The sequence below is a fragment of the Streptomyces sp. NPDC018693 genome (assembly GCF_044391385.1).
Taxonomy (GTDB): Bacteria; Actinomycetota; Actinomycetes; order Streptomycetales; family Streptomycetaceae; genus Streptomyces.
The window spans coordinates 523,302-579,172 of the sequence record NZ_JBIRZZ010000001.1 but is presented as its reverse complement, the minus strand read 5'-3'; the positions used below and the strand labels follow the sequence as shown (position 1 = coordinate 579,172).

The window sequence follows — 55,871 nt, the reverse complement described above, 5'->3', positions numbered from 1 at the left end:
GCCAAGGCGCGGGGAGGGGACCGCATCGGGTCGCTGCTGTTCAACTTCGGTGGGCCCGGCGGCTCCGGGGTGTCGACGCTGCCGGCCTACGCCTCGACGGTCTCCTCGCTGCACCAGCGCTACGACCTGGTCAGCTGGGATCCGCGCGGGGTGGGCGCCAGTGAGGGCGTGCGCTGCCGTGGCGACAAGGAGATCCAGGCCGCCGAGTCGGTCGACGCGACCCCGGACACCCCGGCCGAGGAGACCGCGTACTTCGCGGACGCCGCCGACTTCGGCAAGGGCTGCCAGAAGGCCGCAGGTGACCTGATGGCCCACGTGTCGACCACCGACAGCGCCCGCGACATGGACCTGATGCGCCAGGTTCTCGGCGACTCGAAGATGCACTACTTCGGCATCTCCTACGGCACCGAACTGGGCGGTGTGTACGCCCACCTGTTCCCGAAGAACGTGGGACGGCTGCTCCTGGACGCGGTCGTCGACCCGACCGCCGACTCGGTGGGCCACGCGCAGAACCAGGCCCGGGGCTTCCAGCGGGCTCTTGAGAACTACCTCAGGTCCACGGGCCAGGACCCCGCCACGGGCACCCGGAAGATCGCCGACCTGCTCGATCGGATCGACGCCGAGCCGCTGCCGACGTCGTCCGGGCGGAAGCTGACGGAGACGCTCGCGATCACCGGCATCGTGCTGCCGCTGTACAGCGAGGCCGGCTGGCCGAGCCTGACCAGTGCGCTCAGGGCGGCCGAACAGGGCGACGGCTCGGAGCTGCTCTCGCTCGCCGACGCCTACAACGACCGTGACGCCTCGGGCCGCTACGGCACGACGACCCACTCGCAGCGGGTCATATCGTGCCTGGACCAGCGGCAGCGGCCGACGCAGGAGGAGACGAGGAAGCGGCTGCCGGAGTTCGAGAAGATCTCGCCCGTGTTCGGCGCCTTCCTCGGCTGGGACACGGCCGGGTGGTGCCACGACTGGCCGGTGGCCGGACAGTTCGACACACCGGACGTGAGCGCACCGGGCGCGGCACCGATCCTGCTGGTCGGCAACACCGGGGACCCGGCGACGCCGTACGAGGGCGCCCGGCGGATGGCCGACGAGCTGGGCAAGGGCGTCGGTGTGCTGCTCACCTGGGAGGGCGAGGGCCATGGGGCGTACGGCAGCGGCAGCGACTGCGTCGACTCGACGGTGGACGCCTACCTGCTGAAGGGCACCGTGCCGAAGGACGGCAAGGTCTGCTCATGACGACGGCGGGGGCCCCGGGCACCCGTGGTGCGCGAGGCCCCCGCCGACAGCCGACGCGGACGAGCCGGACGAGCTGGTCCAGCCGGGGCTCAGTAGACCGGCTTGTGCGGTTCGATCTGGTTGACCCAGCCGATGACGCCGCCGCCGACGTGGACGGCGTCGGCGAAGCCCGCGGACTTCAGTACGGCGAGGACTTCCGCACTGCGGACGCCCGTCTTGCAATGCAAGACGATCTTCTTGTCCTGCGGCATGCCTTCCAGGGCGGTGCCGAGCAGGAACTCGTTCTTCGGGATGAGCTTGGCGCCCGGGATGGAGACGATCTCGTACTCGTTCGGCTCGCGGACGTCGATGATCTCGATGTTCTCACCGTCGTCGATCCACTCCTTGAGCTGCTTGGGAGTGATCGTGGAGTCGGCGGCCGCCGCCTGGGCCTCCTCGGAGACCACGCCGCAGAACGCCTCGTAGTCGATGAGCTCGGTGACCGTCGGGTTCTCGCCGCAGACCGCGCAGCCCGGGTCCTTGCGGACCTTCACCTGGCGGTACTGCATCTCCAGGGCGTCGTAGATCATCAGCCGGCCGACCAGGGGCTCACCGGTGCCGGTGAGGACCTTGATGGCCTCGGTGACCTGGATGGAGCCGATGGACGCGCACAGCACGCCCAGCACGCCGCCCTCGGCGCAGGAGGGGACCATGCCGGGGGGCGGGGGCTCCGGGTAGAGGCAGCGGTAGCAGGGGCCGTGCTCGGACCAGAAGACGGACGCCTGGCCGTCGAAGCGGTAGATCGAGCCCCAGACGTACGGCTTGTTCAGCAGCACGCAGGCGTCGTTGACCAGGTAGCGGGTCGCGAAGTTGTCCGTGCCGTCGACGATCAGGTCGTACTGGCTGAAGATGTCCATCACGTTGTCGGCCTCGAGCCGCTCCTCGTGAAGGATCACGTTCACGTACGGGTTGATGCCCTTGACGGAGTCACGGGCGGACTCGGCCTTGGAGCGGCCGATGTCGGACTGGCTGTGGATGATCTGGCGCTGCAGGTTCGACTCGTCGACCTCGTCGAACTCCACGATGCCGAGGGTGCCCACACCTGCGGCGGCCAGGTACATCAACGCCGGCGAGCCGAGGCCGCCGGCGCCCACGCAGAGCACCTTCGCGTTCTTCAGCCGCTTCTGCCCGTCCATCCCCACGTCGGGGATGATCAGGTGGCGGGAGTACCTGCGGACCTCGTCTACGGTGAGCTCAGCGGCTGGCTCTACCAGCGGTGGCAGCGACACGGGGACTCCGTTGGTCGGTCAATAAGTACGGTTGTTCTTCCCGTAACAGTGCCATGGGCTTTTTCATTCCGAGACACCCGTTCCGATCCGCGAGACAATTTCGTCCCAGTAGCCGGGCATGGTCTCCCACGGGTCGACCCGGCCGCCGCCGTCGCTGCGGTCGGTGAACCAGATGGTGGCCGCGCCCTGCCAGCGGGCGATGCGCAACGCCTCGTCCAGGTGCGGGCGGGGCACCCCGTGCACGAAGTGGCAGAAGCGCTCCGGCGGATGGTCGGCGGTCCACTCCGCCACCTGCGACCAGCGGTAGTCGGCCCAGGCGCCGCAGAAGGTGACCAGTTGGTCGCAGGTCTCGGCGTAGCCGGGGTGCGGGTGGGTGCCGTGGCCGAGGACGATGTGGGACTCGTCACGCAGGCCGCGCAGCGCGGCGACCGTGCGGCGCACCTCCGGGAGCGCGTCGCCGGTGTCGGGGCAGCGGTCCAGGAGGAAGCCGTCGACCTGGTACCAGTCGGTGTACCGGTGGGCCTCGGAGAGCAGGTCGGCGCGGGCGCGGTGGGCGGCGTCGAGGTGGCCGAGGACGCGCACGCCGACGCTGCGCAACCGGCCCGCCGCCTCCAGGCAGTGCGGGTCGGGTCGGGCGCCGGGACCGTCGGCGACGTTGAGGACGACCCAGTGAAGCGGGGCGCCGGGGCGGGCGAGTTCGCCCCACTCGGCGGGGGCGAGCAGAGGGTGGGCCAGGCCGGGCATGCCGAGGCCCGCATGGCGCTCGGTGGTCCGGGCGTCGGTCGCGGTGCTGGTCAGATACGGCATGCCGCCTCCATCCAGATGTCGGCGAGGGACTCTTCGAGGTTGATGCGCGGCCGCCAGCCGAGCCGGTCGCGCGCGGTGCGCACATCGGCCTGCTGCCAGCTGCCACAGCCGTCCGGGTACGGGTACGCGACCGGCGCCGGGTGGTCGGGGTCGTGGCGGGGGTGGCCGATGGGGGCGCGCAGGGCGCCGGGTGGGCCGTCGAGTTCGTGGAGGGCGCCGCCGTACCCGGCGACGCGCGCCAGCGTCGCGGCGGCGTCCCGCAGCCGGACGGCGCGACCGGAGCCGATGTTGATGACGCCCTGGGCGGCGGAGAGCGAGGCGGCGTGCACGGCGCGGGCGACGTCGCGGACGTCGACGAAGTCGCGCTGCGCGCCGAGGCCGCCGAGCTTGAGTTCGCCGTCGCCGGACTGCATGGCGCGGCGCATCGCCTCGGCGAGCCGGCCGAGCGGGGAACCGGCGGGGGTGCCCGGCCCGACGGGCGAGAAGACGCGCAACACCACCGCGTCGAGCCCCGAGCCGAGGACGAGTTCCGTCGCGGCGAGCTTGCTGACGCCGTACGGGCCGCCGGGGCGCGGCACGGCGTCCTCGGCGGTGGACGAGCCGGGCTGGCTCGGGCCGTACTCGGCGCCGCAGCCGATCTGCACCAGCCGGGCCCCGCAGCCGCTGCGCCGCAGGGCCTCGCACACGGTGGCGACGGCCACGGTGTTGTGCCGGGTCAGTTCGCGGGCGCCGCCGCGGGTGGCGCCGGCGCAGTTGATGACGACCTGGGGGTGGACCGCGTCGAGGAAGCGGGTGAGCGCGCCGGGGCTGCCGGTCGCCAGGTCGAAGCGGACGTCGGCGTCGTCGCCGCGGCCGAGCGCGGTGAGCTGGACGGCCGGGTCGGCGAGCAGACGGTCGGCGACGAAGCGGCCGAGGTAGCCGTTGGCTCCGATCAGCAGGACCCTCATCGTGCGGCTCCCGGGGTGTGCGCTCCGGTCGCTCCGGATCGGGAGGTGGTCATCTGGTCTCTCCTTCAAGGGTGTTGCGGTTGCCTGCACAAGGGGCGGTGGGGGAGCGCCGTACGTCGTCACGGTCGGTCCGCGCGAGCGTGGGCCGATGCCTTGGTCAGGGTGCGGGTGGCGTGGATCAGCAGGGTCAGGGCGCCCGCTCCGCAGACGAGCGCCGGTACGCCGGCCGGCCCGCAGGCGCCCACCAGGACGTCGACGGGGGCGGTGAGGAAGCCGCAGCCGGGCAGCCGGCCCGCGAAGACGGTGGCCAGGGCGCCCGCCTCGGCGACGGCGGCGGCCGTGAGGACGACCTTCGGCGCATGGGTGAAGCCGTGCATGGCGAGGAGGCGGGCAAGCAGCAGAACGGTGCCGAGGGTCAGCGTCTCCGCGTAGGCGGAGGGTTCGTCCAGGGCCTTGGTGCACAGGCCGGTCAGTGCGGTGAGCGCGACCGCGTACCCGGCGACCGTGCCGAGCAGCAGCGGTCGTACGGAGGCGGCGAACTCCTCCAGGCCGCGGCTGGCGGCCAGTCTGCGCCCGGCGCGTACGGCGAAGAGGTGCGCGCACCAGGCGGCGGGCGCGCAGGCCAGGGCGAGGGCGAGCAGCGGGGCGACGGCGACCGGCCAGGGGCTGTCCGGGGCGCCGGTGGGCAGGCCCTCCGGGCCCGCGTCGACGGCCGCGCCCAGCAGCCCGTCGCCGAGGACGGCGTAGGCCAGCAGCCACCAGGTCGATGCGGCCGTGCCGGGTGGGGAGGGCCGGGTACGGTCGCGCGGGCCGAGCGGGCCGTGACGCAGGACCGCGCGCAGGGCGAGGGCGAGGGCGAGCGTCCCGGCGGCGACGACAGCCAGGCGCGCGCGGCCGTCGGTGAGCCGCAGACCGGCGGCGGTCGCGGCGCACAGCGCGCCGGGGAGCAGGGGCAGCAGGACGAGGGCGACCCGGTGCCCCGGGGACGCGTCCGGGGCCGGGCCCGGCGCGGGCGCCTGAGCCGTCCGGTCGGTACCGGCGCGTGCCGGGCGGGTGGAGTTGTCGCCGTCGCGCGGCACGCGCGCGTACATCTCCTCCGCGAGGGAGAAGACGTCGCGGTGCCGGAAGCGGGCAGCGGTGCGGTCGGTGACGCCGTGCGCCTCCAGCCCCGCCGCGATCTCCAACGGATCCACGGCCCGCTCGCACAGCACACGGTGACGGTGCATCAGGGCCTTCACGGGGTCGGCTGCGCCACGACGGGGGGTGGCGGCCTGGTTCCGGCTCGCGGGGGGCTGGCTCCGGCTCGCTGGGGGCTGGCTTGGGCACGCAGCGGGCCGGCTCGGGCCTGCGGTGGGCTGCTCGGCGGGCCTTCGCGCCTGCCCGAGGGCCCGATCACCGGGCTCCCTCAGCGTCGTCGGCTCCGACTCACCCAGGTCAACCGATTCAACCGATTCAACCGATTCAACCGGTTCGCCCGACTCCCCCGGCTCAGTCCGCGTCCCCAAGCCACTCGGCCCGCCGGGCCCACTCGGCCCCCCGGGCCCACTCCGCACCCCGGACTCACTCCGTGTCCCCAAGCCACTCGGCTTCCCCCCATCACCTGGCACCCCCGCCTCGCCCCGCCCCGACTCGGGCGGTTCCCCGGCTCCCCCCATCCCCGTCGGGTCCCCCACTGCCCCCGCCCCCGGACGCCCCGGCCCGACCGGCTCCCCCGCAGCCCACTCCCGCGACCGCTCGTCCCACGCGCCGGGGCCTCCCGGGGTGCCGGGGCGGTCGAGTTCTCCCAGGCCGCTCATCGGGCCCCCTCTCCCGCCGGCATGGCCGGCACCGTGCCCCGTACCGGCGGGCCCGCCGCCCAGCCCGTGCTGCGCCGGGCGGTGACCCGGGAGGTCAGGGTCGTCCAGCGGCCCGGGACATGCGCCTCGGCCGGGACGGCGAACGGCAGCGGCTCACCGGCCTCGTCGAGGACGACTCTCCGGACCGGGCACTGCGCGACGATCTCCAGATAGATGCCGTGGAACGCCGCGATGTTCTGCTCGACGGTGAACAGTTCGAGCGCGCGAGCGCGGGCGGCCGCGCCCAGGCGCGCACGGCGCTCGGGATCACGCAGCAGCGCCACGCACGCCTCCGCGAGCGCCCGCGGATTGCGCGGCGGCACGACGAGCCCCGTACCGCCGATCGCCTCGACGACCGCGCCGACGTCGGTCGAGACGGTCGCCCGCCCGCAGAACATGGCCTCGACAAGGCCGAGGGGGAACCCCTCGACGACGCTGGACAGCACGACTACGGCAGCCGAGCCGTACGCCTCCGCGAGGGTCGGCGCCTCGGGGCCGCCGATCTCCTCGAAGGAGACCGGGTTGTCGCCGACGCAGTGGCGCCCCTCGGCCTCGTCGGGGAAGAGCTGGGCGGCGAGCACCCGGCAGTGCCCCAGGTACGCCTCCCCCTCGGGCCCGACCGGCGCGCCGATGATCCGCAGGCGTGCCCTGGGCTCCTCCTTACGCACCTCGGCGAAGGCGTGCAGCAGGGACACCAGGTCCTTGGTCGGTTCCACGCGCCCCACCCAGACCAGCGTGTCGGGGTCGCCGCTGTACGGGGCCTCGCCCACCTCGGCGAAGCGGGTGGCGTCCATACCCGGGTAGACGGTGCGCAGCTTGGCCCGGTCGGCGCCGCAACGCTCCTGCCAGCGACGGGTGTGTGCGTTGCCGGGGGTGATGTACGCGGCCTGCCGGTACACCTCGGCGGCGAGCCGCCCGTGGAAGGCGGCGAGCAGCGCCCGCACGGCGGGAGCCTCCCCACCGAAAGACCCGGAAGAACCGGAAGAACCGGAAGAACCGCAAGGACCGGAGGAGTCGGAAGAACCGGAGGATCTCGAAGAACCGAAGGAACCGGAAGCCCCCCCGCCCGCCAGGTAATGCGTCCGAAGCCGCACCCCGTACTCCGTCACCAGCAGTGGCACTCCCAAAAAGTGCCGGGCGAGCAGCCCCGGCAGGGCCGCGGCCCCGCCGGAGGCCGCGTGGCACAGATCGACGGCGCCCAGGTCGTCGTCCTCGTACCAGTCGAGCGAGAGGGGGCGCAGGGCGCGCTCCAGGTGTGCGGTGACGGCGAGCAGATCGGGCACGCGCGCCTCACGCGCCGTGCGCGGCGCACCAGGCGCGCGGCAGGCGCGCTCAAGGGCGCGTACCGCGCTCTCCGAGCGGAGCGCCCCCGACAGCCCGCCCGCCTCGTGCGCCAGCTCGGCGAGCCCGTACAGAGCGTTGGTGAAACGGTCCGCCTCAGGGGCGGGACCATCCTGCTCGCCGTCAACGAAGGGCCGCTCGCCGGAGGCGCCCTCGCACAGGGCGGCCACCAGTGCGCCGTAGCACTCGGCGAAGCGCCGGCGCGCGCGCCGCCCGTACGCGATCCCGTCGTGGCCGTTCGTCCACAGCGGCGCCGTGCGCACGCGAGCGACCTGCGGCGGAAGCTCGACCCAACCGCGCTCCTCCTGCTCTTCGCTGCGACTGAGCGCGTAGACGTCGAACTCGTGCTGCCCGAGCCCGCGTACGAGCCGGTCGCACCACAGTCCGGCGTCACCGCCCACATACGGATAGCCGCCCTCCGTCAGCAGTCCGATGCGCACAAGTGCACCCCCGATCTCCCGTTAGGGGAGCCGCCGTTGACCCGGCGGCTCGCAGCGGGACGAACGTATGCGGACAAGGCGGTGGCGCGATGGACGGTTGTCCGTCGCGCCACCAAAAGGGGTGAACGGTCGTAACTTTCCCGTGCGGGTCGCGTTCCGTCGCGCTAAGAGATCAGATGCGCACAAAAAGTGACGGCCGTCACTCGCGGAGACCTACTACTCGGGCCCGCACACGAGTGCGAGGTCGTCAGCTCCCCGGGTACGGCCAGGGGTTGGGCAGGCAGCGGATGCCGTCGTGGTCGAGGAACTTGGTCTGCTGCTGCATGACCGGGGCCAGCTCGCCGTTCTTGTCGCAGGTCACATGGTTGTAGCCGAGCCGGTGGCCGATCTCGTGGTTGATGAGCATCTGCCGGTAGCCGTGAATGTCGTCGCCGTACGTCTCCGCGCCCTGTGCCCATCGATAGGCGTTGATCATCACACGGTCGGTGGCGGCCGAGTCGCAGGAGACATTGTCCTCCGTGGTGTCCAGCCCGGACTTCGCACACCAGTCGGCGGTGGTGCCGGGGCTGGCGAGGGTGATGACGAAGTCCGGCCGGCCGCTGTGGATCCGCTCGAAGGTACGGGCACCGCTGTGCGCCCAGCTGCGGTCGTCGTTGAGCGTCTTCTGCACGGCCTGCGCGAAGAGTTCCCCGTCGAGGCCGAGTCCCTGCTCGACGTCCACGCGGTAGGTGTACTTCCGCCCCTTGCCCGGCGCCTTGGCGATCCCCGGTACGGCGTCGAACTTCCCCGAGCCGTCGAGCGTGGCGCTGAGCGCGTACTTGGCGTCCATCTTCTGCTCGTACGTCAGTGGCTTCGCCTCGGCTGACGCGGAGGGCGACACCGACGGGCTCGGCCGGTCGTCGCCGCGTGAGGCGGGATCGCGGGCGTCCCTGGCCGCCTGGTCGGCCGCCGCCTGCGACCGCGCGTCCCGGTCCGGGCGGTCGGTGACCTGCCCGGCCACGACCACGGCGAGCACGGTGGTGACGGCGGCGGCTGCGATGCCGGTGAAGGCACGCCCCTTGCCGCCCCTGGAGGGAGCGGGCTCGCCGGTCGGAGGCGCGTCGTCGGGATCACCGGGGATCCCGTCCCAGTCGGCGACGGAGGGGTGCGGGATCCCCGCACCGGCGGTCGGCACCTGACGCCGCCGGCCGAAGACGTCGCCGTCCTCGTCGAAGGCGTCCAGGTACTCCGGCCGCGGCCCGGAGCCGTGCATCGGCCGCTGCCGGGGTACGACGGGCTGTGGCCCGGTCGCCACACCAGCGCCCCCCAGCTCACCCCAGCCGCCCCCGAACTCCCGCTGCTCGGGGTGACCACCACGGACCTGGGGAAAGCCATGCGCGGGCGTGCCGTCGGGCAGCCGGGGAGTACCGTGCGCCGGGGTACCGTCGGGCAGCCGCGGCATGCCATGGGCGGGGGTCCCGTCCGGAAAGCGCGGCACCCCACGCGCAGGACCCCCCTCCGGAAACCGCGGCACCCCACGCGCCGGCGTGCCGTACAAGGGAGTGCCACCCCCGTACGGAGGCGCACCGTGCCACCCCTCCCCGTCACCCCGGGAGCCCCTCGGCTCCTGAAACCCCTGAGACCCCTGAGGCTGCTGACGCCCCTGCTGATGAGGCAGCTGGGGCCCCCGCGGCGCCGCGCTCCCCCTATCGCCCCCTGAATCCCCCTGGGACTCGCTTCGGGGCTCACTCCTCGGCTGGCTCCTGGGCGCACCCTTCGGCGCACTCTTGGGCGCAGGCCCCCGTCGGCTGTGGCGTCCCACCGCTCGTCTCAGCTCCCCACGGAGGACGTCGTCGCGAGGAGTTCGCGGAACGCGGTCGCGACCGTGTCCGGGTACTCCATCATCGCCACGTGTCCGGCGGCCGGCAGCGTGAGCAGGCGGGAGTCACGGAAGGCGCGGGCGGCCCGCTGGGCCATGCGGAAGCCGACCAGTTGGTCACGCCCGCCGTAGACCAGCAGGGTCGGTGCGAGGACGCGCTCGGCCTGGCGCCAGAGCCCCTGTTGGCCGCCCAGGGTGTACGCGTTGACGAGCCCGCGCGCGGAGCGGGTCATCGCGTCCCAGAAGTACGGCAGTCGCAACCGCCGCTCCAGTTCCTCCACGGCGTGCTCGAACGCCTCCGGCGTCACCCGCCCCGGGTCGCCGTAGCACAACGCCATGACGCCCCGGACCCGCTGCTCGGCCGTCCACTCTCGGGTGAGCCGGCTGAACAGCGCGGCCGCGCCGGGTACGCCGAGCAGTCCCGTCGGCACGGCGGTCCGCTGGACGCGCAGCTCCGGCAGGGCGGGCGAGACGAGGGTCAGGGTGCGCACGAGGTCGGGCCGTACGGCGGCGACGCGCGTCGACACGGCTCCGCCGAGCGAGTTGCCGAAGAGATGGACGGGCCCGCGGCCGACCGCGTCGAGATAACGGATCACCGCGCGCGCGTGCGCGGTGACGGAGTAGTCGCCGTCGTCGGGCGGCGGGGAGTCACCGAAGCCGGGCAGGTCGACCGCCTCGCTCTCGACGGCCCCGTCGAGCAGCGCCATCAGGGCGGACCAGTTCTGCGAGGAACCGCCGAGGCCGTGTACGTAGAGAGCGGGCTGGAGCCCCTCGCGCGCGGGGGGACGCGACCGGATCGTCAGGCTGACGCCGGGCAGTCCGACGGACCTCAGCCGCTCACCGTCCGCGACCCGGACGGGCACCGCCTTCGGCAGCACACTGGTGGGCGGCACTGACGGCAGCTCGGTCGAAGACATGCCGCAATGTTACGAGACGATCACGTCGTGGTTCACGTGTTCGGCGTCACAGATAGTGCGCACCCGACATGGCATCCGGAACGCGGTTCTCCTAGGCTCGTAGCACAGGGCACCCGCGTGTGGCCCCTGCTTCTCTCAGGGATGTCCGTTGGAAGGGAGCCCACCATGGCCGTCGACCCCACCGACCCCGAGACCTTCGAGCAGCTCGACACGGAGGTGCCCGCGGAGTACGACGTGGAAGCCCCGCAGACCGACGCCGCCGAACAGCACGCCGACGTCAAGCCCGAACGGGACGACCCCATGGAGGACGTCGACCCGGCCCGCGCGAACGAGGCCGATCTCGTCGAACAGGCCCGGGTCGTCTCCCTGGACGAGGACGACTACCGCTGACGCCCCCCACTCACGACGGCACCTCACGGAGGCGGAGAAACCGGGCCATTCTGCCCGGGCTACTCCGGTTTGAAACGTTTTGCGTGACTGTTCCCGCTGTCCGGTCCGTGAAATTCTGCGCTCGCACTGCGCACACCGCGGTTACCGAAAAGTACGATGGCGGGCGCAGCGGCACACCGCATGTGGACGACTGTGGACGACTTTGGGAGGCGGCGTGACAGCCATCGAGCAGACAGAGGCGGCACGCCCGAGGGGCACGCGCCTGCCGCGCCGTGCCCGACGGAACCAGCTGCTGGGCGCCGCCCAGGAGGTCTTCGTGGCGCAGGGCTACCACTCCGCCGCGATGGACGACATCGCCGAGCGCGCCGGGGTCAGCAAGCCGGTGCTCTACCAGCACTTCCCGGGCAAACTCGACCTCTATCTCGCACTGCTGGACCAGCACTGCGAGTCCCTGATCCAGGCCGTACGGAACGCGCTCGCGTCGACGACCGACAACAAGCAGCGTGTCCGGGCGACCATGGACGCCTATTTCGCGTACGTCGAGGACGACGGCGGCGCCTTCCGCCTGGTCTTCGAGTCCGACCTGACGAACGAGCCCGCCGTGCGTGAGCGCGTCGACAAGGTGACGAACGACTGTGCCGAGGCGATCCGCGACGTCATCGCCGAGGACACCGGCCTCTCGCCCGCGGAGGCCATGCTGCTCGCCTCCGGCCTCGGCGGGCTGGCCCAGGTGGTGGCCCGTTCCTGGCTGAACAGCGACCGCAGTGTCCCGCGCGACGAGGCGGTCCAGTTGCTGGCCTCGCTGGCCTGGCGCGGCATCGCCGGCTTCCCGCTGCACGGCACCGAGCAGCACTGAGCGGCATCGAGTGGCGCCGAGTCCGTCGCCCCGGGGATTGTTCCCGGCCGCTGTTCGCTCCTGGCGTGGACGGCCACGCCGTGTCCGTCCCCTCACCGGGCTAATGTGTGCAGCGTACGGCGCGGACGCCCGCGCACCGCAGTGACCGTCGGAGGGACATAGCCGTGGAGGTCAAGATCGGCGTGCAGCACGCGCCCCGCGAGATCGTTCTGGAGAGCGGTCAGACTGCCGAGGAGGTCGAGCGCGTGGTGGCCGAGGCACTGGCCGGGAAGTCGCAGCTGCTCAGCCTCGTGGACGAGCACGGCCGCAAGGTCCTGGTCCCGGCGGACCGCCTCGCGTATGTCGAGCTGGGCGAGCCGGCACCGCGCAAGGTGGGCTTCGGCGCACTGTAGTCGACAGCACGTCAGAGGGGCCCGGCGACGGAAAAGCCGCCGGGCCCCTCTGATCGTTCTCCGCCACGGACGGAGCACATCTCACTCACGGGTGAGGATTGGATTCCGCAGGTCACGGGTATGACGGGCTACGACCCTGATGCACAGCCCGGCCGTCTGGGAGGGATCCGCATGATCTTGGAAGCGCTCGGCTCGGCTGTGCTCGGCATCGCGCTCGCCTGGGCGGCGATCCACCGCCTCTCCCACCGTCTGCCCGCCCCCACCCTGGTCCTGGCGACCGGAGCGGCCGGCGCCCTGCTCGGCGCCTTCCTCACGGCCGGCGCCCTGGAGTCGAGCAGCGTCGTCCTCACCCTGGTGGGAGCGGCAGTGGTCTCAGCGGCTTCCCTGTCCCTCCTCCTGCGCCCCTCACCCCGCCTCCGCCGACGATCAGCGACGGCGTAAGCCGGAGCTGCCCAGGGGCGCGGGGCTGTATCGATATGCGGCTCCGCCGCGCGGGCGCGACGAGCCACAACGGCCCCGCAGCCGCGCGACGACGGAAACCACCCCCCACGAAGCGCTACGCCGCCAGGCCCAGCGCAGCCATCCGCTTCGTGTGCGCCTCAGTGATCCGCGAGAACATCTTCCCGACCTCCGCGAGATCGAACCCGTCGGCGACGCCACCCACCAGCATCGTCGACAGCGCATCCCGCTCCGCGACGACCCGCTGCGACTGCGACAGCGCCTCCCCCATCAACCGCCGTGCCCACAGCGCCAGTCGACCGCCCACCCGCGGATCCGCGTCGATCGCCGCCCGCACCCGCTCCACCGCGAAACCGGCGTGCCCGGTGTCGTCGAGCACCGCCAGCACCAGCGCGCGGGTGTCGGAGTCCAGCCGTACGGCGACCTCGCGGTAGAAGTCGCTGGCGATCGAGTCTCCGACGTACGCCTTGACCAGGCCCTCCAGCCAGTCCGAGGGCGCCGTCTGCTTGTGGAACCCGTCCAGCGCCGCGACGAACGGCTCCATGGCGGCCGTCGGCTCGGCCCCGATCTCCGTGAGCCGGTCCCGCAGCCGCTCGAAGTGGTGGAACTCGGCGGACGCCATTTTGGCCAGCTCCGCCTTGTCCTCCAGGGTGGGCGCCAGCTTGGCGTCCTCCGCGAGCCGCTCGAACGCGGCGAGCTCGCCGTACGCGAGGGCGCCCAGCAGGTCCACGACAGCGGCGCGGTACTGCGGGTCGGCACAGGCCGTGGCCCAGTCCTGGGCCGCGATACCGGTGGCGGAATTCTCGGGAGTCTCAGCGTTCTCGGGCTTGTCAGAGGTCGTCATGAAGCGCACAATAGCCCGCTCGCCGCCCCGCGGAAGTCCCTGGTCAATCAGTGTGACCCCGACGACGCGCACGACCGGGTCCGGCACCGGGTCCGGTGATGTGACAACCACTACGTGACCGAATCGGTCATCGCGAGTGCGCGATTCCGGGGTATGGTGGTAATGCGCCTGCCGAGTATTCGACGGGCCGCACGTATGAGGATGCCCGGTCGGTGGCCCGATCGGCTCCGACCCGACAGCCCTCTTGGCCGTACGGCACTGTGCGTACGACAACCGGAGGGACACCCTCAGCGGTACGAGCGCTGAGCCTGCCCGGCGGATCAGGCCGGAGGAAACTCACGGTGCTGATCAGCGCAGGTGAGCGGGGTCCGACGCGTGCAGCTGCAAGGCGGAGGAGGGCGTCGACGCGGAGCGTCGGCATCCGACGACAACGCCGCAGATGTGCGTGCCGGACCCCGCGCCTCCGGCATGATCCGCCGGGCAGGCTCGAGAGCGTCGGCAGAGGTCCCGTGTCATACGGCTTGCCCCAGTGGGTCGTCCGTAAGGCAGCCGACGTCCCCGGCACGGTCCGTCAACGACCCCCGCGCTCGCCTCGCACCGCGCCCACACAGAAGAGGCAGCACCCTGACTACGACGTTCAGAGATCTCGGAATCCTCCCCGAGACCGCCGAGGCCCTTGAGGCCGTCGGCATCACCACCCCCTTCCCCATCCAGGAGATGACGCTCCCCGTGGCCCTCTCGGGCACGGACGTCATCGGCCAGGCCAAGACCGGCACCGGCAAGACCCTCGGCTTCGGACTGCCGCTCCTGGAGCGCGTGACCGTCCCCGCCGACGTGGAGGCCGGCCGCGCCGCCCCCGAGTCCCTCACCGACGCCCCGCAGGCGCTCGTCGTCGTCCCCACGCGCGAGCTGTGCACGCAGGTCACCAACGACCTGCTGACCGCGGGCAAGGTGCGCAACGTGCGCGTGACCGCGATCTACGGCGGCCGCGCCTACGAGCCCCAGGTCGAGGCCCTGAAGAAGGGCGTCGACGTGGTCGTCGGCACCCCGGGCCGACTCCTCGACCTCGCGGGCCAGAAGAAGCTCGACCTCAAGCACGTCAAGGCGCTCGTCCTCGACGAGGCCGACGAGATGCTCGACCTGGGCTTCCTGCCCGACGTCGAGAAGATCATCGACATGCTGCCGGCCAAGCGGCAGACCATGCTGTTCTCGGCGACCATGCCGGGCGCGGTCATCGGTCTCGCGCGCCGCTACATGTCCCAGCCCACCCACATCCGCGCCACCGCGCCGGACGACGAGGGCGCGACGGTCGCGAACATCAAGCAGTTCGTCTACCGCGCGCACTCCATGGACAAGCCGGAGATGGTCGCCCGCATCCTGCAGGCCGAGGGCCGCGGACTGGCGATGATCTTCTGCCGCACCAAGCGCACGGCCGCCGACATCGCCGAGCAGCTGCAGCGCCGCGGGTTCGCCTCCGGCGCGGTCCACGGCGACCTCGGCCAGGGCGCCCGCGAGCAGGCGCTGCGCGCCTTCCGCAACGGCAAGGTGGACGTCCTCGTCTGCACCGACGTCGCCGCCCGTGGTATCGACGTCGAGGGCGTCACCCACGTCGTCAACTACCAGTCCCCCGAGGACGAGAAGACGTACCTGCACCGCGTCGGCCGTACGGGCCGCGCGGGCGCGAAGGGTACGGCGATCACGCTCGTCGACTGGGACGACATCCCGCGCTGGCAGCTGATCAACAAGGCGCTGGAGCTGGACTTCAACGACCCGCCGGAGACGTACTCCACGTCCCCGCACCTCTTCGAGGACCTCGGCATCCCGGCCGGCACCAAGGGTGTCCTGCCGCGCTCGGAGCGCACCCGCGCCGGGCTCGAAGCGGAGGAGCTCGAGGACCTGGGCGAGCCGGGCGGCCGTGGTGGCCGAGGCGGTCGCGGTGACCGGCGTGGCCGAGGCGGCCCGGACGAGTCCCGTTCCGCCGAGCGTGAGCGCCCGAGCCGTACGCCGCGCCGCCGTCGCCGTACGCGCGGCGGAACCGCCCTCGACGGGACGCCGGGCTCGGCCGAGTCGACGCTCACGAGTCCCGCGCCCGAGCAGACCCCGGTGACCGAGGAAGCCGGCGGCACCCGCACCCCGCGCCGCCGCCGACGCACCCGCAACGGCGCGTCCGCCGCTACGACGGCTGCGGCCCCCCAGGCCGCGGAGTCCCCGGAAACCCCGGAGTCCGTGCTGACGACGGCTGAGGGCCCGGCGCTGAACACCGCGCCGCAGCCCGAGACGACGGGCGAGACCTCGGAGACCCCGGAGACCCCGGAGAAGCCGCGCCGCCGCCGTACCCGCCGGAACGCGGAAGCGACGGCGGACCCGACGGTGACCGAGGCGGAGACCATCTCGGCCCCCGAGCCGGAACTCCCCGCCACGGACCCCAAGCCGCGCCGCACCCGCAAGGCAGCGGCGGCCGTGGAGACCCCGGCCGAGGCCGCCGTCGACACCGCCGAGGCCACGGAGACCAAGCCCCGCCGGACACGCAAGACCGCGGCCGCCAAGGCCGAGGCCGCCGTGGACACCGCCGAGGGTACGGAGACCAAGCCGCGCCGCACCCGCAAGTCTGCCGAGGCCGCCGTAGAGACGGCGGAGGCCACCGAGGCCAAGCCTCGCCGGACACGCAAGGCGGCAGCCGCCGTGGAAACTCCGGCCGAGGCTGCGGAGGAGGCCACGGCCGAGGTCAAGCCCCGCCGCACCCGGAAGACCGCGGCCACCAAGGCTGCCGAAGCGGCCGTCGACACCGCGGAGGCGACGGAAGCCAAGCCGCGCCGGACGCGCAAGACGGCCGAGTCCGCCGAGGCCGCTGCGGCTACCGCAGAGCCGACGGAGGCCAAGCCTCGCCGGACGCCGCGCAAGACCGCCGCCACCAAGGCCGCCGAAGCCGCCATAGAGACGGCAGAGGCCACGGAGGCCAAGCCCCGCCGCACCCGCAAGACCGCGGCCGCCAAGGCTGCCGAAGCGGCCGTCGACACCGCGGAGGCGACGGAAGCCAAGCCGCGCCGGACGCGCAAGACCGCCGCCACCAAGGCTGCCGAAGCCGCCGTAGAGACGGCAGAGGCCACGGAGGTCAAGCCGCGTCGCACGCGCAAGACAGCCGCAGCCAAGGCTGCCGAAGCGGCCGTCGACACCGCGGAGGCCACGGAGGCCAAGCCCCGCCGCACCCGGAAGACCGCCGCAGCCGCGGAGGTCCCCGCCGACGCGGTCGAGGCGAAGCCGAAGGCTCGGCGTACGCGGAAGGCGGCGGCTGCCGCCGAGGCGCCCGCCGAGGGCTGACAGCCCACCGCACCGTCGCACGGACGAACCCGACGGCCCGGCCCCGTACACCACGGGACCGGGCCGTCGGCCGTCTCCCGGACGGACCCAGCCCCAGCATCAGCCCCAGCCACCGACCACCCACCACCCACCACCCACCACCCACCACCCACCACCCACCACCGACCCACTGATGCCCATCGCCCGACCCGATAACCTCCCCCCGTGACCGAGCCCACCACCCCCTTCCCTCCACCCCCCAACGCCCGCACATACCCCCTGTACACCGCGCGCGGAGAGTTCGTCGTCGTCGATGCGCCCGTCGCCGACGGCGTGGACGCGAGGGGTGTGGTGATGCTGCTGCCCGGGTTCACCGGCAGCAAGGAGGACTTTCATCTGCTGCACGAGCCCCTCGCGGCGCGCGGCTACCGGACGATCGCCGTGGACGGGCGCGGGCAGAACGAGTCGGACGGGCCGGCGGACGACGAGTCGCCGTACGCGCAGGGCGAGTTGGCGCGGGACGTGCTCGCGCAGGCCGTCGCCGTGGGCGGCCCGGTGCATCTGCTGGGGCACTCCCTCGGCGGGCAGATCGCCCGCGCCGCGGTCCTGCTCGACCACTCCCCCTTCCACTCGCTCACCCTCATGGCCTCCGGCCCCGCCCTGATCTCCGACGCACAGCAGCAGCGCGTGAAGCTGCTGCACGACGCGCTCGCCGTGATGACGATGGCCGAGGTGTGGGAGGCGATCGTGGCGATGGGCCCGCCGGAGGAAGTCGGCGGCCCCGCCCGGGGTTTCGGTGGGCCGGAGCAGCTGCGGATGCGCTGGACCAATCACAAGCCCGCCCAACTGCTGGCCACCGGCCGCCAGTTGTGCGCGGAGCCGGACCGGGTCGCCGAACTCGCCGCCGTACCGCTGCCGTTCCACGTCCTGTCAGGCGCCCGGGACGACACCTGGCCGGTGCCCGTCCTCGACGAGATGGCGGCACGGCTGCGCGCACACCGGACCGTCGTACCGGGCGCCGAGCACTCCCCCAACCTGGACCAGCCCCTGCCGACGGCCCACGCCCTCGCCGACTTCTGGGACGAACACCCGGAGCCCCACTAGCGACCAGTACACCCAGTGCGCCTAGTACTGCCCCTGCAGGTGCTCCCAGAACCCGTCCCTCAGCGACCGCCGCAGATCCGCCTGGCCGCGCAGCGAGTACTGCAGGATGCCCTCGGCCTCCACCAGCAGGTCCTGGTCCACGGACCCCGGCAGATAGGGATGCCCGGGCAGCAGTTCCCCGAGGGACTCCCTGCCCCGCGCCGCCAGCCACTTCGCGGCGATCTGCGCGCCCGCGAAGCGCACGTCCTCACGGGTCGGCCGGGGCGTCGACGTCTCGTAGGCGGCGGGGGTGCGCCGGGAGACGTACGGCTTGAAGAAGTCGAGGTCGAGCGTGCGCTGGCTGTCGACCTCCCAGAGCAGGGGCTCGGCCTGGTTGCGGCCCTCGGGCGCCTCGATGCCCCAGAGATGGACCCGCGCTCCGTAGCCCTGCGCCGCCTCGACCGCCGAGACCAGGTCCTCGTCGCCGCCCAGCAGTGCCGCGTCGCTGATGGCGCGGTGACGGGCGAGGGACTCCAGATCGGTGCGGATCAGTGAGTCGACGCCCTTCTGCTGGTTGTTGGCGTTGAGGTTGCCCAGGCGGACCTTGACGTCGGGCAGCTCGGCGATGGACTGCTGCTCGGCGGTGTGGATACGTCGGCGGGCGCCGTCGTACCAGTAGACCCGCAGCAGCCTGCTGTCCGCGAAGATCGTGCGGGCCCGGTCGATGAGCGCCTCGATCAGGCCCTCGGCGTCGAGGTCGAAGGCGCGCCGGTCCTCGGTGCCGGCGACCAGCCGCCCGGCGGCCGCGTAGAGGTAGCCCGCGTCGACGAAGATCGCATGGGTCGAGGGGGTTTTGGCCACCTCGGCGAGCATGCGGGTCAGCAGTTCGTTGGTGCGGTCGATGCGGGCGGCGAGGGCCGCGAGGTCGTCGTTCATCACGTCCATTGTCCCGGCGGTCACGCTGCGAACACAACTGGTCCCGATCGGTCCCGGTGAGGGCACACGCCCGACCGCTTACCGGTCAGTAATTAGCTGTTCGAAAAATTTCTTTAGCGTAGGGAATGTTTGTAACAGAGGGCTTGTTGACTTGGACACGCAACAAGGAACGGACGAAGGGAGAAGCCATGCGCTTCGAGATCATGCGACTCGACGACGTCGACGGCACGCCCGTGGACAGCACCGTCGTGGACGCCGCCTCCGTCAACCGGATCGTGCAGCAGGCCGCCGCCATCGGACAGCGCCTGTGGATCCGCCCCGCCGACAATTCGGCCTCGTAGCAGCCGCGCTCAGGCGCCCTGGATCACCTGGGTGACACCGTTGATGATCTGCTGCACGGCGATCGCGGAGAGCATCATGCCCGCGAGCCGTGTCACCAGGACCACACCGCCGTCCTTGATGACCCGGATGATCAGCAGCGAGTAGCGCATGACCAGCCACAGCACGATGTGGATGGCGAGGATCGCCGACCAGACCGCCACCTGCATGGCGGCCGAGTCGGCCTTCTGGACGGCCAGGATGACCGACACGATCGCGCCCGGCCCCGCCAGCAGCGGCATGCCCAGCGGTACGAGGGCGACGTTGACGTCCTTCGTCTGCTTCGGCTCGTCGGTCTTGCCGGTGAGCAGGTCCAGGGCGATCAGCAGGAGCAGCAGCCCGCCCGCGATCATCAGCGCGGGCACGGAGACGTGCAGGTAGTTGAGGATCTGGTGGCCGAGGAGCCCGAACACGGTGATCACCCCGCCCGCCACGCACACGGCCTGGAAGGCCATCCGCTTCTGCGTCTTGCCGGGACGCCCTGCGGTGAGTGCGAGGAAGATCGGGGTGATCCCAGGGGGATCCATGATGACAAAGAGGGTCAGAAACAGTGAGCCGAAGACGGCGACGTCGAACATGAGTGCCTTGCAGAGGGACGAAACGGAGATGACACAGCGCGGATGACACAGCGCAGATGACGCAGCGCAGATGGCGCAGCGGGTGACGCGGCGCAGATACGGAGCGAAACGGACGGACGTGAGCCCGGGGGCTCTGCCCTCAGGGCCTGAGGGCCCTCAGGCCCTCAGGCGCCTCACGCGCCCCCGCCGGTCCCCGGCACGGGGAACGCCCCGGTCGCCCGCCGCGTGATCTCGCCGTACACCTCGGGGTCGGTCGTGTACTCGCCGAGCACACACGTCTTGCGGCTGCCGTGGTAGTCGCTGGACCCGGTGGTCAGCAGCCCGAGTTCCTTCGCGAGGCCGCGCAGCCGCGCCCGGGTGTCGGGGTCGTGGTCCATGTGGTCGACCTCGATGCCGTCCAGTCCGGCGGCGGCCATCTCGGCGATCGCGGACTCCGGCACCGTACGGCCCCTCTTGCTGGCGCCCGGGTGCGCGAAGACGGTCACCCCGCCCGCGGCCTTGACCAGCCGGATCGCCTCGAACGGATCGGTCTCGTGCTTCTCGACGTAGGCCCGTCCGCCGTCGGCCAGCCAGTCCTGGGTGAACGCGTCACTCACGCTCGGCACGACGCCCAGCTCCACCAGCGCGGTCGCGACATGCGGCCGCCCGACCGACCCGGCGCCGGCGATCCGCGCGACCTGCTCCCAGGTCACGGGCACGCCCAGCGCCCGCAGCTTCGCGATCATGCCCTTGGCCCGCGGCACCCGGTCGTCCCGCACCAGCTCACGCTCGGCGAGCAGGGCCGGTTCCTCGGGGTCGAACAGATACGCCAGCATGTGCATGCTGATCCCGTCGACACGACAGGACAGCTCGGCTCCGGTCACCAACGTGAGCCCGGCGGGCAGCGCGGCGGCGGCCTCGGCGTGCCCACGGGTGGTGTCGTGATCAGTCAGCGCGACGACGTCCAGCCCTGCCGCGGCGGCCTTGCGCACCAGCTCGGCGGGGGTGTCCGTACCGTCGGACGCCGTGGAGTGGGTGTGCAGGTCAATGCGCACGACGCGACTCCAGACGATGCCAGACGGAAGGGGACGCTTCAGCATAACGGCAATTCGAACGCCCGATGTCACACCCGCGCCCGCAGAGCGCCCCCTACATGGAAGCGCCCCCTGCACAGCGGAGCGTCACGGCTCGAGCAAGCGCGGCGAAAGCGCCCCGCAGGGCACCAGTTCCAACTCGGCCCCCGCTTCCCGCACATCCGTGAGCACCAGCTCGTCGTACATCAGCAGCCCCGACTGCTCGGGCCACACCACCGCCCACAGCCACATCCCCAGCGCCTCCCCCGCGAACACCGCACGGTCGTCCGGGCTGCCCGTGACATGCCACAGCGGCGTGGGCCGGCCTGCGGCCAGCACCTTGACCTGCGGCGGCTTCTCGACGCTCATGTACGGCCCCGGATCCGGCCCGTCGATGCCGGCGTACCGCGCGCCGAGACCGACGCCGAGTTCCTCCGCGACCAGGATCAGCTCGCCCATCCCGCCGAGCGGCCCGGGACCCGTGCACGCCACCGCGGTCGCACGGCCGCCGCTGCGGTCGTCACCGGCACAGGCCACGCCCGTGAAGAGCCAGCCGACCGGCAGCGGCCACGGCATCCACACCGGCACCTGGGTGCGGGCGACGACGACGCTGAGCGCCTCGACGCTGGGCGGGACCACGGGCTGCAGCGGATGCACCGTCCCGTGCACAGCGCACTGCCAGGAATCGGCGAAGAGACCGGGAGCCCTGACCCGGCCACCGCACTTCGGGCAACTGGGTTCGCCCCTCATAGAGCCCCACGGTCCTACCCCTGCCCCGTCACGTCAAGGACGATCACCCGTCCGGACGGAGACGCGACTGAATGAACCGTGCATCCATCAACCCGGCCAACGACGGCACCCCGGGACGGCGCACTCGCCAACTTCCCGCTTCCGGGCGCCGGTTGACCGGATCCCGTGAGGTTGCTCACTCCAGCGGGACGGATCCGCGGGCGGGGTCGCGCAGGTCCGTACCCTGCGTCAGCCACCGCTCCTGGAGCGCCTGGGCGCCGTGCACCCGCTTCCAGGCGGCCTCGTTCGGCGTCATCGGCAGCAGCGGCAGGAAGCGCACCGGGTCCATCGGCGCGTCCAGGTCCAGGTCCTCCACCAGCCCGCCCGGCTCGGCGACCAGTACGGAGCTGAACGCGGCGCCGGGCCACAGCGGTTCGCCCACGTCGAGCGAGGCGCCCGGGGCCACGACCACGCCCTCGACCTGCGGGGACGCGGCGAGCACGGCGAGCGGGCGAAGCACCTTGTCGGTGTCGGCGAGGCCGGCTCGCACGGAGAGGAACAGTTCGGCGCGCGGCCCCTTGACGGGGTCGGCGAGCAGCGCCGTGGGGTCGGTCATCGGGTGGGCGGACATGCCGAGGGTGGCGTAGCGGACGATGTCGCCCTCATGGAAACGGAGGACCTCGATGCGGTCCGTGCCGAGGAAGGTGACGGCGGCGCGCGCGTCCGGCTCGCCGAGCGCGGAACGCAACCGGGCCTCGACCAGAGGAAGAACATCAGCCATGCCGCGAGCATAGAACTCGTCAGTACCGGGCAAAGGAGCGCCTTGACACTTCAGTCGGCTGATACTCTTGCCCGGTGGTTCGGGGCAGCACGCATCGGCGTCGCGATCTAGCCCCCGACGCCCGAAGGAACTCCCTTACGAGGGACCGGCCGGAGGAGGTGGGGCTGTCATGGATCGAAGTCGACCGTGCAGTACCACTCGCTCTTCCGGCTGCTGAATCAGCTGTCCAGCTGCTCTGGCTCTGGCTTCCCGCCTTTCGCGCTCCCCTTCTTCCGGAAGAGCACTTCGTTTCGTCTTGCCTGATCTGAATCAGTAGCGAAGCTCGCCACCGCGACGGTGCGGTGCTCCCCGCTTTGTGGACGTGCCAAACATCCGACGTCAGGACGTCCCCATTCCGGGCAGTTCCAGCCGTCGTGGCGGACTTTCTTTGCTCGTCGCGAAGGAGCCCTGCCATGTCGATGATCCGCGACCTGCGTGCCGCCGTGGTCCGCCCGAACCGCCCCGTGCTGATGCGCAGGCACCAGAGCGGCGGCTACGACGGCGCCTACGAGCCCGTCTGCGACCCGGCGGCGTCGTCGGCCGTCGTCGACTGCGCGGTCTACCGGGACGGCGCCCGCGTCGTGACCGACAAGCCGCTCAGCCCGCACGAGGCGATGCGCCGGGTGCGGCGGGACGGCGGCTTCGTCTGGATCGGTCTGCACGAGCCGACCGAGGCCGAATTCGCCGGTATCGCCGGGGAGTTCGGGCTGCACCCGCTCGCCGTCGAGGACGCGGTCCAGGCCCACCAGCGGCCCAAGCTGGAGCGCTACGACGACTCGCTGTTCACCGTCTTCAAGACCGTCCACTACGTCGAGCACGACGAGCTCACCGCGACCAGCGAGGTCGTCGAGACCGGCGAGGTGATGTGCTTCACCGGGCGGGACTTCTTCATCACCGTCCGGCACGGCGGCCAGGGCTCCCTGCGCGCCCTGCGCCACCGTCTCCAGGACGACCCCGAACTGCTCGCCAAGGGCCCGTCCGCCGTGCTGCACGCCATCGCCGACCATGTCGTCGACGGCTACATCGCGGTCGCCGACGCGCTGCAGGACGACATCGACGACGTGGAGACCGAGGTCTTCTCGCCGGGCCGCAAGGGCACTCCGCGCGGCACCGACGCGGGCCGGATCTACCAGCTCAAGCGGGAGATCCTGGAGTTCAAGCGGGCGGTGTCGCCGCTGCTGCGGCCCATGCAGCTGCTGAGCGAGCGGCCGATGCGGCTGATCGACCCCGACATCCAGAAGTACTTCCGGGACGTCGCCGACCATGTCGCGCGCGTGCACGAGCAGGTCATCGGCTTCGACGAGCTGCTCAACTCCATCCTCCAGGCCAACCTCGCGCAGGCGTCCGTCGCGCAGAACGAGGACATGCGCAAGATCACGTCCTGGGCGGCCATCATCGCCGTACCGACGATGGTGTGTGGTGTGTACGGCATGAACTTCAAGTACATGCCCGAGCTGGAGTGGAAGTACGGCTACCCGCTGGTCCTCGGCGTCACGGTGGCCCTCTGTGTGGGCATCCACCGCACGTTGAAGCGCAACGGCTGGCTCTGAGCGCCGCCGCTAGGGTGATGCCATGACTAGCGAGCTGCTCGACCAGGCCCTCGTCGAGGAGGCCACCAAGAAGTCCGGCCTCATCTGGGTCACGGCGGACGGGGTCCCGGCCGCGCGTGCGCTGTGGCATGTCTGGCACGAGGGCGCGGCGTGCCTGGTCGGCGACGGGCCCGGCGAGCAGCCGCTGCCGGGGCTGGTGGACGGGGCGGCCGTGGAGGTCACCGTCCGCAGCAAGGACAAGGGCGGCCGACTGGTCTCCTGGCCCGCGCGGGCCGTCAAGCTGGATCCCGGCACCGAGGCATGGGACGCGACCGTCGCCGAACTCAAGGGCAAGCGCCTCAACGCGCCCGACGGCGAGGCGATGGTCGACCGCTGGCGGCGGGAGTGCCGGGTACTGCGCCTGGAACCGACCGGCACACCCCTGCCCCTCCCGGACAGCGCCCTGGCCACCCGCCCGGTCCCCTCCCCCGCCACCACACGCCGCCCGATCCCCGCGGGCCTGCCCCGCTTGCTCCTGAAGGGCCGCCGACGCAGGCAGGGCAAGTAGCGGACGCAGCGCATGCAGGGCGGATGCAGCGCATGTGGGGACGTGGACGCCGACGGCCGGTCCGACACCGCGCTACGACGTCGGCAGCTGCTTGCCGTAGTCGACCGTTTCCTCCTTCGGCGGGGGCTCCAGGTCGAAGTTCTGGCCCCACGCCGAGAAGGTGAGGGTGCCCGCGTCGCCGGCGCGGGCGAGGCGGAGGGGGTAGGGCCGGCCCTCCAGGGACACGTCGAGGGTGCCGCCGGAGCCGTCGTCGCCGGTGATGCGGATGGTGCGTACGCCCGCCTGCTTGTGGTGGCCGTCCGTCTTCAGGGTGCCGTGCAGTGTGAGCAGGCCGTCGAGGAGGACGTCCTTGTCCGTGAAGCCGCTGAACTCCTTGTACGAGGGGTCGCCCGTCGGCACCTTCACATACTTGCCGTCGAGCTTGTCGGCCGCGTCCGAACCGCCGTCGCCGCTCTTGCCGTCGACCTGCCCCCAGAAGTCCGCGTCGGCCTTCAGATACAGCTCCTCACCGATCCGCAGCAGCTGGAAGGTGGCCCCCTCCGAGGTGACCGACCCGGTGCCGCCGTCCGCCTTCAGCCGCATGTCGAGCTTGTAGGCGTGCCCGCTGGCGACCACGGTCCCCGCCAGCCGCACCGCGTCCACCGAGGCGGCGGCCGCCTTCGTCCGCTCCTGGATCTGGCCGGCGGGCAGCTTGCCGACCCCGTTCGTGCCCGCGTCCGGGTCCTCGCTGCATCCCGTCAACCCGAGTCCCGTCACGACCAGCGCGCACACGGCGCCCACCAGCGCGATCCGGCGAGTACGACCCTGGAGCATCGCAGTCACGGAGAGAGCTGCCTTTCTGCGGGGGTGTCCTGAACGGCGTACGGCAGCGTACCGGGATCCGAGATCGCGAACGGAGTCAGTCCGTCCGGACCGCTCACCAGGGCGTATCCGATCGGGACGGGCTAGCCTGAAGCCCGCAGATACGGGCAATTCGGAACAGAGACAGAGAACAGTCGGAACACAGACAGAGAACAGAGAGACAGAAGGACACCCCGCCATGGCAGCCGGCGCCCCCCGGATCTTCGTCTCGCACCTCTCCGGCGTCGCCGTCTTCGACCCGAACGGCGACCAGGTGGGCCGCGTCCGCGATCTGGTCGTCATGCTGCGCGTCGGCCGCAAACCGCCCCGCCTGCTCGGTCTGGTCGTCGAACTCGCCACCCGCCGCCGCATCTTCCTGCCCATGACCCGGGTGACCGGCATCCAGTCCGGCCAGGTGCTCACCACCGGCGTGCTCAACGTCCGCCGCTTCGAGCAGCGCCCCACCGAGCGGCTCGTCTTCGGCGAGCTGCTGGACCGCCGCGTCACCCTCGTCGAGACCGGCGAGGAGGTCACCGTCCTCGACCTGTCGGTGCAGCAGCTGCCGGCCCGCCGGGACTGGGAGATCGACCGGGTGTTCGTACGCAAGGGCAGGAAGACCGGCGCGTTCCGGCGTGCCAAGGGCGAGGCGCTGACCGTCGAGTGGTCGGCGGTCACCGGCTTCTCCCTGGAGGAGCAGGGGCAGGGTGCCGAGAGCCTGCTCGCCACCTTCGAGCAGCTGCGCCCCGCCGACCTCGCCAACGTCCTGCACCACCTGTCGGCGAAGCGGCGCGCCGAGGTCGCCGCCGCCCTCGACGACGACCGCCTCGCCGACGTGCTCGAAGAGCTGCCGGAGGACGACCAGATCGAGATCCTCGGCAAGCTGAAGGAGGAGCGCGCGGCGGACGTCCTGGAGGCGATGGACCCCGACGACGCCGCCGACCTGCTCTCCGAACTCCCGGAGGAGGACAAGGAGCGGCTGCTGAGCCTGATGCAGCCCGGCGACGCGGCCGACATGCGCCGCCTGATGTCCTACGAGGAGCACACGGCCGGCGGCCTGATGACCACCGAGCCGATCGTGCTACGACCGGACGCTACGGTCGCCGACGCGCTCGCCCGCGTCCGCAACCCCGACCTCTCCCCGGCGCTCGCCGCCCAGGTCTACGTCTGCCGCCCGCCCGACGAGACACCCACCGGCAAGTACCTCGGCACGGTCCACTTCCAGCGGCTGCTGCGCGACCCGCCCTACACGCTGGTCGGCTCGATCATCGACGACGATCTGCAGCCCCTCGACCCAGAGGCGCCGCTGCCCGTCGTGGCCGGGTTCTTCGCGGCGTACGACATGGTCGCGGCGCCGGTCGTCGACGAGGCGGGGTCCCTGCTGGGCGTGGTCACCGTGGACGACGTACTGGACCACATGCTGCCGGAGGACTGGCGGGAGACGGAGTTCCACCTGGAGGGGCCCGAGACGGATGGTGTCCGGCATGGCTCCTGAGCGAGAGGGCGGCCGGGACCGGCGGGACGGCCGGGAGGGCCGCGCGCACGCGAGCTCCACGGTCCGCGACCGCGTCCCCTCCGGCGCCACCGCCACCACCCGCCCGCGCGCCCGCCTGGACCAGCCGCTCCCGCCCCGGCGCCGGATCCTGCCCGAGTACGACCCGGAAGCCTTCGGACGGCTCTCCGAGCGCATCGCCCGCTTCATCGGCACCGGGCGGTTCCTGGTCTGGATGACGGTCGTGATCGTCGTCTGGGTGCTGTGGAACATCTCGGTGCCCAGCGACCTGCGCTTCGACGAGTACCCGTTCATCTTCCTGACGCTGGCGCTGTCCCTCCAGGCGTCGTACGCCGCCCCGCTGATCCTGCTCGCCCAGAACCGGCAGGACGACCGCTCCCGGGTCGAGCTGGAGCAGGACCGCAAGCAGAACGAGCGGTCCATCGCGGACACCGAGTACCTGACCCGTGAGATCGCCGCGCTGCGCGTCGGCCTGGGCGAGGTGGCGACCCGGGACTGGATGCGCTCGGAGCTGCAGGACCTGGTGCGGGAGCTGAGCCGCCACGACGGGCATGGCGTATTCCCGGCAGATCGGTCGGGAGCACGTGACGCAGACGACCGGTGAAGGGCTACCCGGGAGCCCCTCGGCTCGCCGTACCATCGTTCTCATGGCTACGGAAGACGCGGTGCGCGAAGCACTGGCGACGGTGAACGACCCCGAGATCAACCGCCCCATCACCGAACTCGGGATGGTCAAATCGGTGGAGATCGGCGCGGACGGCGCCGTCGCGGTCACCGTCTATCTGACGGTGTCCGGCTGCCCCATGCGCGACACCATCACGCAGCGCGTCACGGAGGCGGTCTCCCGGGTCGAGGGCGTCACCCGCGTCGATGTCTCGTTGGACGTCATGAGCGACGAGCAGCGCAAGGAGCTGGCGGCGGCCCTGCGCGGCGGCCAGGCCGAGCGTGAGGTCCCCTTCGCCAAGCCGGGCAGCCTCACGCGTGTGTACGCGGTGGCCTCCGGCAAGGGCGGCGTCGGCAAGTCCTCGGTGACGGTGAACCTGGCGGCGGCGATGGCGGCCGACGGTCTGAAGGTGGGCGTCGTCGACGCCGACATCTACGGCCACAGCGTGCCGCGCATGCTGGGCGCGGACGGCCGCCCCACCCAGGTCGAGAACATGATCATGCCGCCGTCGGCGAACGGCGTGAAGGTCATCTCCATCGGCATGTTCACCCCGGGCAACGCGCCCGTCGTCTGGCGCGGCCCGATGCTGCACCGGGCGCTCCAGCAGTTCCTGGCGGACGTGTACTGGGGCGATCTGGACGTCCTCCTCCTCGACCTGCCGCCCGGCACGGGCGACATCGCGATCTCCGTCGCCCAGCTCGTCCCGAACGCCGAGATCCTGGTCGTGACCACGCCCCAGCAGGCGGCGGCCGAGGTCGCCGAGCGGGCCGGTTCCATCGCCGTCCAGACCCACCAGAAGATCGTCGGCGTGGTCGAGAACATGTCGGGCCTGCCCTGCCCGCACTGCGACGAGATGGTCGACGTGTTCGGCACGGGCGGCGGCCAGGTCGTCGCCGACGGCCTGACCCGCACGACGGGCACCAACGTCCCCGTCCTCGGCTCCATCCCGATCGACGTCCGCCTGCGTGAGGGCGGCGACGAGGGCAAGCCGGTGGTCCTGACCGACCCGGACAGCCCGGCGGGCGCGGCCCTGCGGGCGATCGCGGGCAAGCTCGGGGGCCGCCAGCGCGGCCTTTCGGGACTGTCTCTGGGAATCACCCCGAAGAACAAGTTCTGACTCTTCCTACGACAGTGGGGGCGCCGTCTCACCGGACGGCGCCCCCATTGTTGTAGAACCCTCTGGGCGAACCCTCTAGGCGTCGTACGCCGCGATGTCCTTGATCATGGCGAAGCCCAGGCCGTACGCGCTCATGCCCCGGCCGTACGCCCCCACGTGGACGCCCTCCCGGGTGGAGCCGGCGAGCACCCAGCCGAACTCGGACTCCCGGTAGTGGAAGGGCGTGGGCACGCCGTCCACCGGCAGCGAGAGCGTGGACCACTCAGGGCCGCCCAGGTCGTCGGCGAGCGCCCACGCTGTCTCCGTCTGCTGGTCCAGCCAGTCGTCCCGCAGGCTGTGGTCCATCTGCCCGGGCCAGGTGAAGGACAGCAGCCCCACGCCCGCCAGCCAGGCCGCCGACGACACCGACGTGGCCTCCAGCAGCCCCGTACCGTCGGCGCTCCGCCGGGACGGGTTCGCGGCGACGGTCACCACGACCGCGAACCTGCCGCGATCCTCCCCCGCCGACTCGTGCCGTACGGAGGGCTCGTCACCGTGCCCGATGGACCCGTGCTCGACGGCCCCGTCGGCCGCCGTACCGACCTGCATCAGCCAGCGCGGCCCCGTGAACGCCTCGTCGAGGCCGTACCAGGGGAAGGGCGCCTCCAGGTAACCGTCTAGGGTGCGCCGGGCGGAGGGGACCTGCTGTCCGTCCTCCGCGGCCGGCGCCTGCGCGACTGCCCGACTCGTCGTCTCCATGTGCCCGGACGCCTCCTTGCTCTCGCCGGACCGGTCCGGCCCGCCCCCCTTCGGGCGGCACTACCCGTTCAGGTACGGTCCGCACAACAACTCGGCAGCATATCCACCCCGCCGCGGGCAGCCGGGAACGCGCCCGGCGCGCGGGGCGCGCGGGCGCCGTGTTCGAGCCGTCAGGTGGCGTCCGCGTCGAAGGGCGGACGGTCGTCCTTGCCCGTGTCCTCGGGCTTCTTGGTCATGTCGACACGAGGGGACGACGAGGTCGAAGAGGCCGACGGGGACGACGAAGACGGAGACGCGGAGCTGTCGGACTCGCGGCCGTGGACGGCGTCGGTGACCTCGGCCATCTCCTTCTTCAGGTCGAAGCCGTTGCGGAGTTCCTTCAGCCCCAGGTCCTCGTTCTCCAGCTGCTTGCGGATGAACGTCTTGGGGTTGAGGTCCTCGAACTCGAAGTCCTTGAACTCCGGGCCCAGTTCGCTGCGGATGTCCTGCTTGGCGCTCTCGGAGAACTCACGGATCTTCCGGATCGTGCGTGTCACGTCCTGGATGACCTTCGGGAGCTTGTCCGGACCGAAGACGAGCACGGCCAGGACGATGATCGTCACCAGCTCGAGCGCACCTATGTCATTGAACACCTGAAGCTCCTTGCGATGTCCGGGCCGGGACCACGGTACCTGTCGCACCTGTCCGACCGGTACCGTCCCGTGCGCTCCGAGTGCGTCGGTGCGGTCGGTTTTCCGCGTTGTTTGCCTTGTGGGGCGGTGTTTCGGGGCCTGATCTGTGAAGTTCCTGTCAGTACCCGATCGGTCCGGCTGGTCCGGCTGGTCCGGCTCAGTCCGACGAGGAACCGAGGACCAGGGAGAGCGTGCGGCGCGCGCCGTCGCGTTCGACGGTGAGCTCCAGCCGGTCGCCGGGGCGGTGGGCGCGGGTCTTGATGATCAGCTCCTCACCGGAGTGGACGCGCTGGCCGTCGACCTCCACGATGACGTCGCCCGCCTCGATACCGGCCAGGTCGCCGGGACCGCCCGGGACGACCGGAGGGCCGCCGTCGCCGCCCTTCTCGCCGACCCGGGCGCCGTCGCCGTCGTAGTCCATGTCGAGGGTGATGCCGATGACCGGGTGGGTCGCCCGGCCGGTGTTGATCAGCTCTTCGGCGACGCGTTTGCCCTGGTTGACGGGTATCGCGAAGCCCAGGCCGATGGAACCGGACTGGCCGCCGCCGATGCCGGAGCCGTCCCCGGCGGAGCGGATCGCGGAGTTGATGCCGATGACCCGGCCCTGCGCGTCGAGCAGCGGGCCGCCGGAGTTGCCGGGGTTGATCGGTGCGTCGGTCTGCAGCGCGTCCACGTACGACACGTCGCTGGCGTCGCCGCCCTCGCCGCCGGCGGTGATGGGCCGCTGCTTGGCGCTGATGATGCCGGAGGTGACCGTGCCGGCGAGGTCGAAGGGGGCGCCGATGGCGACGACCGGGTCACCGACCTGGACACTGTCGGAGTTGCCGAGGGGCAGGGGCTTGAGCCCGGTCACCCCGCTGACCTTGACCACGGCGAGGTCGTACCCGCTGTCCCGTCCGACGATCTCGGCCTCGGCGGTCTCGCCGCCGTTGAAGACGACGGTTATCCGGCCGCTGTCGCCGGCCGGCTCGACGACGTGGTTGTTGGTGAGGATGTGCCCGCGCGTGTCGAGCACGAAGCCGGTGCCGGTCCCGGACTTCTCTCCGCCGCCGACATGCAGGGTCACCACGCTGGGCAGAGCCCGGGCGGCGATCCCGGCCACACTGTCAGCGGGCCGCCCGGAGGGCTCGGCAGGGGCCTGCGGCAGCTCGATCGACCCGATCCCGCCATTGCGCTCCAGATAGACCCCTACGGCGCCACCCACGCCCCCGGACACCAACGCCACCGCCAGAGCCGCCCCCAGCACCGCCCTGCGCACCCGCGCCCGCCGCTGCCCCTCACTGACCACACCGGCACCGCTCTGCTGCAGGGGCCCCGCAGGGAGCGGGTAGGCGGCCCAGGGGTCGTAACGCTGCCAAGGGTCGGAGGGTGGTACGGAGGTGGGCGCAGGCATGGTGTGCGGTGCGGCCGGGTCGGGCGCGGGGCCCGGCGTGGCCGGCGTTGGCGCGCCAGATGCGGCGGCTGGTGCTGGGGGCGTATGCGCGGCGGGCGCTGTGGCCGGGGCCGCATGCGCGGCCGGTGCTGTGCCCGGGGCAGGGGACGTATGCGCGACTGGCCCTGTGACCGGCGCCGGCGACGCATGCGCGGCGGGACCTGCGGCCGCGGACGCTGTAGGCGCGGCGGGCGCTGTAACCGGGGCTGGGGGCACATGCGCGGCCGGTGCTGTGGCCGGTGCCTGCGACGTATGCGCGGCGGAATCTGTAGGCGCGGCGGGGCCTGTGACCGAAGACGAGCCGGAAGCAGCGTCGCCAAACGCAGCCGACGCGCTCTGGCCGACTGCACCGGAACCGGCACCAGGACCGGGCCCAGCAGCTATCCCGGACCCTGCGCTGGCACCGGCTCCAAGCCCGGACGCCGTACCGGCACCGGCTCCAGCACCGAACCCGGAACCCGCACCAACACCAGCGCCGAGCCCAGACCCCGCACCAACACCACCACCGACCCCAGCGCCAGGCCCGAGACCAGGCGCGACCTCCACACCGGCACCGGCACCCGGCCCGCCCACGCCCGCCGCTGCCGCCGGATGCTGCACCGGCGGTGCGGGCGCCCAGGGGCCCGGCTCGCCATACGGGGGCGTGCTGTAGGGATCGGGGTCGTGCAGCGGCTTGGGGCGCTCCGGCGCAACCGGCGGGTGCTCCTCGACGGGGCCGGGCCTCTTCACGGCGTCCGGGACATCGCCGGCCTCGGCGACATCGACTTCCCCGGAGGACTCGGCTCGTTCACCGGACCCAGACCCCTCGCCACCAGCCAAGCCTCCACCAGACAGCCCCTCGGCAGCCCCGGCACCACCCATGCCCCCACCAGGCGCCCGTTCGGGCATGGCTATCGGGCGGCTCAGTCGGTAGTCGCCGTCACCGTCACCACCGCCGGCTCGGCCCTGGGTTTCCGGCGGTGCCGGCCGTGCCAGTTCGAAGTCGCCGTCGTCGGCGGACTCCGCTGTGCCCTGCGCTCGTGGCCGGCTCCACCACTTCCCCTTCGTGGGCTTGCCCTCGTCCATGCTCTCCCCGCACGACTGAGCGCCCGGCCGGGTGGCATGAGGGCGCGGTCCGGTCTGGATTCAATCAGGTTCCGGGTGGGAGGCGCACCGCGTGGTGGTGAGGTCAGTGCTCCTGGCGGGCGGGGTGACCCGAGGTGGGGGTGGGTGCGGTGGCCGTGTCCGGGACGGGCGCGGCGATCAGGCCAGGAGGGGTGAACTCCGGTGCGGTGGACAGGGACGTCAGGGAGAGCGGCGGGGTCGCGCCGAGCGGGCGTATGAGCGGGGACATGGCCGCCGCTCCGGCCACCACGGGCGTGGTGATGCCCTCCCGGCCGGCGCCCGGCGTGGGCCCGCCGGGCAGCAGCGGCGCGGACACCTCGGTCGGGGCCACCGGGGTGTTGCCGTGACCGCCCTGACCGCCGCTCTGCGCGAGCAGCGGGCCGGTGCCCCGGCGCCGCTGGTTCTCGGGTGTGGCCGCCGAGCCGGTGCCGGAGGTGCGGGCCGGGGTGACATTGCTGCCGTTGCCCGAGCCGCCGCGGGCGTCCGCGGTGGGGTCGACGGGAACGCTGCCGGTCATGCCGCCCAGGGCGATCGCCGCGAGCGACACCGCGCCGGCTGCGACGAAGGCGAACCGCATACCGCGCGGCCGCTCGGCCTCGCCCCGCCCGACCGGGTGGATACGGAATCCGCGCCCCACGGGTCCGGGGGTGAGAACCGAGCCGTGGTCGCGGGTGGGATCGTAGGAGAGGGCGAAGGGCTCGCCTCTTCTCACCCCGAGGACACCGGGTCCTCCCCCGCCGAACGGCGTGCCGCCGCCGTCCGGGTCACCTCCCCCGGGGAGCCCCTGGAGCCGGGCCAGGAAGCTCTCGGAGGGGGCCGGTGGGGCCACCGCCGCGAAGACGTTCTTCAGCCGCCGCTGTGCGTCCACCTCCGCCTTGCACTTCGGGCAGGTGGCCACATGGGCGAGTACGCGCTCGCGCGCGTCATGACCGAGCTCTCCGTCCACCAGGGCGGAGAGTCGGTCTCCGAGATGCTGCTCTGCGAGGTGCCCCTCGGCAGGTTTCGGCCGTGATCCAGTCACGCGGTCGCGCCCCCTCCCCTCAGCACGGGCACGCGGGACACGAGCGAGCGACGCTCGGCGCGCGCCTCGGGCGAGCGGTGTGCGAGGGCCTTGCGCAGCTGGGAGCGGCCGCGGTGGATCCGGGAGCGGACCGTGCCGAGCTTGACGCCCAGGGTCGCGGCGATCTCCTCGTAGGACAGTCCTTCGATGTCGCACAGGACGACCGCGGCGCGGAACTCGGGAGCGAGGGTGTCGAGGGCCTGCTGGACGTCCGCGTCGAAGTGGGCGTCGTTGAAGACCTGCTGCGGGTTTGGCTCCTTGCTGGCGAGCCGCTCCGCCGCGTCCTCGCCGAGCGTGTCGAAGCGGATGCGCTGCTTGCGGCGGACCATGTCCAGGAACAGGTTGGTCGTGATGCGGTGCAGCCAACCCTCGAAGGTGCCGGGCGTGTAGGTCGACAGGGAGCGGAAGACCCGGACGAAGACCTCCTGGGTGAGGTCCTCGGCGTCGTGCTGGTTGCCGGTGAGGCGGTAGGCGAGCCGGTAGACGCGTCCGCTGTGCGTGCTGACGATCTCCTCCCACGTGGGCGGAGTCCACGCCTGCCCGTCCGCGTCGGTGGAGAAGGTCGCGGTCTGGGCTCGGCCGGCCGCGGGGCCGGTGGCGGGGCTGTGGTCAGCGGTGTCGGTCACGGATTTCGGCTTACCCGCCGATCCGAGAAAGCGCCGCAGCACTCCTCCCCGATCCACAGGCGCAGCCGCACCTCCCCTGTCAGCTCTGGTGGTGTCCAGTGGAGCCCCTACCATAGCCACCTCGCCCGTTAGGACCGGATAAGCGGTTTTACGAGAATTTGATCTGGGCTGATAGGGCTCATACGGCTGCGTCAGCAGTTGCTCGCCCACCCGCCCCGCCTCGTGATCCAACCGTGTCCCCCCGTCATCGTTCCCACCCTGTTAAACGCCCGGTCCCATCTGCGGGTTCCCGCCCGCAGCGGATACAGTCACGCCCAGGCAACCATGGGGACAGGAGAGGGCCATTACCGGCAACCGGCAGACGAGCTGGGCGTTCGCCGACGCCTATGTCGCCGAGGACGACGCGCTGCGCTGGGCCCGCGACCGGGCCCGTGAGGCAGGGCTGCGCTCGGTGTCGCCCAGCACGGGCGCCGCTCTGCGACTGCTCGCCGCCACGGTGGACGCCAAGGCGGTCGCGGAGATCGGCACGGGCACCGGCGTCTCCGGTATCCACCTGCTGCACGGCATGCGCCCGGACGGCGTGCTGACCACCGTGGACCCGGAGCCGGAGCACCAGCAGTCGGCCCGGCAGGCGTTCCGCGCCTGCGGCTTCGCCAGCAACCGGGCACGCTTCATCCCGGGCCGCGCCCTGGACGTGCTGCCCCGGCTCGCGGACGCCGGCTACGACCTGGTGTTCTGCGACGGTGACCGGCTGGAGCTGCTGGAGTACCTCGCGGAATCGTTGCGCCTGCTGCGTCCGGGCGGGCTGGTGGTCTTCGAGGGCGTCTTCGCCAACGGCCGCACGGTGGACTCCGGTCCCCAGCCGACCGAGGTCATACGGATCCGTGAGCTGCTGCGGACGGTCCGCGAGAGCCAGGAGCTGGTGCCGTCGCTGCTGCCGGTCGGCGACGGGCTGCTGTGCGCGGTCAAAAGATGACGGACGGTACCGGAAGGCGTCGCGAAACAGCCGCCCCGGCACCGAAGACGATGCCGGGGCGGCTGAAAGGGTATGGTCGCTGGCGCGTCAGCCGACGACTTTCTTGAGGGCGTCGCCGAGGGCGTCGGCCTCGTCCGGGGTCAGCTCGACGACGAGCCGACCGCCGCCTTCGAGCGGAACGCGCATGACGATGCCCCGCCCCTCCTTGGTCACCTCGAGCGGGCCGTCACCCGTCCGCGGCTTCATGGCCGCCATGCTCGTTCCCCTTCCTGAAACCAGCTCATCGTCAAAGCCGACGGCCCCTGAAGGGCACGCGCGGTCCTGGCCCATCAGGCTCGGGGCACGCGACACCGGCATCGAACACATTGCTTCCAAGCCATTATCCCGCATCTCAGGACCCGATGACCAACATCGGTCGGCATCGCTTGGGCAACGCGCGCGAGCAAAACCACTCAATTCGGGGATGTGGCTGCGATACTTCGCGCCCGCACGAAGCCATGCCGTCCGGAAACCGACCCGGATTCTTTGACGCAGCTCACACGACCGGTCCGCTGCGCGGGCGGCGATCTCCGTCATGCTGTCCTTCGGACAACCGACGTACTGAGCGGTACGTCAGCACCGCGACCTGGAGGGGACACGCCATGGCCGACACCGTGCTCTACGAGGTGAGCGACGGGCTCGCGACGATCACCCTGAACCGCCCCGAGGCGATGAACGCGCTGAACATCGCGACCAAGGTCGCCCTGCGGGACGCCGCGCGCGCCGCCGCGGACGACGACGCCGTACGGGCCGTGCTGCTGACGGCGGCCGGGGACCGGGCGTTCTGCGTGGGCCAGGACCTCAAGGAGCACATCGGGCTGCTGGCGGCGGACCGGGAGACCGGGGCGGGGCAGACGATGAAGACGGTCCGGGAGCACTACAACCCGATCGTGCGGGCGCTGGTGGAGGCGCCGAAGCCGGTGGTCGCCGCGGTGAACGGGGTCGCGGCCGGCGCGGGCTTCGGCTTCGCCCTCGCCGCGGACTATCGGATCGTGGCGGACACGGCGAGCTTCAACACGTCGTTCGCGGGTGTGGCACTCACCGCCGACTCCGGGGTCTCCTGGACGCTGCCCCGGGTGATCGGGCCGTCCCGGGCGACCGATCTGCTGCTGTTTCCGCGGACAGTGAAGGCGCAGGAGGCGTACGAGCTGGGGATCGCCAACCGGGTGGTGCCGGTGGCTGAGCTGAGGGCCGAGGCGGAGAAGGTGGCCCGGGGGTTGGCCGCGGGGCCGACGGTGGCGTACGCGGCGCTCAAGGAGGCCGTGGCGTACGGGCTCACGCACTCCCTCGCCGAGACGCTGGAGAAGGAGGACGAGCTGCAGACGCGCGCGGGGCGGTCGGAGGACCACGGCATCGCGGTGCAGGCGTTCGTGAACAAGGAGAAGCCGAAATACCTGGGTCGCTGACCTGACAGGACCGGCTCAGCAGCGGCGTACGACACACTCCGCCAGGTGGTCGTCCACCAGCCCGCACGCCTGCATCAGGGCGTAGGCAGTCGTCGGGCCCACGAAGCGCAGCCCCCGCTTCTTCAGGGCCTTGGACAGCGCCGTCGACTCGTCCGTCACGGCGGGGACGTCCGCCAGGGTCTTCGGTACCGAGCGGGTCGCCGGGTCCGGGGCATGGGACCAGATCAGCTCATCCAGGTCGCCCGGGGACCACTGCGCCAGCACGCGCGCGTTGGTGAGGGTCGCGTCGATCTTGGCTCTGTTGCGGATGATGCCCGCGTCGGCGAGGAGGCGGTGTCGGTCCTCGTCGGTGAAGGCGGCCACGGAGGCGATCTTGAAGTCGGCGAAGGCGGCGCGGAAGCCGGGGCGGCGGCGCAGGATGGTGATCCAGGAGAGGCCGGACTGGAACGCCTCCAGGCTGAGGCGTTCGAAGAGGGCGTCGTCGCCGTGGACCGGGCGCCCCCACTCCTCGTCGTGGTACGTCACATAGTCCGGCGTGGACAGGGCCCACGGGCAGCGCAGGGCGCCGTCCGCGCCGGCGAGGGCGGTGCCGTCGGTCACTGGTCCTCCTGGGCGGGCTTGTCCATGGAGACGTGCGGAGCGGTGTGGGAGGCGTGGGCCTGGGCGCCGGCCAGGGCGGACTCCAGGTCGGCGATACGGGAGTCCCGCTCGGCGAGTTCGGCGGCGAGGCGGGCGAGGGCGTCGTCGACGTCCGCCATGCGGTAGCCGCGGGCGGCGAGCGGGAAGCGCAGGGCGTCGACGTCGGCGCGGCTGACCGGGCGGTCGTACGGCAGCGGGTCGTGGAGCCGCTGGGGCGCGGCCTCCGGCAGGGGTCCGGTGCCCTCGCCGCCGCCCACCACGGCGAGGGTGACCGCGGCGACCACGACAGCGAGCGCGACGACCAGGAAGAAGAACATGACCACTGGTGGTTCCTCACGCTCGGTGGGCCGCGCATCGGCCGCACGTCGGATGTGTCTGGCTCCGATCGTGCCATGCGGGTGTGACAGTTAGGGTCGCAGGCGGCGGATGTCCGCGACGCAGCAGGTCGTACAGGGAGAGGTCACAGGGGATGCTCAGGCTGGGCAGGCGTGAATTCGGCGCGCACGAGCCGGTGATCATGGCGATCGTCAACCGGACCCCGGACTCCTTCTACGACCAGGGCGCGACCTTCCGCGACGAGCCCGCCCTCGCGCGCGTGGAGCTGGCGGTGGCCGAGGGCGCGGCGATCATCGACATCGGCGGGGTGAAGGCGGGGCCGGGCGAGGAGGTCACCGCCGAGGAGGAGGCGCGGCGGACCGTCGGGTTCGTCGCGGAGGTGCGGCGGCGGTTCCCGGACGTCGTGATCAGCGTGGACACCTGGCGTGCGGAGGTCGGGGAGGCGGTGTGCGAGGCCGGGGCGGATCTGCTGAACGACGCGTGGGGTGGGGTGGATCCCGGGCTGGCGGAGGTCGCTGCGCGGTACCGGGTGGGGCTGGTGTGCACCCACGCGGGGGGTTCGGAGCCTCGTACGCGGCCGCACCGGGTGACGTACGACGATGTCATGGCCGACATCCTGCGGGTGACCGTGGGGCTGGCCGAGCGGGCGGTGGCGCTCGGGGTGCCTCGGGAGTCGGTGCTGATCGATCCGGGGCATGACTTCGGGAAGAACACGCGGCACAGTCTTGAGGCGACTCGGCGGCTCGGGGAGATGGTGGAGACGGGGTGGCCGGTGCTGGTGTCGTTGTCCAACAAGGACTTTGTCGGGGAGACGTTGGACCGGCCGGTCAAGGAGCGGGTGATCGGGACGTTGGCGACGACGGCTGTGTCGGCGTGGCTCGGGGCGCGGGTGTACCGGGTGCATGAGGTGGCGGAGACGCGGCAGGTGCTCGACATGGTGGCGTCGATCGCGGGGTGGCGTCCGCCGGCCGTCGCACGTCGGGGGCTCGCGTAGGTCTCCGCCGAGGCACCAGGGGGCTCTGCCCCCTGGACCCCCGGGCCTATGCCCACCCACCACCCGTTTCCAGTGGGTCGAAAGCGCCGGGAGCACCGGCACGCCTTTGGCCTCGGTTTTCCCACTGGGAACGGGGGCGGGTCACGTCAGCGGGCTGCCTCCTTCGACACCAGGGCCACTGCCTCGTCCACGTCGTCGGTCACGTGGAAGAGCAGCAGGTCTCTCTCCGACGCCTTGCCCTGGGCGACCAGCGTGTTGCGGAGCCAGTCGACCAGGCCGCTCCAGTACTCCGTGCCGAAGAGGACGATGGGGAAGCGCGTGACCTTCTGGGTCTGGACGAGCGTGAGGGCCTCGAAGAGTTCGTCGAGGGTGCCGAGACCGCCGGGCAGGACCACGAAACCCTGCGCGTACTTGACGAACATCATCTTGCGGACGAAGAAGTAGCGGAAGTTCAGCCCGATGTCGACGTACGGGTTCAGCCCCTGCTCGAAGGGCAGCTCGATGCCGAGGCCGACGGAGGTCCCGCCCGCCTCGCAGGCGCCCTTGTTGGCCGCCTCCATCGCGCCGGGGCCGCCGCCCGTGATGACGGCCCAGCCGGCCGCCACCAGGCCCCGGCCGAGCCGGACGCCCGCCTCGTACTCCGGCGAGTCCACCGGCGTACGGGCCGATCCGAACACGCTGATGGCGGGCGGGAGTTCGGCGAGGGTGCCGAAACCCTCGATGAACTCCGACTGGATGCGCAGGACGCGCCAGGGGTCGGTGTGGACCCAGTCCGAGGGGCCGCCCACGTCGAGCAGGCGCTGGTCGGTCGTGCTCATCTGGATCTGGCCGCGTCGTCGGAGCACCGGTCCCAGGCGCTGTTCCTCCGGCCGCCGCTCGTGCGTCCCCTCGGGGTTGCCGGTCGTCGCCATATGCGCTCCCTCCGCTTGCAGGTGTATCCACCTCAGCGTAGATCGCCGCTGGTTACGGGCGGGGGACTTCGGCGTGTCCGCCGTACGGCACCATCGGCGCCGACTACGCCGTGAGCCAGTCCCGCAGGCGCTCCTCGGTCGCCAGGATCTTCGCCGTCTCGACCCGCTCGTCGCGCCGGTGCGCCAAGTGCGGGTTGCCGGGGCCGTAGTTGACCGCCGGGATGCCGAGGGCGGCGAAGCGGGAGACGTCGGTCCAGCCGTACTTGGGCTGCGGGGTGCCGCCCACCGCCTCGATGAAGGCGGCCGCCGCCGGGTGGGACAGGCCGGGCAGCGCGCCACCGCTGTGGTCGTCGACCAGGAACTCCTCGACGCCGCAGTCCGCGAACACCTCGCGGACGTGGTCGATCGCCTCCTGCTCGCTCCGGTCGGGCGCGTAACGGAAGTTGACGGTGACGACGCAGGCGTCCGGGATGACGTTGCCGGCCACGCCGCCGGAGATGCGCACCGCGTTGAGGCCCTCGCGGTACTGCAGGCCGTCGATCACCGGGTTGCGCGGTTCGTAGGCGGCGAGGCGGGCCAGGATCGGGGCGGCGGTGTGGATCGCGTTGGAGCCCATCCAGCCGCGGGCGGAGTGGGCGCGCTCGCCCTTGGTCTTCAGCAGCACCCGGAGGGTGCCCTGGCAGCCGCCCTCCACCTGGCCGTCCGAGGGCTCGAGGAGCACCGCGAAGTCGCCCTCCAGCCACTCGGGGTGGTACTCGGCGACGTGCTTGAGACCGTTCAGCTCGGCGGCGACCTCCTCGTTGTCGTAGAAGACGAAGGTCAGGTCGCGGTTGGGGGCGGGGACGGTGGCCGCGATGCGCAGCTGCACGGCGACGCCGGACTTCATGTCGCAGGTGCCGCAGCCCCACAGCACGCCGTCGTCGTCCAGCCGCGAGGGGACGTTCTCCGCGATCGGGACGGTGTCGATGTGGCCGGCCAGGATCACGCGCTCCGCCCGCCCGAGGTTCGTACGGGCCACGATGTTGTTGCCGTAGCGGTCGACCGTGAGGTGCGGCAGGGCGCGCAGGGCGGTCTCGATCGCGTCCGCGAGCGGCTTCTCGCTGCCGCTCTCGGAGGGGAAGTCGACGAGGCGCGCGGTGACGGCGGCGGCGTCCAGCGTGAGGTCAAGCGAGGTGTCGGCCATGCCGTCGACCCTAACCCGGCACGTGAGCGCGGGTGCGATCGCCCGTTTTCAAACAGGCTTCCCATGGGCCTCCTGCGTTTCCGTACTCTCCAGTACCTTGTACGCGTGCCAGCGCCGTCCCCCTCCGCCAAGCGTCGTGGCCGCCCCCTTCGTGTCGGGGCGGGCCTCATGGTTCTGCTCGCCGTCGCGGGCTATCTCGTGGTGCAGTACGTCACCGCGGGGGCCGGCGACCCTGGGTGCAGGGTCTTCTCGGGCGACGGGAAGGGGGCGTCGTACGAGTTCTCGCCGGAGCAGGCGGTGAACGCGGCGACGATCGCCGCCGTCGGCACCAACCGGGGCATGCCCGAGCGGGCCGTGACCATCGCGCTCGCGACCGCGCTCCAGGAGTCGGGGCTGCGCAACATCGAGTACGGCGACCGGGACTCGCTCGGTCTGTTCCAGCAGCGGCCGTCGCAGGGCTGGGGCACCGAGCAGCAGGTCATGGACCCGTCGTACGCGGCGAACATCTTCTACGAGCATCTCGCGAAGGTCCCCGACTACACCGAGCTGCCGCTCACCGTCGCCGCGCAGCGGGTGCAGCGCAGTGGTTTCCCGGACGCGTACGCCAAGCACGAGCCGGACGCCACACTGCTCGCCGCCGCGCTCACCGGGCGGTCGGCGGCCACGCTGACCTGCGGCGGGCGTCCCGTCGTCGACGCGGCGGCCACCGGTCCGCAGGCGGTGCGGGACGCGGCGGTACGGGACTTCGGGAGTGCGGTGCTCCAGTCGGCGGGCACGGCGGTGAGTGAGGCGTCGCCGAGCGCTTCGGCCGCCGCCGAGCGCAGCGGCGGGCGGACCGTGACGCTGCCGGTGCCGGACGGCACGGGGGCCGACGGGCGCGGTGCCCGCGAGCGCGGCTGGCAGCTCGCCCACTGGGCGGTGGCCAACGCGTCGGCGCTGCGCATCGAGCGGGTGTCGTACGAGGGTCGCGAGTGGGTCGCCGGGACCACGGACAGCCGGTGGCGCTCCACCGGGTCCGGTGGAGCGGGTGCGGCCGGTGCGGCGAGCGGGGTCCGGGTCGTCACCGGTCAGTAGTACGGGGATTCCCCCGCAGGAGTTGTGCGGGGAGCGCTCCTGCTGCCGTGTGACCGGGTTTTCGCGAGGTCGTCGCGGTGTGCGGCGGAAGCCTTGAAAACAAAGGGCTCCGAGGGTTTGGCGGACTTTCACACCGGACGGCCTTTGTCCCTCTTTATCCGCAGCCGATAATGCGACGCATTACTAACTCTTTACGTTGTGGATCCGCAACCTTCGCGGGGAGTCGAGCGGTAGTCATGGCGCACGTGTTCCACATCCTCTCCCGTCGAAGGAGCAACATGACCCTCCCCCTGACCCGCCGGATCGCCCGTGCCGCGCTGATCGTCGCTGCCGGAGCGGCTGCCGGGGTCGGTGCGGCCGGCGCCGCAAACGCGGCCCCCGAACTGCCCGGCACCGAGAACCTCGGTGGGCTCAGCACGCTCGACGCGGCGAACGTCGGCACCACCGTCGACGGGGCCACGCAGAGCACCACGGGTGTCGTGACCGAGACCGGTGGCAAGGCGGTGAAGCAGTCCGGCAAGGCGGTGAAGCAGGCCGACAAGACGCTGGACCAGTCCGGCAAGACCGCCGACAAGGCCGTGAAGAAGGCGACGCCCGCGGCGCAGAAGACGGCCGGTGAGGCGGCCGGGTCCGCGGGGGACGTCCTCGGGGACACGACCAGGACCGCGACGAAGGGTGGGCTGCCGACGGACTCGCTCACCAAGGGTGGCGGGCTGCCGGGGGCTGAGACGCTGCCGGTGAAGAGCCTGCCGCTCGGCTAGTCCCGTACGGGGTTCTCGGGGACGGGGTCCAGGGGTTTCTCCTGGGCCCCGTTTCCCTGTGCAGCGGTTACAGGCGTTCCACGGCCGCCGCCACCCTCTCGTCCGTCGCCGTCAGGGCCACGCGTACGAAGTTCTCGCCCGCCGTGCCGTAGAAGTCGCCGGGGGCGACCAGGATGCCCCGGTCGGCGAGGTGGGCCACGGTGGTCCAGCAGGACTCGTCCCGCGTGGCCCACAGGTAGAGGCTGGCCTCGCTGTGCTCGATACGGAAGCCGTGCTTCAGCAGGGCGTCGCGCAGGAGGGTGCGGCGGGCGGCGTAGCGTGCGCGCTGTTCGTGGACGTGGGTGTCGTCGGAGAGGGCCGCGACGACGGCGGCCTGGGTCGGCGCGGAGGTCATCATGCCGCCGTGCTTGCGGATCTCCAGGAGAGGGCCGAGGACCGCCGGGTCGCCGGCCAGGAAGGCCGCCCGGTAGCCGGCCAGGTTGGACCGCTTGGAGAGCGAGTGGACCGAGACGATCCCCTCATAGGAGCCGCCGTTGATGTCCGGGTGCAGGACCGAGAGCGGGTCGGCCTCCCAGCCCAGCTCGATGTAGCACTCGTCGGAGAAGAGCAGGATGCCGTGCTCACGGGCCCAGGCGACCGTGCGGCGCAGCTCGTCGGCGCCGAGCACCCGGCCCGTCGGGTTGGACGGCGAGTTCAGCCAGAGCAGCCGCAGGCCCGTGGGGTCCAGCTCGGTCGGGTCGTCGTAGACCACGTGGTCCGCGCGGGCGAGCCGCGCGCCGACCTCGTAGGTCGGGTAGGCCAGGCGCGGGTGGGCCACCCTGTCGCCGGGGCCGAGGCCCAGCTGGGTGGGGAGCCAGGCGACCAGCTCCTTGGAGCCCACGATGGGGAGTACATGCCTGTGCGTCACCCCGCGGGCGCCCAGGCGGCGCTCCAGCCAGCCCGTGATCGCGTCCCGCAGCGCCGGGGTGCCCCAGACCGTCGGATAGCCCGGGGAGTCCGCGGCGTCGATCAGGGCCTTCTGGATCAGCTCGGGAACCGGGTCGACCGGGGTGCCGACGGAGAGGTCGACGATGCCGTCCGGGTGCGCGGCGGCGGTCTTCTTGTACGGCTCCAGCTTGTCCCAGGGGAAGGCCGGAAGGCGGTCGGAGACTGCGGACACGGGAATCTCGCTCACTTTCTTGGTACGCCCAGGAGCGTCCTGGCACCCCGGGTGCGTCCTGGTACCCCAGGTGCGTCCTGGAACCCCGGGTGCGGAAAACGCCTCGGTCCCGTACGGCGGCCGCACGATCGGGGTGATCGAGGCCGTACGGGACCGAGGCGACGCGTCGCGCGGGCCGCTTGCGGGTTACTCGCCCTGCGGCGGCAGCGCCGCCACGAACGGGTGGTCACGCTCGATCAGGCCCAGCTTGCTGGCACCGCCCGGGGAGCCGAGCTCGTCGAAGAACTCGACGTTCGCCTTGTAGTAGTCCTTCCACTCCTCCGGCACGTCGTCCTCGTAGAAGATCGCCTCGACCGGGCAGACCGGTTCACAGGCACCGCAGTCGACGCATTCGTCCGGGTGGATGTACAAGGACCGCTGGCCCTCGTAGATGCAGTCGACCGGGCACTCCTCGATGCACGCCTTGTCCTTCACGTCGACACAAGGCTGCGCGATGACGTAGGTCACGCTGTCGTTCCTCCTCGATAGGGCGCTGGCGGGCCTCCCACAGGCCCCGCCGCCTGGCGCGCGGGAGCGCGGCGTCGTCGATGCCCGCCCCTAGTATCTCCGTTCCTGGGCATGATCCGAACAGGAGGGGTGGACCGACCTGTGGAAATCTCGGCCGCTGGACGCCTCGAGGTCCGTATCACCGCTGCTGACGTGGGCAAACGCGTCTCCGTACGGCGGCTGAACAAGGGTGACGTCACGGAGGGGAAATTCACTGACACGGTGGGGGTTCTCACATCATGGGATGACCGTGTGCTGGTGATCACACGCAAGGACGGGGAGGCCGTCCGGATCGACGAGTCCTCACTCGTCGCCGGGAAGGTGGTGCCCGCCGCGCCCGCTCGACGCCGGGGCCCCGCCGCGTCGTACGAGGAGCTGGCGCACGTCTCCACGCGCGCGTGGCGGCCGCTGGAGAGCGAGCGGCTCGGTGAGTGGGAGCTGCGGGCCGCCGCCGGATTCACCCGGCGCGCCAACTCCGTGCTGCCGCTGGGCGACCCGGGGATGCCGCTCGACGACGCCCTGGACGCCGTACGACGCTGGTACGGCGCGCGCGGACTGCCGGCCTACGTGCAGACCGCGACCGGTGCCCGGGGCACCCAGGAGCTGCTGTGCGCGGAGCTGGAGCGGCGGGGTTGGGTGCGGGAGGTGACCGCCGAACTGTGGGTCGGGGCACTGGCGCCGGTGGCCGACCGGGGTGAGCCTGGTGGTGTGGTGCTGGCGCGGGAGGCCGACGAGGGATGGCTCGCGCGGTACCAGCGCAAGGGGGTGAGCGAGGTGGCCTTGAGGGTCTTGGGCAGCGGGGCTTCGGTGTGGTTCGCGTCCGTGCCGGATGCCGGGGGCGGGGCTCCGGCCGCCATCGGGCGGTGTGTGGTGGACGGGCGGTGGGCCGGGTTCGCGGCCGTGGAGGTCGATCCGGCGCAGCGGCGGCGGGGGCTGGCCACGGCCGTCATGGCCGCGCTGGCCCGGCGGGCGCTCGACGAGGGGGCGTCGGCGGCGTGGCTGCAGGTGGAGGAGGACAACGCGGGGGCGCGGGCGCTGTATGCCGGGATGGGATTCGGCGCGCATCACGCGTACCACCACTACCGGGAGCCGACCGGCGGTTCCGCTTCCGGTTCCGACTCCGGCTCCGGCCCCGGTTCCGACTCCGGCTCCGGCTCCGATCCGGTTTCCGGCCCGCGTCGATCGGCGTGAGGGGGCACGAGCCAGCCATGCGTCGTATGCCCTCTCCCCCCTCGCCCGAGCGCTCGGGCGATCTGCGACGGCGGTTCGCCGAGGAGGCGCGGTCCGAGCGGCCCGATCTGGCCATGTTGTGCCTGCTGCTGGGCGCGACGGCGGACGGGACGCTGGACGAGGCCGGTCTGGACGCGGCGCAGATGGAGCTGGACCGGCTGGCCGGCGAGGTGCCGTACCGGCCGGGCGGACCGCACGCCTGGGCCGTGGCGCTGCGGGAGCTGCTCGGGGAGCGGTACGGGTTCCGCGGCAGTGCCGCGGACTACGAGCGGCTGGAGTCCTCGCTGCTGCACTCCGTGCTGACCAGGCGGCGCGGGCTGCCGATCCTGCTGTCGGTGGTGTGGCTGGAGGTCGCGCGGCGGGCCGGGGCGCCGGTGTACGGGGTGGCGCTGCCGGGGCACTTCGTCGTCGGGTTCGGTCCGCAGGGCGAGCAGGTGCTGGCCGATCCGTTCGACGGCGGGCGGGTGCTGACCGGGTCGGACGCGGAGATGCTGGTGGTGGGGGCGACGGGGGCGCCGCTGGACCGGTCGATGCTGGTACCGGCGGATCCGCTGGAGGTGGTGCTGCGGATCCTGAACAACGTACGGGCGTGGGCCTCGGCCCGGCCGGAGCGGGCGGATGTCGCGCTGTGGGCGGTGGAGCTGGCGCTGCTGGTGCCGTCGCACCCGGCTCGGTTGCGGTACGAGCGGGGGCAGGTGCTCGTGCAGCGGGGCGACTTCGTCGAGGGGGCCGAGGCGATGGAGGAGTACGCGGATCTGGTGGAGGTCGTGGACGAGGCGCTGGCGGAGAAGGTGCGGGCGCAGGCGCGGGGCGCTCGCGCGCTGCTCAACTGAGGGAGGGGGCGCCTGGGCGCCCCCTCGGTGTGCTTCTCAGCTCGGGTCGGTCTCGATGACCGCGACGCGGTTCGTCGTGCTCGTCAGGGCCGGGCGCAGGGCGCTGATGACGTCCTGGACGGTGACGGGGGTCTTCTGGCCGGTGCCCCGGGTGATCAGGACGCCGTCGAAGGTGCCGCCGTAGAGCTCCTTCAGCGCGGCCTCGTCGTAGCTGTCGACGAGCTTGCCGTCGACGGCCTTGACCTGGAGGAACTTCCAGAGGGATTTCGCCGGGCTGAAGGAGATCTCCTGCCCGGTCTCGGCGCGCAGCGTGACCTTGGCGGACATCGCCGGCTCGGCGAACTCCTTCATCATGCGGTCGACCTCGGCGTTGGAGACCGTGGGCTCCTTGGTGGTGGTCGGGACCTGCACGGGGGTGCTGGTGCCGGTCTCCACCTGGGTGCGGTACGCCGCCTCGACCGCGCCGGTGGCGGCGCTCGCGTCGATGCCCTTGCCCGCCTTGCCGTAGACGGCGACGGCCTTGCCGGACTCGAACCTGATCGTGCCGTCCACGGCCGATCCGGCGCCGCCCGCGGCGGCCTGGAGGGCCGCCTGCAGCTTCTCCTCGTCGACCGGCATCGCGGGCTCGACCTCGCGCTTCTGGCCGAACAGCGAGCCGACCACCGAGACGGGGTTGTAGTCGCTCTTGGCGGCCGCGTCGACGGTCGCCTGCATGTCGAACTGCAGGCCCGCCTGGTCCGGCTTGAGGGTGACGGTGTCACCGTCGACGGACAGCTTCAGCGCCTGGCCGACCCGCTCGTCGAAGGCGTCGTTGAGCTTCTTGACGGCGTCGTCGCGGGTGCCGCCGCCGATGTCGACACCCAGCACGGTGGTGCCCTTGGGCACGTCGGAGTGGTTCATCAGCAGGCCGGCGCCGTAGACACCGGCGGCGGCGACGACCAGCACACCGCCGAGCAGGACCAGCTTGCTGCGGCCCTTCTTGTTCTTCTTCTGCTGCGCCGCGGATGTGTCCGTCGCCGGCTTGGGCGCGGTCTGCTGCCGCGGACCGCCGGCCGGGGACGTGCCCGGGCCGCTCGGGGCGCCGAGGGAAGCGCCCGGGGCGGCGCCGGACGGGGGTACGACCGGGATGCCGCTGGTGACGGTGTGCCCGGAGACGTTGTCGGGGCGGGGGAAGCCGCCGTTCGGGCCGGGCTCGGGGGCCGGCTTCTGCGGGGTGAGGATCGCGGTGTCGTCGCTCAGGCCGCCGCCGGGGAGCGGGGCGCCGGGGACACCCCCGGGGGCACCCTGGCGGGCCGGGGCGCCCGGGCCCGCGGGTCCGGGCGGCCGTGTGTCGCCCGTGGCTGGGGGCACCATCGGGCCGTCCCCGGTGACCGGGCCGGTGGTCGGTCCGGCCGGGCCGCGCCGGCCGCCGCCCTGGTTCTGGGGGCCGCCGTAGTCCTGGAAGTCCTCGTAGGCGCTGAAGTCCTCGTAGCCGGCCGGGGCGGCGTGGCCCTGACCGTTCGGCCCGTTCGCGCCGTTCAACCCGTTCGCGCTGTTCAGCCCGTTCGGCCCGTTCGGCGCGGAGCCGTACGCGGGGCGGCCGCCCGGGTTCTGGTGCGCGGCGTCCTCCGAGAAGTACGGCAGGTCGTCGCGGTTCGCCTCCGGGGCACCCGCCGCGGCGCCCGGGCGGGAGCTCGCGGTCAGCGCCTCGGTCACGTCGAAGGAGCCGGTGCCGCCGCCGTGCCCGGGGGCGACCGGGCCGCCGGTGGCGCCGCCGGGCAGACCGGCGCCGCCCTTGGCGCCCGTACCGCCACCCTTGGTGCCCGAACGGGGGCCGCCCGGCGCGGACATGGAGCCGACCACACCGCCGGGGCGCCCGGCCCCCGCGCCGGGACGCGGCGCGCCGGCCGCCGGACCGGCCGGGGAAGCGGAAGGAGTTGACGGCGCGGAGGGGGCCGCGGGCGCGGGCGCGCCCGAACCGCCGGGCATCCCTGCACCATTGGTGGAGCCGCTGCCCTGACCGCCCTTGTTCGCGGCGGACTTGCGGGGCGCGAACCAGTCGCTGGTCTTCTCCTCGGCCGCGGGCGCGCTCTCGGCCGCCGGCGGCCGGGGCGTCGCGGGCGCGGCCGTCGTCGCCCCGACGACGCCCATGGTGCCCGTGGTCTGCGCGTCGGTACCGGTGTCGTCCCCGGCGTTCCCCTCCGCGTCCCCTACGGGCTTGCGCACGACGACCGGCGGAATGGGCCGGGATCCGGGGATGTTGATGCGGATCCGGGTCGTCAGCGTGGTCTCGGTCTTGCGTTCCTCCGGCTGGGCGGCCGAACGGCCCGCGTCCGGACCGCCGTCGGACACCACAGGGGTTCCGTACGGCGGCGTGCCCGAGGGGTACGCGGCTCCGCCGCGCCCGTTGGGCCCGGAGGACGGACTGTCAGTTTCACGACTCAAGGCAGGTTCTCCAGGTTGGCTCCGCCGCCCGCCACGACCTCACATGGGGGGTGACCCAGCCTCGACCGGAGTCGTCGGCAGGGGGATGCTCGGCGGCGCGGTCCACCATACTGGCCACTTCTCGCCCGTATCCCATGACCGCCGGGGAAACCCACACGGGATACGCACGCTCACGCCGTGGCGAACCGGTACGTCACTTGCCAAGTCGGACTTCATCACCCATCGGTTGCCGCACCGGAGCGAGGGTGGCGCAGATCACAGCGAGGGCCATGCCGCCGAGCAGGAAGAGATAGGAGCCGCCTCCGACGCCGAACAGGAAGTCGCCCTCCGGGCGGGACGCGGTGAGCAGCATGACGGCGATCATCCAGCCGGCGGCGGGCGCGACGGCCCCGGCACGGCTGCCGAGCGCGCGGGCCCCACCGAGGAACAGCCCGGCGGAACCGGCGAACGCCAGCAGCAGCCCGCCGGGGAACCAGCCGGCCTGCACCAGCGCCCCGGCGGCGCCGGTGACCGCGCCGAGCAGGAAGAGGCCCAGAAGGGCAACGACCCGCCCGGCGGAGGGGGCGCGCAGCGGCTGGGCGAGCGAGGACCCGCGCTCGGACATCACACGGCCCCCTCGAACAGGTCGGTCTCACGGCTCCCGGGGCGCTCGCCGCGCACCAGCTCGTAGTACTCGGTGGCGAGGAGGGGCTGTGCCAGTTCGTTCGACAGCGCGAAGTACCGCTCCTCGGGGGCGACCTCGATCTGGGTGGCGTGCGCGCGCATGGCGGCGGCCTTGGCGGCGGCGTGGCCGCTGCCGTCGATCACGGTGGTGATCCGCTCGTCGTCGACGACCCCGGGTACGTCACCGACGACGGCACTCTTCCCGAAGGGCAGCCCGGGCAGCTCACCCTGAAGCCGCGCGAAGGCTTCCTCGACGACGGACCGCGGGGCGCGGTTCCAGTAGACCTTGGGGATGCTCCAGCCGGCCTCGGCGGCCAGCTGTGCAGCCCGCATGGCGACGCGATGGGCCTGGATGTGATCAGGGTGCCCATAGCCGCCGTTGTCGTCATACGTGACGAGCACCTGGGGCCGGATCTCCAGGATCACCTGAACCAGATGCCCGGCCGCCTCGTCGACATCGGCCCGCCAGAAGCAGGCCGGATCGTCATTGTCCGGGAGCCCCATCATCCCGGAGTCGCGGTACCGCCCGGCACCGCCGAGCAGCCGGAAGTCGTCGACCCCGACCTCCCGCATCGCGGCGCTGAGTTCGCCGAGTCGGAACTCCCCGAGAGCGGCACCGCTCAGATGCCGCAGCTCCGGCGGAATGACCTCCCCGAGCTCACCGAGCGTGCAGGTGACCAGGGTCACACGAGCACCCTCGGCCGCGTACTTGGCCATGGTCGCGCCGTTGTTGATCGACTCGTCGTCCGGGTGCGCGTGCACCAGGAGGAGACGCCGGGCGGGCAGTTCCGTCATGGGGCAAGCGTACGAGGAGGGGGCGGGGGGCGGCTCATCTCCCCGGCCGACCCTCACTCCTCCTCGTCGAGTACGTGGGCGATGGCGAGCGCGATGCGCTCGATCCAGTCGATGGCGTCGTTCACTGCGGCTTCGTCGATGGGGCGGCGCTGCGTGAGATCACCGTCAATCAGGTCGGCGTCGTGCGCGATCTTGTTGCGCCGCTGGGTGATCTCCAGATAACGACTGCGAAGCTTCTTCTCATTCAGGGAGGTACGCCCCTGGAAGAAGGTCTCGTTGATCCACCCGGCGGACAGGTACCACACCTTCCTGTCCGTGACGAGCTTGAGCACCTCTGAGATCTTTCCGGGGTGCTGAAGGGACTGCCCCGCGAGCTTGTCACGCAGGTGATCGACGACAGCCTCGGGTAGGGTGACGTCACCCCGCTGCACCGCCTCGACCCTGTGCAGCGGCAACTCGTAGACCCGTAGCTGGTACGGCATGTCCGGGCTGTCCTTCGCCGCCAGCTCGGCCACCCGGCGCAGAACCTCCTCGTGCAGCCAGTGATCAATGGCGGCGACCGCCTGGACCCAGGCCGCCCGATAGAAGTCGTCGATGTCGATCGTGGGCGACTTGAAGGGCGTCAGCATCCTGCCCGCTTCGACCATGCGCCGCGCGTACGACAGGTTCGCCATGAACGCCTCGAACTGACGCGTCTGCGGTCTGGGAACAGCCATGGGTGACTCCTGAACGACTCTCCGTCACGATCTCTACGCGAACGATTCCCGAGGCATACGGGGGTCAGTCAAGCCGGAAAAGCCAGTGCGGAATGACGTGGCCGATTTCAGGCCCTCAGGTTTCCGGATCACGTCCGTCCCGATGTGGGAGCGGAGAGCGGGCGATCCGATCCTGGCGGCAGACGAAGCGTCCTGTCAGGAAGTGACTGGGATCATGCGAGCCTCCACGCCGACTCATGGCCCCACGGCCGTCTGCTCGGAGAGGATGTGAGCATGCCGAAGACCACACAGTTGCGTACGTACACCGTCCGGGACGGTCTGCTCGACGAGTGGGTGGGGCGGTGGCGTGCGGAAATCGTGCCGCTGCGACTGGAGTTGGGGTTCACCATCGGAGGGGCCTGGGTTGACCGGGAGCACAACCAGTTCGTCTGGCTGATCTCGTACGAGGGCTCCGAGACCTTCGCCGAACGCAATGCGCTCTACTGGTCGTCTCCTCAGCGCAAAGCCATGGGGCTGAACCCGGACGACTACCTTGTTCGCACCGAAGACCGTACGGTCGAAGCGGTCTACTGATCACACCATCGCTCAGGGGGCGAGCGGCAGCAGATGCTGCCGCCGTTCCTCGGAAGTGAGGGTACGGAAGACTCTCCCCCGGGCGGTCGCCTCCAGCCGGTCATAGTCCGGTTCCGCCCGCCACACTCGTGCCGTTCCGTCGGCCGACCCTGTGAGCAGCCGCGTGCCGTCGGAGGACCAGGACACGGAGGTCACTTTGTCCTGGTGCACGCCGACGACGGCGATCTCCTCAAGGGTGGTGGCGGACCACACCCGTACGGTGCGGTCGTCGGCGCCCGTGGCGATGTACCGCCCGTCGGGTGACCAGGCCACGGCGCGAAGCCGTCCCTCATGCCCCTTGAGTACCTCGATGCGCCGCCCGGTGACGACGTCCCATACGGCGGCCGTCCAGTCACCGGAAGCGGTGGCGATCCTCGTCTCGTCCGGAGACCAGGCCGCATCCTCCACGTAGTTGTCGTGGCCGCGCAGCACCGTGAACTGCCGTCCCTCCCCGATGTCCCACAGTCGGCACGTACGGTCGTCGGAGCAGCTGGCGAGCAGCCGCCCACTCGGCGACCAGGCCACACGCCCCACCCAGTCCTGATGTTCCGTCAGTGCCAGTAGCTCGGTCCCGTCCTGTGCGGACAGGACACGCACGGCGCCATCATGGCCACCGGTGGCGATCCGACCGCCGTCCGCAGACCAGGCGCACCCCTGGACGACGTCGCCGCGGCGTTCGAACAGTGTTCCGCCGTGCCCGTCGACGACCCGGAACAGACCGTTGTTGCTGCTCAACGCGAGCCGTTCGCCCTGCGGAGACCAGGCGACGGCCCAGACCCGATCCTCCAGCTCCGTCACCGGACCGGCCTGGGCACCCGTGGTCGCATCCCACATGCGTACGGTGCCATCGTCCGAGGCGGTGGCGAAGCGGCCGCCATCGCCAGACCACGTTGCCTGGTTCACCGGGCCGCTGTGTCCATCGGCCAGTACGTCCTCGGCTCCACGCGGGCGCAGGTCCCACACCATGCTGGTGCCATCGGTGGAGCTGGTGGCCAGCATGGTCCCGCATGGTGCCCAGGTGACGCCCCACACGGTGTCGGTGTGGCCACGCAGCACAGCCAGTACCTTGGCGTCCTCGGTGCCGACGATGCGCACGGTGCGGTCGGACGAGGCGCTGGCCAGCCTCCGCCCGTCCGGCGACCAGGCCACGTTCCACACGTAGTCGGTGTGCCCGCGCAGCAACAGCCGCAGGTCGCCGGTGTCAGAGTCCCAGATGCGGGATGTGTGGTCTCCTGAGCCGGTGGCGATGTGCCGTCCGTCGGGTGACCAGGCGATGCCCTCGACGAAGTCCGAGTGCCCGGTGAGTGTGGTGGCCGCTGTCCTGGTTGCCAGGTCCCACACGATTGCGGTCTGGTCGTGTGCGGCGGAGGCGAGGCGATTGCCATCCGGCGACCAGGCCACGCCCCACACGTCCTCGCCGTGCCCATGCAGCTCGTGCACGAGTCGCCCACTGTCGGCGTCCCACACCCGTACGATCCGGTCCTTCGAGCTCGCCGCGACGTGCCTGCCGTCCGGTGACCAGGCCACCTGCCTGTTGAGGTCTCCGGCGCCCGTGAGAAGTCGGACCGGCTCCCCCGAGATGGCATCCCAGATCCGCACGACGCGGTCACGGCCGGCGGTTGCCACCCTTGCCGAGTCCGGTGACCAGGCGACGGACTCGACCATCACGCCCTCGCAGGGCAGTACCAGCAGTGTGCGTCCGGACGGCGCGTCGTGAACGCGGGCCGTGCCGTCCCTGGACGCCGTGGCCAGCATGCGTCCGTCGGGCGACCAGGCGATGTGCCGGACGGTGTCGGTGTGTCCGTCGAGCCGGGAACGGAGGTGACTCGCCGCCAGCGCGGCCATCAGCCCGCGCCTGGCCGAGGGGGTGGACGCGCACTCGCCGAGTGCGGCGAGGGAGAGCAGCAGGGAGCGTTCCGGTTCGCTCCCCGCGCTCTGGAGCACCTGGCGGCCGATACTGTCGGAGACCTGCTTCAGGAAGGTCAGGTCACGCCGCTGCGAGGACTCGACCAGCGCGCGGGCAGGTGCTGACGCCTGTCCGGACTCCTCCAGTGCTTCGAGCCAGCGCCGGGCCGCCGTGAGACGTTCCCCGGTGAGGAGGTAGTCGTCGCTGCGCCCGGCCCGCTCCCAGTCGGCCGCCCACCGCTCCAGCTCGGCGCGCTCACGCAGTCGTTCGGCTCGGGCCTCGACCTCCTGCCGCAGAGGAGCCCACTGGCGGAAGAGAGCCTCGTGCGTCACCTGTGCGTAGGGCTCCCTGCTGGTTGAGGAGTCGTCACCCGAGACGTCGGTACGCAGTAGCCGCGCCTCGACAAACGCGTCGACGACATGGCGATCCCGTTCATCGAGTTCGGACAGCGGCACCTTGCGGCGAGCCACGTCCTGGCCGTCGACGGTGACGAATCTGAGCAGGACGCGGAGGACGGAGCCGATGCCGATACCCGTGCCGAGGCCGGTCACCGTGATGTCCGCCTGGCGTGCCAATGCGCCCGATACCCCGCCGAGCCGCCGGTAAAGCTCCTCGGTCACCGTCTCTCCGGGGCCGGCGGCGAAGTACAACTCCTGAAGGAGGTAGGCGAGCAGCGGCAGAGCGTCGTCCGTCCCGGTCTCGCTCACGATGGTGTCGACGACCCCGGGCTCGAACCCGAGGCCGACGAGCGCGCCGGGGCGCTCCACGACTTCGGCGAGCTGTGCCCTGCCCAACGAACCAATGACGACGGGCTGCTGAAAGAGTTCCGCGTGTCCGGTGCCGAGGAGTCTGCCGAGCAGGTCCACTCGAAGGGTGGCCAGCACACGAATCGCCGGGTCCTGTTCCACGCACGTTTGCAGCGCTTCGAGGAACTGGGCACGTTCGCGCTCTCCGGCGAGGGTTACGAGTTCCTCGAACTGGTCGACCACGAGGAGTACTCGCCGGAACCTGCCTCCGCGCAGCCTGGACAACTCGGCGTGCAGCGCGTCTGGCCCGTGGCGCAGTCTGCGCAGTACGGCACTCGCCGATTCCTGCCCGTCGGCGAGCGCCGCCAGTGCTCCCGCGAGGGCACCCAAAGGGTTGGGACCAGGAGCGAAGGCCGGCACAACGGTCCAGCGGCGTTCCCGCAGCCGGGGCATTACCCCCGCCCTGACCAGCGAGGACTTTCCGCTCCCGGACGCCCCGACCAGCAGCAAGAACCTGTCCGCGGGTCGGGTCGCGGTGGTGTGCAGCCTGCGTGTCAGCTCGACCGCCTGCGCCTCCCGGCCGAAGTAGACGGGCGCCTCGTCCTCGCCGAACGCGTCGAGGCCCGGGTACGGAACCCGCTCACGCGGCCACTCGATCCGAGGCGGCGCGGGATTCTCCAGCCGGTAGGCGACGACCTGCCCGACCACCAAGGCCACGACAAGCAGCCCGATCGCCGGCACGGAGACCCGCTGAATCGCCTCCAGCACCCAGGGAACATCGTCGGTACTGGTCGCGTAGTTGGTGGCGATCCCGAGTAAGCAGGCGACCAGTGCGAGGATGATCTGAAGCGCGATCTGCAGACGGTTCTTCATCGCGCACCGCTCATGACCGCACCGCTACCCGCAAACACCACTCAGCCCCCGTTTCACCGGCCTCGAAACGCCGACGCCGTGCCCGCCGCCCAGCCCCCGTGGAGCATGGGGTGGGACGCTCATGACCATCTTCGGGGGCTACGACGGCAGCGTTCAACGGTGCACATGGGTTTCAGCCATGCAGACGCGCCACATTGTGTCGGTACCTCAGAGGCTCACGACCCACCGCTCTGGGGTAACCGCACGTCCGGCAGCCTCGGGGCCGCCCGCCCCTCGGAGGGCGGGCGGCCATCTGCGAGGGACCGCTACCGGCCGCGCGGGCCGTGGCCGGTCCGGCAACGCGGACAGCGGCACGGGGGCCACGCCAGGGACACCGGCGGGACGGTGACCGCACCGAACGTACGCGTCTCGGTCTGGTCGACCCGGCGCTGTTGCGCATCGAGACGGTAGGTGCTGAGGGTCAGCCGCGAGCGGCCCGGTTGGGGAGGGATTCCGGCGTTCAACGGGTGCCCTCCTCACCCGACGCGTCGAAGGCGTCTCGGCTGCACTGTCCGGCGTCCGGGTACACGTACGGCTGCTCCACGAGACGCTGCCCAGCGGGCAGTGTCGGTGACTGCTCCAGGCCGGTGCAGGAAATGTCCGCCCGGTTCACCCTTCCTCTCCCTCCGGTCGGCGCATGGCACAGGCAGGGGCAGCGGGCAACGAGGATCAGGCCCCGGCCGTG

Annotated in this window: 53 protein-coding genes (2 of these 53 cut by a window edge); 21 read left to right on the top strand and 32 right to left on the bottom strand. The window is 71.8% G+C overall.

Features of this window, described 5'->3' with window-relative positions:
• Positions 1–1,239, top strand: the 3' portion of a protein-coding gene (locus tag ACH5AC_RS02795) for an alpha/beta hydrolase (RefSeq protein WP_398859764.1). 315 nt of this gene lie to the left of the window's left edge; 1,239 of the gene's 1,554 nt are visible here — the last part of the coding sequence; the start codon falls outside the window, past its left edge; its stop codon occupies positions 1,237–1,239.
• A gap of 89 nt (positions 1,240–1,328) precedes the next feature.
• On the opposite strand, the gene moeZ is transcribed toward ACH5AC_RS02795, so the two are convergent.
• From moeZ to ACH5AC_RS02760, 7 genes are all read right to left on the bottom strand, one after another.
• Positions 1,329–2,507 (bottom strand): adenylyltransferase/sulfurtransferase MoeZ, encoded by a 1,179-nt coding sequence (moeZ, locus tag ACH5AC_RS02790; RefSeq protein ID WP_398859763.1) that lies wholly within the window; start codon positions 2,505–2,507, stop codon positions 1,329–1,331.
• 63 nt (positions 2,508–2,570) lie between these two features.
• Entirely contained in the window at positions 2,571–3,314 is a 744-nt protein-coding gene (locus tag ACH5AC_RS02785; RefSeq protein WP_398859762.1) for a spherulation-specific family 4 protein, read from the bottom strand.
• Positions 3,302–4,261 carry an NAD-dependent epimerase/dehydratase family protein gene (locus tag ACH5AC_RS02780; RefSeq protein WP_398859761.1) on the bottom strand — a complete coding sequence of 320 codons (960 nt, stop codon included), beginning with the start codon at positions 4,259–4,261 and terminating at the stop codon, positions 3,302–3,304. Before ACH5AC_RS02780 ends, ACH5AC_RS02785 begins: the two co-directional genes overlap by 13 nt.
• A 119-nt stretch (positions 4,262–4,380) precedes the next feature.
• Positions 4,381–5,916, bottom strand: a complete 1,536-nt coding sequence (locus ACH5AC_RS02775; RefSeq protein WP_398860066.1) for a hypothetical protein — start codon at positions 5,914–5,916, stop codon at positions 4,381–4,383.
• 137 nt (positions 5,917–6,053) lie between these two features.
• Complete coding sequence (locus ACH5AC_RS02770) at positions 6,054–7,877, bottom strand: DUF3492 domain-containing protein (RefSeq protein ID WP_398859759.1); 1,824 nt, start codon at positions 7,875–7,877, stop codon at positions 6,054–6,056.
• 247 nt (positions 7,878–8,124) lie between these two features.
• Complete coding sequence (locus tag ACH5AC_RS02765) at positions 8,125–9,678, bottom strand: DUF3152 domain-containing protein (protein WP_398859758.1); 1,554 nt, start codon at positions 9,676–9,678, stop codon at positions 8,125–8,127.
• A gap of 8 nt (positions 9,679–9,686) precedes the next feature.
• Complete coding sequence (locus ACH5AC_RS02760) at positions 9,687–10,652, bottom strand: alpha/beta fold hydrolase (RefSeq protein ID WP_398859757.1); 966 nt, start codon at positions 10,650–10,652, stop codon at positions 9,687–9,689.
• A gap of 165 nt (positions 10,653–10,817) precedes the next feature.
• Here ACH5AC_RS02760 and ACH5AC_RS02755 point away from each other — a divergent pair, with 165 nt between their 5' ends.
• From ACH5AC_RS02755 to ACH5AC_RS02740, 4 genes are all read left to right on the top strand, one after another.
• Positions 10,818–11,042 (top strand): hypothetical protein, encoded by a 225-nt coding sequence (locus tag ACH5AC_RS02755; RefSeq protein WP_398859756.1) that lies wholly within the window; start codon positions 10,818–10,820, stop codon positions 11,040–11,042.
• A gap of 214 nt (positions 11,043–11,256) precedes the next feature.
• The gene (locus ACH5AC_RS02750; protein WP_398859755.1) at positions 11,257–11,898 is read left to right on the top strand and encodes a TetR/AcrR family transcriptional regulator; all 642 of its coding nucleotides are present in this window, start codon (positions 11,257–11,259) and stop codon (positions 11,896–11,898) included.
• 164 nt (positions 11,899–12,062) lie between these two features.
• Positions 12,063–12,290 carry a DUF3107 domain-containing protein gene (locus ACH5AC_RS02745; RefSeq protein ID WP_398859754.1) on the top strand — a complete coding sequence of 76 codons (228 nt, stop codon included), beginning with the start codon at positions 12,063–12,065 and terminating at the stop codon, positions 12,288–12,290.
• A gap of 171 nt (positions 12,291–12,461) precedes the next feature.
• A complete protein-coding gene (locus ACH5AC_RS02740; RefSeq protein WP_398859753.1) occupies positions 12,462–12,731 on the top strand; it encodes a hypothetical protein in 270 nt (89 codons plus the stop codon).
• A gap of 115 nt (positions 12,732–12,846) precedes the next feature.
• Here ACH5AC_RS02740 and ACH5AC_RS02735 read toward each other — a convergent pair whose 3' ends face one another.
• Complete coding sequence (locus ACH5AC_RS02735) at positions 12,847–13,602, bottom strand: ferritin-like fold-containing protein (RefSeq protein WP_398859752.1); 756 nt, start codon at positions 13,600–13,602, stop codon at positions 12,847–12,849.
• 708 nt (positions 13,603–14,310) lie between these two features.
• Here ACH5AC_RS02735 and ACH5AC_RS02730 point away from each other — a divergent pair.
• Both ACH5AC_RS02730 and ACH5AC_RS02725 read left to right on the top strand, forming a co-directional pair.
• Entirely contained in the window at positions 14,311–16,911 is a 2,601-nt protein-coding gene (locus ACH5AC_RS02730; protein WP_398859751.1) for a DEAD/DEAH box helicase, read from the top strand.
• Positions 16,912–17,115: 204 nt separating this feature from the next.
• Positions 17,116–17,994 carry an alpha/beta fold hydrolase gene (locus tag ACH5AC_RS02725; RefSeq protein WP_398859750.1) on the top strand — a complete coding sequence of 293 codons (879 nt, stop codon included), beginning with the start codon at positions 17,116–17,118 and terminating at the stop codon, positions 17,992–17,994.
• 21 nt (positions 17,995–18,015) lie between these two features.
• Here the strand turns inward: ACH5AC_RS02725 and ACH5AC_RS02720 are convergent, their stop codons facing one another.
• The gene (locus ACH5AC_RS02720; RefSeq protein ID WP_398859749.1) at positions 18,016–18,909 is read right to left on the bottom strand and encodes an NYN domain-containing protein; all 894 of its coding nucleotides are present in this window, start codon (positions 18,907–18,909) and stop codon (positions 18,016–18,018) included.
• Between the two features lie 188 nt (positions 18,910–19,097).
• On the opposite strand from ACH5AC_RS02720, the gene ACH5AC_RS02715 reads away from it, so the two are divergent.
• Positions 19,098–19,250 (top strand): hypothetical protein, encoded by a 153-nt coding sequence (locus ACH5AC_RS02715; RefSeq protein ID WP_398859748.1) that lies wholly within the window; start codon positions 19,098–19,100, stop codon positions 19,248–19,250.
• Between the two features lie 9 nt (positions 19,251–19,259).
• Here ACH5AC_RS02715 and ACH5AC_RS02710 read toward each other — a convergent pair whose 3' ends face one another.
• The 4 genes from ACH5AC_RS02710 to ACH5AC_RS02695 all read right to left on the bottom strand — a co-directional run bounded on the left by ACH5AC_RS02710 (position 19,260) and on the right by ACH5AC_RS02695 (position 22,427).
• Positions 19,260–19,865, bottom strand: coding sequence for a MarC family protein (locus ACH5AC_RS02710; protein ID WP_398859747.1), 606 nt, complete (start codon positions 19,863–19,865; stop codon positions 19,260–19,262).
• Between the two features lie 173 nt (positions 19,866–20,038).
• Positions 20,039–20,899 carry a PHP domain-containing protein gene (locus ACH5AC_RS02705; protein ID WP_398859746.1) on the bottom strand — a complete coding sequence of 287 codons (861 nt, stop codon included), beginning with the start codon at positions 20,897–20,899 and terminating at the stop codon, positions 20,039–20,041.
• A gap of 126 nt (positions 20,900–21,025) precedes the next feature.
• Positions 21,026–21,667, bottom strand: coding sequence for a DUF6758 family protein (locus tag ACH5AC_RS02700; protein ID WP_398859745.1), 642 nt, complete (start codon positions 21,665–21,667; stop codon positions 21,026–21,028).
• Between the two features lie 175 nt (positions 21,668–21,842).
• Positions 21,843–22,427: a suppressor of fused domain protein gene (locus ACH5AC_RS02695; RefSeq protein ID WP_398859744.1), complete on the bottom strand. Its 585-nt coding sequence runs from the start codon at positions 22,425–22,427 to the stop codon at positions 21,843–21,845.
• 452 nt (positions 22,428–22,879) lie between these two features.
• Here ACH5AC_RS02695 and ACH5AC_RS02690 point away from each other — a divergent pair, with 452 nt between their 5' ends.
• Together ACH5AC_RS02690 and ACH5AC_RS02685 are read left to right on the top strand one after the other, a co-directional pair.
• A complete protein-coding gene (locus tag ACH5AC_RS02690) occupies positions 22,880–24,016 on the top strand; it encodes a magnesium and cobalt transport protein CorA (RefSeq protein ID WP_398859743.1) in 1,137 nt (378 codons plus the stop codon).
• A 22-nt stretch (positions 24,017–24,038) separates the two neighbouring features.
• The gene (locus ACH5AC_RS02685; protein ID WP_398859742.1) at positions 24,039–24,563 is read left to right on the top strand and encodes a hypothetical protein; all 525 of its coding nucleotides are present in this window, start codon (positions 24,039–24,041) and stop codon (positions 24,561–24,563) included.
• A 72-nt stretch (positions 24,564–24,635) separates the two neighbouring features.
• Here ACH5AC_RS02685 and ACH5AC_RS02680 read toward each other — a convergent pair whose 3' ends face one another.
• Positions 24,636–25,376 (bottom strand): hypothetical protein, encoded by a 741-nt coding sequence (locus ACH5AC_RS02680; RefSeq protein ID WP_398860065.1) that lies wholly within the window; start codon positions 25,374–25,376, stop codon positions 24,636–24,638.
• Positions 25,377–25,602: 226 nt separating this feature from the next.
• Here ACH5AC_RS02680 and ACH5AC_RS02675 point away from each other — a divergent pair, with 226 nt between their 5' ends.
• The 3 genes from ACH5AC_RS02675 to ACH5AC_RS02665 are packed head-to-tail and all read left to right on the top strand — an operon-like array spanning position 25,603 to position 28,694.
• Complete coding sequence (locus ACH5AC_RS02675) at positions 25,603–26,895, top strand: magnesium transporter MgtE N-terminal domain-containing protein (protein ID WP_398859741.1); 1,293 nt, start codon at positions 25,603–25,605, stop codon at positions 26,893–26,895.
• Positions 26,885–27,517 carry a DUF1003 domain-containing protein gene (locus ACH5AC_RS02670; protein WP_398859740.1) on the top strand — a complete coding sequence of 211 codons (633 nt, stop codon included), beginning with the start codon at positions 26,885–26,887 and terminating at the stop codon, positions 27,515–27,517. Before ACH5AC_RS02675 ends, ACH5AC_RS02670 begins: the two co-directional genes overlap by 11 nt.
• Positions 27,518–27,560: 43 nt before the next feature.
• Positions 27,561–28,694: an Mrp/NBP35 family ATP-binding protein gene (locus ACH5AC_RS02665; RefSeq protein ID WP_398859739.1), complete on the top strand. Its 1,134-nt coding sequence runs from the start codon at positions 27,561–27,563 to the stop codon at positions 28,692–28,694.
• 75 nt (positions 28,695–28,769) lie between these two features.
• Here ACH5AC_RS02665 and ACH5AC_RS02660 read toward each other — a convergent pair whose 3' ends face one another.
• The 5 genes from ACH5AC_RS02660 to sigE all read right to left on the bottom strand — a co-directional run bounded on the left by ACH5AC_RS02660 (position 28,770) and on the right by sigE (position 34,367).
• Complete coding sequence (locus ACH5AC_RS02660; RefSeq protein ID WP_398859738.1) at positions 28,770–29,432, bottom strand: hypothetical protein; 663 nt, start codon at positions 29,430–29,432, stop codon at positions 28,770–28,772.
• A 170-nt stretch (positions 29,433–29,602) separates the two neighbouring features.
• Positions 29,603–30,064, bottom strand: a complete 462-nt coding sequence (locus tag ACH5AC_RS02655; protein WP_398859737.1) for a sec-independent translocase — start codon at positions 30,062–30,064, stop codon at positions 29,603–29,605.
• Positions 30,065–30,260: 196 nt separating this feature from the next.
• On the bottom strand, positions 30,261–31,919 hold the full coding sequence (locus tag ACH5AC_RS02650; protein WP_398860064.1) for a S1C family serine protease: 1,659 nt from the start codon (positions 31,917–31,919) through the stop codon (positions 30,261–30,263).
• 784 nt (positions 31,920–32,703) lie between these two features.
• On the bottom strand, positions 32,704–33,660 hold the full coding sequence (locus ACH5AC_RS02645) for a zf-HC2 domain-containing protein (RefSeq protein WP_398859736.1): 957 nt from the start codon (positions 33,658–33,660) through the stop codon (positions 32,704–32,706).
• A complete protein-coding gene (gene sigE / locus ACH5AC_RS02640; RefSeq protein WP_398860063.1) occupies positions 33,657–34,367 on the bottom strand; it encodes an RNA polymerase sigma factor SigE in 711 nt (236 codons plus the stop codon). Before sigE ends, ACH5AC_RS02645 begins: the two co-directional genes overlap by 4 nt.
• A 235-nt stretch (positions 34,368–34,602) precedes the next feature.
• Between sigE and ACH5AC_RS02635 the strand changes: the two genes are divergently transcribed.
• Positions 34,603–35,301: an O-methyltransferase gene (locus tag ACH5AC_RS02635; protein WP_398860062.1), complete on the top strand. Its 699-nt coding sequence runs from the start codon at positions 34,603–34,605 to the stop codon at positions 35,299–35,301.
• A gap of 87 nt (positions 35,302–35,388) precedes the next feature.
• On the opposite strand, the gene ACH5AC_RS02630 is transcribed toward ACH5AC_RS02635, so the two are convergent.
• Positions 35,389–35,556 carry a DUF3117 domain-containing protein gene (locus ACH5AC_RS02630; RefSeq protein ID WP_003966491.1) on the bottom strand — a complete coding sequence of 56 codons (168 nt, stop codon included), beginning with the start codon at positions 35,554–35,556 and terminating at the stop codon, positions 35,389–35,391.
• Positions 35,557–35,942: 386 nt separating this feature from the next.
• Between ACH5AC_RS02630 and ACH5AC_RS02625 the strand changes: the two genes are divergently transcribed.
• On the top strand, positions 35,943–36,746 hold the full coding sequence (locus ACH5AC_RS02625) for an enoyl-CoA hydratase/isomerase family protein (RefSeq protein ID WP_398859735.1): 804 nt from the start codon (positions 35,943–35,945) through the stop codon (positions 36,744–36,746).
• 15 nt (positions 36,747–36,761) lie between these two features.
• Here ACH5AC_RS02625 and ACH5AC_RS02620 read toward each other — a convergent pair whose 3' ends face one another.
• A complete protein-coding gene (locus tag ACH5AC_RS02620) occupies positions 36,762–37,346 on the bottom strand; it encodes a DNA-3-methyladenine glycosylase I (RefSeq protein WP_398859733.1) in 585 nt (194 codons plus the stop codon).
• Positions 37,343–37,702 (bottom strand): DivIVA domain-containing protein, encoded by a 360-nt coding sequence (locus ACH5AC_RS02615; RefSeq protein WP_398860061.1) that lies wholly within the window; start codon positions 37,700–37,702, stop codon positions 37,343–37,345. The genes ACH5AC_RS02620 and ACH5AC_RS02615 overlap by 4 nt, the downstream gene beginning before the upstream one ends.
• A 152-nt stretch (positions 37,703–37,854) precedes the next feature.
• Between ACH5AC_RS02615 and folP the strand changes: the two genes are divergently transcribed.
• Positions 37,855–38,715 (top strand): dihydropteroate synthase, encoded by an 861-nt coding sequence (gene folP, locus ACH5AC_RS02610; RefSeq protein ID WP_398859732.1) that lies wholly within the window; start codon positions 37,855–37,857, stop codon positions 38,713–38,715.
• 146 nt (positions 38,716–38,861) lie between these two features.
• On the opposite strand, the gene ACH5AC_RS02605 is transcribed toward folP, so the two are convergent.
• Both ACH5AC_RS02605 and dapE read right to left on the bottom strand, forming a co-directional pair.
• The gene (locus ACH5AC_RS02605; RefSeq protein ID WP_398859731.1) at positions 38,862–39,626 is read right to left on the bottom strand and encodes a TIGR00730 family Rossman fold protein; all 765 of its coding nucleotides are present in this window, start codon (positions 39,624–39,626) and stop codon (positions 38,862–38,864) included.
• A 103-nt stretch (positions 39,627–39,729) separates the two neighbouring features.
• Entirely contained in the window at positions 39,730–40,809 is a 1,080-nt protein-coding gene (gene dapE / locus ACH5AC_RS02600; RefSeq protein WP_398859730.1) for a succinyl-diaminopimelate desuccinylase, read from the bottom strand.
• 168 nt (positions 40,810–40,977) lie between these two features.
• Between dapE and ACH5AC_RS02595 the strand changes: the two genes are divergently transcribed.
• Together ACH5AC_RS02595 and ACH5AC_RS02590 are read left to right on the top strand one after the other, a co-directional pair.
• Positions 40,978–41,883, top strand: a complete 906-nt coding sequence (locus ACH5AC_RS02595) for a heavy metal transporter (protein ID WP_398859728.1) — start codon at positions 40,978–40,980, stop codon at positions 41,881–41,883.
• A 278-nt stretch (positions 41,884–42,161) separates the two neighbouring features.
• A complete protein-coding gene (locus ACH5AC_RS02590) occupies positions 42,162–42,644 on the top strand; it encodes an ATP-binding protein (RefSeq protein WP_398859727.1) in 483 nt (160 codons plus the stop codon).
• Between the two features lie 67 nt (positions 42,645–42,711).
• On the opposite strand, the gene ACH5AC_RS02585 is transcribed toward ACH5AC_RS02590, so the two are convergent.
• Together ACH5AC_RS02585 and fdxA are read right to left on the bottom strand one after the other, a co-directional pair.
• Positions 42,712–43,803: a bifunctional succinyldiaminopimelate transaminase/glutamate-prephenate aminotransferase gene (locus tag ACH5AC_RS02585; protein ID WP_398859725.1), complete on the bottom strand. Its 1,092-nt coding sequence runs from the start codon at positions 43,801–43,803 to the stop codon at positions 42,712–42,714.
• A gap of 186 nt (positions 43,804–43,989) precedes the next feature.
• Positions 43,990–44,310, bottom strand: a complete 321-nt coding sequence (gene fdxA, locus ACH5AC_RS02580; RefSeq protein ID WP_014674796.1) for a ferredoxin — start codon at positions 44,308–44,310, stop codon at positions 43,990–43,992.
• Positions 44,311–44,451: 141 nt separating this feature from the next.
• Between fdxA and ACH5AC_RS02575 the strand changes: the two genes are divergently transcribed.
• Together ACH5AC_RS02575 and ACH5AC_RS02570 are read left to right on the top strand one after the other, a co-directional pair.
• Positions 44,452–45,540, top strand: a complete 1,089-nt coding sequence (locus ACH5AC_RS02575) for a GNAT family N-acetyltransferase (protein WP_398860059.1) — start codon at positions 44,452–44,454, stop codon at positions 45,538–45,540.
• A gap of 17 nt (positions 45,541–45,557) precedes the next feature.
• Complete coding sequence (locus tag ACH5AC_RS02570; protein WP_398859724.1) at positions 45,558–46,412, top strand: tetratricopeptide repeat protein; 855 nt, start codon at positions 45,558–45,560, stop codon at positions 46,410–46,412.
• A gap of 36 nt (positions 46,413–46,448) precedes the next feature.
• Here the strand turns inward: ACH5AC_RS02570 and ACH5AC_RS02565 are convergent, their stop codons facing one another.
• From ACH5AC_RS02565 to ACH5AC_RS02550, 4 genes are all read right to left on the bottom strand, one after another.
• Positions 46,449–48,836: a hypothetical protein gene (locus tag ACH5AC_RS02565; RefSeq protein WP_398859723.1), complete on the bottom strand. Its 2,388-nt coding sequence runs from the start codon at positions 48,834–48,836 to the stop codon at positions 46,449–46,451.
• Positions 48,837–49,029: 193 nt separating this feature from the next.
• Positions 49,030–49,440, bottom strand: a complete 411-nt coding sequence (locus tag ACH5AC_RS02560; RefSeq protein ID WP_398859722.1) for a DUF6113 family protein — start codon at positions 49,438–49,440, stop codon at positions 49,030–49,032.
• Entirely contained in the window at positions 49,440–50,294 is an 855-nt protein-coding gene (mshB, locus tag ACH5AC_RS02555; RefSeq protein ID WP_398859721.1) for an N-acetyl-1-D-myo-inositol-2-amino-2-deoxy-alpha-D-glucopyranoside deacetylase, read from the bottom strand. The genes ACH5AC_RS02560 and mshB overlap by 1 nt, the downstream gene beginning before the upstream one ends.
• 53 nt (positions 50,295–50,347) lie before the next feature.
• Positions 50,348–51,010: a hypothetical protein gene (locus ACH5AC_RS02550; protein ID WP_398859720.1), complete on the bottom strand. Its 663-nt coding sequence runs from the start codon at positions 51,008–51,010 to the stop codon at positions 50,348–50,350.
• Between the two features lie 273 nt (positions 51,011–51,283).
• Here ACH5AC_RS02550 and ACH5AC_RS02545 point away from each other — a divergent pair, with 273 nt between their 5' ends.
• Complete coding sequence (locus ACH5AC_RS02545) at positions 51,284–51,583, top strand: NIPSNAP family protein (RefSeq protein ID WP_398859719.1); 300 nt, start codon at positions 51,284–51,286, stop codon at positions 51,581–51,583.
• 12 nt (positions 51,584–51,595) lie between these two features.
• Here ACH5AC_RS02545 and ACH5AC_RS02540 read toward each other — a convergent pair whose 3' ends face one another.
• Both ACH5AC_RS02540 and ACH5AC_RS02535 read right to left on the bottom strand, forming a co-directional pair.
• Positions 51,596–55,147 carry an AAA family ATPase gene (locus ACH5AC_RS02540; RefSeq protein ID WP_398859718.1) on the bottom strand — a complete coding sequence of 1,184 codons (3,552 nt, stop codon included), beginning with the start codon at positions 55,145–55,147 and terminating at the stop codon, positions 51,596–51,598.
• 499 nt (positions 55,148–55,646) lie between these two features.
• Positions 55,647–55,871, bottom strand: partial view of a hypothetical protein gene (locus ACH5AC_RS02535; RefSeq protein ID WP_398859717.1) — the 3' portion only. It continues 120 nt past the right edge of the window; 225 of the gene's 345 nt are visible here — the last part of the coding sequence; its start codon lies off the right edge, out of view; it ends in the stop codon at positions 55,647–55,649.

Bases quoted from the DNA above. Each gene is read 5' to 3' on its own strand.
- ACH5AC_RS02785 (WP_398859762.1), bottom strand. From the start codon at position 3,314: ATGCCGTATCTGACCAGCACCGCGACCGACGCCCGGACCACCGAGCGC.
- ACH5AC_RS02780 (WP_398859761.1), bottom strand. From the start codon at position 4,261: ATGAGGGTCCTGCTGATCGGAGCCAACGGCTACCTCGGCCGCTTCGTC.
- ACH5AC_RS02775 (WP_398860066.1), bottom strand. From the start codon at position 5,916: ATGGGGGGAGCCGGGGAACCGCCCGAGTCGGGGCGGGGCGAGGCGGGG.
- ACH5AC_RS02760 (WP_398859757.1), bottom strand. From the start codon at position 10,652: ATGTCTTCGACCGAGCTGCCGTCAGTGCCGCCCACCAGTGTGCTGCCG.
- ACH5AC_RS02755 (WP_398859756.1), top strand. From the start codon at position 10,818: ATGGCCGTCGACCCCACCGACCCCGAGACCTTCGAGCAGCTCGACACG.
- ACH5AC_RS02740 (WP_398859753.1), top strand. From the start codon at position 12,462: ATGATCTTGGAAGCGCTCGGCTCGGCTGTGCTCGGCATCGCGCTCGCC.
- ACH5AC_RS02730 (WP_398859751.1), top strand. From the start codon at position 14,311: ATGACGCTCCCCGTGGCCCTCTCGGGCACGGACGTCATCGGCCAGGCC.
- ACH5AC_RS02720 (WP_398859749.1), bottom strand. From the start codon at position 18,909: ATGAACGACGACCTCGCGGCCCTCGCCGCCCGCATCGACCGCACCAAC.
- ACH5AC_RS02715 (WP_398859748.1), top strand. From the start codon at position 19,098: ATGCGCTTCGAGATCATGCGACTCGACGACGTCGACGGCACGCCCGTG.
- ACH5AC_RS02710 (WP_398859747.1), bottom strand. From the start codon at position 19,865: ATGTTCGACGTCGCCGTCTTCGGCTCACTGTTTCTGACCCTCTTTGTC.
- ACH5AC_RS02700 (WP_398859745.1), bottom strand. From the start codon at position 21,667: ATGAGGGGCGAACCCAGTTGCCCGAAGTGCGGTGGCCGGGTCAGGGCT.
- ACH5AC_RS02695 (WP_398859744.1), bottom strand. From the start codon at position 22,427: ATGGCTGATGTTCTTCCTCTGGTCGAGGCCCGGTTGCGTTCCGCGCTC.
- ACH5AC_RS02690 (WP_398859743.1), top strand. From the start codon at position 22,880: ATGTCGATGATCCGCGACCTGCGTGCCGCCGTGGTCCGCCCGAACCGC.
- ACH5AC_RS02685 (WP_398859742.1), top strand. From the start codon at position 24,039: ATGACTAGCGAGCTGCTCGACCAGGCCCTCGTCGAGGAGGCCACCAAG.
- ACH5AC_RS02680 (WP_398860065.1), bottom strand. From the start codon at position 25,376: ATGCTCCAGGGTCGTACTCGCCGGATCGCGCTGGTGGGCGCCGTGTGC.
- ACH5AC_RS02675 (WP_398859741.1), top strand. From the start codon at position 25,603: ATGGCAGCCGGCGCCCCCCGGATCTTCGTCTCGCACCTCTCCGGCGTC.
- ACH5AC_RS02670 (WP_398859740.1), top strand. From the start codon at position 26,885: ATGGCTCCTGAGCGAGAGGGCGGCCGGGACCGGCGGGACGGCCGGGAG.
- ACH5AC_RS02665 (WP_398859739.1), top strand. From the start codon at position 27,561: ATGGCTACGGAAGACGCGGTGCGCGAAGCACTGGCGACGGTGAACGAC.
- ACH5AC_RS02660 (WP_398859738.1), bottom strand. From the start codon at position 29,432: ATGGAGACGACGAGTCGGGCAGTCGCGCAGGCGCCGGCCGCGGAGGAC.
- ACH5AC_RS02630 (WP_003966491.1), bottom strand. From the start codon at position 35,556: ATGGCGGCCATGAAGCCGCGGACGGGTGACGGCCCGCTCGAGGTGACC.
- ACH5AC_RS02625 (WP_398859735.1), top strand. From the start codon at position 35,943: ATGGCCGACACCGTGCTCTACGAGGTGAGCGACGGGCTCGCGACGATC.
- ACH5AC_RS02615 (WP_398860061.1), bottom strand. From the start codon at position 37,702: ATGTTCTTCTTCCTGGTCGTCGCGCTCGCTGTCGTGGTCGCCGCGGTC.
- folP (WP_398859732.1), top strand. From the start codon at position 37,855: ATGCTCAGGCTGGGCAGGCGTGAATTCGGCGCGCACGAGCCGGTGATC.
- ACH5AC_RS02605 (WP_398859731.1), bottom strand. From the start codon at position 39,626: ATGGCGACGACCGGCAACCCCGAGGGGACGCACGAGCGGCGGCCGGAG.
- dapE (WP_398859730.1), bottom strand. From the start codon at position 40,809: ATGGCCGACACCTCGCTTGACCTCACGCTGGACGCCGCCGCCGTCACC.
- ACH5AC_RS02595 (WP_398859728.1), top strand. From the start codon at position 40,978: ATGGTTCTGCTCGCCGTCGCGGGCTATCTCGTGGTGCAGTACGTCACC.
- ACH5AC_RS02590 (WP_398859727.1), top strand. From the start codon at position 42,162: ATGACCCTCCCCCTGACCCGCCGGATCGCCCGTGCCGCGCTGATCGTC.
- ACH5AC_RS02570 (WP_398859724.1), top strand. From the start codon at position 45,558: ATGCGTCGTATGCCCTCTCCCCCCTCGCCCGAGCGCTCGGGCGATCTG.
- ACH5AC_RS02560 (WP_398859722.1), bottom strand. From the start codon at position 49,440: ATGTCCGAGCGCGGGTCCTCGCTCGCCCAGCCGCTGCGCGCCCCCTCC.
- mshB (WP_398859721.1), bottom strand. From the start codon at position 50,294: ATGACGGAACTGCCCGCCCGGCGTCTCCTCCTGGTGCACGCGCACCCG.
- ACH5AC_RS02550 (WP_398859720.1), bottom strand. From the start codon at position 51,010: ATGGCTGTTCCCAGACCGCAGACGCGTCAGTTCGAGGCGTTCATGGCG.
- ACH5AC_RS02545 (WP_398859719.1), top strand. From the start codon at position 51,284: ATGCCGAAGACCACACAGTTGCGTACGTACACCGTCCGGGACGGTCTG.
- ACH5AC_RS02540 (WP_398859718.1), bottom strand. From the start codon at position 55,147: ATGAAGAACCGTCTGCAGATCGCGCTTCAGATCATCCTCGCACTGGTC.